Source organism: Streptomyces sp. NPDC049915 (assembly GCF_040656475.1).
Lineage (GTDB): Bacteria > Actinomycetota > Actinomycetes > Streptomycetales > Streptomycetaceae > Streptomyces.
In genome coordinates, this window is sequence record NZ_JBFAMH010000034.1 from 1 (window position 1) to 57,671 (window position 57,671).

A 57,671-nucleotide genomic window follows, 5' to 3' on the forward strand; every position below is an offset into this window, starting at 1 on the left:
GGGGGGGGGGGGGGGGGGGGGGCCGGGGGGGTGGGTTCGCCCGCGGTGGTTTTTTCCCCCCCCCCGGCGTCGCGGGGTGATCCAAACGACAGGGCCTAGTGGCCGGGGTCCGGCCGGAGAGAGCTGTCGCTCTCGCTCCACGTGCTCAGCCGGCCGTCAGCCCCCAGGTGAGCGCGAGGCGGTAACCGGCGCACAGCTTGACGTCGAGCAGATACGCGCCGGCGCTCCCGCAGCCGGTGGCGGGGTCGACGGGCTGGCCGTGTCCCATGCCGGTGATGCTGTAGGTCTCGACGACGGCCCGTCCGGCGCCGTCCCGGTACACCCGGTGCGGATATCCGGCGACGGTGTCGGAGACGTCGGCGGCCTGGTCGGCGCCCTGCACATCGGTCCACTGCTCGACCAGGTCGGCCATGTTGACGGGCTTGACGGTGTAGTCGGCGGTGCCCTGGAAGACGGTGAGCGTGGGCCACGGCCCGCCGTACCCGGGCCGGGCGGCACGCACCCGGTCGCCCCACTGGCGCGGGGTCTGCGTGGCGCCGACGTACATGCAGACATACGGCGAACCGGCGGCCTGCGCGCACCCGTACGGCAGCCCCGCGACCACACCGCCACCGGCGAACTTCTCGGGGTAGGCCGCCATCATCACGGCGGTCATGCCACCGCCGGCGGACAGCCCGGTGACGTACACCCGCGCCGGGTCTCCCCCGGTGTCGGCGAGTTGCCGGTCGACCATCTGGGCGATGGACGCGGCCTCGCCCTGACCGCGCTGGATGTCGCCGGTCTGGAACCAGTCGAAGCAGCTTGAGGGGTTGTTGCCGCTCTGCTGCTGCGGCAGCACGACGGAGAAGCGGTACCGGTCGGCCAGTTGGAGCCACCCGCTGCCGGTGCCGTAGCCGGCGGCGTCCTGGGTGCATCCGTGCAGCGCGACGACGACGGGCCGCCCGGCGGGGAGTCCGTCGGGGTCGTAGCGGAACATGCGCAGGTTGCCGGGGTTGGAGCCGAAGCCGGTGACTTCCTGAAGGCCCGGCGCGGCGGCGGCCCGGCCGGGGGTGAGGGAGGTGAGGCCCAGGGCGACCAGCAAGGTCGCCAGGAGGGCGGCGATACGGTGTGCGGCTCTGGTCACAGTCATGGGCAGGGACGGTAAGAGCCGGGCCGCCGGGCCGACATGGGGCGGGCCACCACAATCGGGCGGCCGTCGTGTGGGTGTGTCGTACGTCTTGACAGGGACCCTCCGGCAACGATTCCCTTCGTTGCCCATAGGGCAAGGTATTGCGCGATACGAAACCCGAAGACCCGAAGAGAGGGGCCGACATGGCCGTCACCCGGCGTCGTCTGCTCAGTGCCGTATCGGTCGTGGGTGCGGTGACGGCCGTTCCGGTTCCGGCGCGGGCATCGGACGGGCCCGCGCCCGGCCACCGAGGCGGAGGACGGGCGCGGCTGACGCACTGGCCCGCGGAGCAGGCGCGCCGGCTCGAGCGGCTCATCGCCGAGCACGCCGGGCGCGACGCGTACGCCGTGTTCGACGCCGACAACACCATCTGGCGCCACGACCTCGAAGAGGCTCTGCTCCCCTACCTGGAGATGAAGGGCGCGCTGAGCCCGGAGTCGATCGACCCGTCACTGCGGCTCATTCCGTTCCGGGACGGCGAGAGCCTGTACTCGTACTACGTGCGGCTCTGCGAGATCGACGACAAGGTCGGCTACCCCTGGATCGCGCAGGTGTTCGCCGGTTTCAGCCTGCGGCAGCTCAAGACCTTCGTCGACGAACTCTTCGCCCGCACCGACCCCATCCCGGTCACGTACTACGACGGCGACACCCTCGTGCACGACACCGTCGACGCGCCGCGGATCTACCCCGGCCAGCGCGAACTCCTCAACGCGCTGCGGGAGCACGGGATCACGCCGTACGTCATGACCGCCGCGCACGAGGAGCTGGTGCGCATGGTCGTGTCCGACCCCCGCTACGGCCTCGGTGTCGAGCCGCAGAACGTCATCGGCGTCACGACGCTGCTGCGCGACCCCGCGACGGGTGAACTGACCACCGCCCGCAAGCAGATCGAGCAGGGGCACTTCCTGGACGCGGAGTACCCGGCGAGCCGGCACGCCGGCATGGTCGTGACGCCGTACCTGTGGACGCCGGCCACGTGGTACGTGGGCAAGCTCGCCGGCATCAAGGAGTACATCGACCCCTACCGGCGGCCCGCCCTCGTGGCCGGGGACTCCCCGTCGGACTGGTTCATGCTCTTCGACACCGATGTGCGCTCCGGGGGCCTGCGGCTGTGGGTCAACCGCAAGCAGAAGTACACCGACGCGCTGGAGACAGAGAAGGCCGGGCGCACCGACCAGCAGAAGGCAGCCGGCGTACCGGTGGACGCCGACCGGGGCTGGGTGGTCGTGAAGCCCGCTGAGATCGGCGGCTGACGGCGGACGCCGGGCCCGGGGGGCGTCTCGCTAGTGCTGTGACCGGAAAGCTCGCGGCGTCCGGTGCGGTGCATCGCAAGGCGGAGCATCGCCCGCGTACTGGATGTACTCGGGTGATGCGACAACGCGGCGAGGTGCCGTGCCGGGCGTCGCGAGCCGGTGGACCTTTCCGGTCACAGCACTAGGCGCCCGGATCCCGCTTCCACGGCCCCACGCCCAGCTTGCCCGTCGTGCCCAGGTCGAGTTCCGGGGTCACCGTGATCGGCTCGGCGCCCGGCTTCGCCCGTACACGGACGTACGGGGCGTTCACCGCCTCGCCGAAGCCGGTGGTGTTGCGCCAGGTCATGACGGCCGCCGCCCGCTGTCCGGGGGTCAGGGCGAGCGGCGCCGGGGCTCCGTCCGCGCCGGTGCCGGAGGCGATCTCGTCGCCGCCGTGCAGGACGCGGACCGTGTCCACCGGCTTGTGGTCCTCGTCGAGGAGCTGGAGCAGGGGGTAGCCGTCGAGGTGGTAGGTGCCGGTGCCGCAGTTCTCCAGGTGCAGCCCCACGACCCTCAGGCCCATCGCCGCGTCGCCCCGGTCGGCGTACACCCGCACCCCGGAGGGCGGACACGGGCCGCTCTGCGAGGGCGCCTCGGCGGAGGGGACGCTGCGCACCTTCAGGACCTTCGCGCCCGTCACATCGCCCGTCCCGTACGGCGGCCCGGCCGTACGGCGGACCGTCGCACCCGGGGCCACCCGCTCCACCGTCTGTGTCACGTCGGCGAGCGCGCCGGCGGAGCCCGCAAGGAAGCTGAGCGTGACCGTGTACGTCATCTCGGCACCGGTGCGGTTGGTGACCTCGTACGCGACCGTGGAACCGGTGCGACCGCAGGCACCGCCTCGGCCGGAGGCCGTGAGCGCGGTGATCCGCACCCCGTCCTTCTCCTCTGCCGCGCCGGTCGCCGGTGAGGGCGAGGGGCAGGGGGGTGCGCCGGCCGAACCGTCCGCCGTCCGGGTGCCGCACGACGAGAGCAGCAGGGCGGCGGCGAGGGCGGCCGGGGCGGCGAGGTGGGTGGTCCGCATCCGGTCACCCCATCAGGGCCCCGGCCGGGTGGCTGTGGCGGAAGCCACTGCTCCGGTCACAGGCGTGTCACAGACCGGCGTCCGTCACCGCTCCGGCGTCAGGACGGGTTTGATGTCCAGGATGGGGGTGCCGTCGATGGCCTCCAGGTTGCGCACATGGATGCGCGTGCCGGACACGGTGAGGACGCGGACGGTGTGCAGGCCGATCGGGTTGGGGCGGTCCGGCGAGCGGGTGGCGAAGACACCGGTGAGCGGCCGGGCGGCGTCGTCACGCGGCCGCACCATGAGCGTGTCGCGGTCGGCGCGGTCGAGCCAGGTCAGCAGCACGACGTCGGCGCCCTCGGTGAGACCGTCGAGCGCGGCGGCGTACCGCTCGTCGACGACGAGCCAGGCGTCGGGCGCTCCCTCGTCGGGCTGGCGGGGCGCCGCGGCCCGGTCCGTGAGCCGGGACTCGACGCGCCCGATCGGGCGCAGTGTGTATGCGGTCACGATGCTCGACCCCTTCCGTACCCGTACAGGTCTGCACAGGTACATGTACACATGACGAAGGCCCCGCCGCTCGAAGCGACGGGGCCTTCGCCCACATGGGGTGATCCCCGGAGGGACCTCGTGGAGATGGCGGGAATCGAACCCGCGTCCAACGGTGCGGAATCAGGGCTTCTCCGTGTGCAGTCCGCTGTGCTTTTCTCGGCCCCGGAGATCACGCGGACAAGTCTCCGACGGGCTCAGTCACTGTTTGATTTCCCTCTTCACCCCGTGACCGGGATCAAGGTTTAGTTCCCTAGCTGATGCCAGGATCCGGGTCGGGAACAGCCCCGGGCTGACACTTCGCAAGTCGCTACTTAGGCAGCGAGGGCGAAGGAATCGCGCTTGGTGTTGGCGATTATTTTTTTCGGCCTGTGGTTTACGAGATCATGGCCGCTTCCTCGACACGCTTCCCCTGCTTCGACAGCCGCTGTCGAAACCGATCATCCCCATGTTGATTTTTCAATGAGCACACCGGGCATCACGTCCGGTGCTACCTGCCATCGTACGTGACCAACGCCGGTGGATGCCAGCGTATTCCCCGGCCAGGGCCGACCCGCCGGACAGGCCCTACGCCCGCTCCTTGCGCCGTACCGCCGAGATCGCGCGCTCGGTCTCGCGGCGGTCCTGCTTCTCGCGCAGCGTCTGCCGCTTGTCGTACTCCTTCTTGCCCTTCGCCAGCGCGATCTCGATCTTGGCCCGGCCGTCCTTGAAGTACAGGGCGAGGGGCACGATCGTGTGACCCGTCTCCTGGGACTTCGACTCCAGCTTGGCGATCTCCTCGCGGTGCAGCAGCAGCTTGCGCTTGCGGCGGGCGCTGTGGTTGGTCCAGGTGCCCTGGCTGTACTCCGGGACGTGCACGTTGTGCAGCCACGCCTCGTGCTGGTCCAGCTGCACGAAGCCGTCGACCAGCGACGCCCGCCCCTGGCGCAGTGACTTCACCTCGGTCCCGGTGAGGACCAGACCGGCCTCGTAGGTGTCGATGATGAGGTAGTCGTGCCGCGCCTTCTTGTTCTGCGCGATCAGCTTGCGCCCTTTTTCCTTAGCCATAGTGCCCACCATTTTCGCACCACACCGGGGGTGCGCGGGAAGTGGATTAACCCGGCCCGCACGATCTACGTGGTGTCGCCCAGCCCGCTGAGCACCGTCCGGGCCCGCTTCAGCGCCTCGCCGTCGGCCTCCAGGTCCGGCGTGATGCCGGCGCCGTCGACGCCGCGGCCCGAGGGCGTGCGGTAGTGCCCGACGGTCAGCTCGGCCACGGAGCCGTCCGGCAGCCGGCTCGGCATCTGCACCGAGCCCTTGCCGAAGGTGCGCGACCCGACGACGACGGCGCGGCCGCGGTCCTTCAGGGCGCCGGTGAGCAGCTCGGCCGCGCTCATCGTCCCGCCGTCGACGACCGTGACCAGGGGCCTGGCCGTGTCGCCGCCGGGCGTGGCGTGCAGGACGCGCGGGGCGCCGTCCACGTCGTAGGTGGCGACCAAGCCGCCGTCGAGGAAGACGGACGCGGTGTCCACGGCCTCGGTGACCAGGCCGCCGGAGTTGCCGCGCAGGTCGAGCACGATCCCGGCGTCGGCCGGCGCCCGCCGTACCGCGGCGCGGACCTTGTCGCCGACGCCCTTGGTGAAGGAGGCGATCCTGATCACGGTGATGCCGCCGGGGAGCGTGTGGACCGTCACCGAGTTCGTCGACAGCCGGGCGCGGCGCAGGGTGAGCGTCCACGCACGCGTGCCGCGCTCCAGGCCGAGCCGGACCGGCGTACCGGCTCCGGCGTCGGTGGCGTCGCCGCGCAGCAACGAGACGACGTCGGTGACGGGGCGGCCGTCGACCGCGTGCCCGTCGATGCTGCGCAGCCGGTCGCCCGCGCGGATGCCGGCCTCTGCCGCCGGCGACCCGGCGCTGACCTTCGTCACCTCGATACGGCCGCCCCGCTCGCGCCGCGCCCACAGGCCGACGCCGGTGTAGCGGCCGTCGAGGGCCTCCTGGAACTCCTCGTACTCGCCCTGGGAGTAGACGGCGCCCCAGCGGTCACCGCTGCGGCTGACGGCCCGTTCGGCGGCCTCCGTCGGGGACTTGCCGTCGGCCATCGCCTCGGCGGCGGCCCGGGCGACCTCCTCGTGGCGCCCGCCGGGATCACCGGCCGTGCGGACCCTGTCCGCCGTGGTCACGCGGTCGGTGCCGGGCAGCGACCCGGTCGCGGCGCCGGCGGCGAGCACGCTCGCGAACACCAATGCCAGGGTGGCCCCGCGGCCGATGCGGCGGGGCTGACAGAACAGGTCACGACCTGACATGGCGGTGAGTCTAGGACAACGACGAAGGGCCGCAGGGGCTCTTGCCCCCGCGACCCTCTTGGCGTGCGTCACACCTTCAGATACTTGCGCAGCGCGAAGAACGCGGCCAACGCGGGCATCAGGAAGCTCGCGGCGAGGATGAGCGGCAGCTTGGTCAAGACCGCGTCCCAGCCGACGAAGTTGATGAGCGGCAGCTTCTGCGCCAGCGCCACTCCGTGATCGATGACGAAGTACTGGCCGAGGACCAGGAACGTACAGGCGACGGTGCCGCCGATCACCCCGGCGACGGCCGCCTCCATGATGAACGGCGCCTGGATGTAGAGGCCGGACGCGCCGACCAGCCGCATGATCCCGGTCTCCCGCCGGCGGCTGAACGCCGAGACGCGGACGGTGTTGACGATCAGCAGCAGCGCCACCGAGAGCATCACCAGCATCACGCCGCGCGCGCCGAGGTTGAGATAGCCGAGCAGCGTGAACAGGTTGTCCAGGATGCCCTTCTGGTCCTGCACCGACTGCACGCCGTCACGCCCGTTGAAGGCGGTCGCGATGACCTGGTACTTCTCCGGGTCCTTCAGCTTGATCCGGTACGACTCCTGCATCTGGTCCGGCGTCAGGGAGCTGGCCAGCGGGGAGTTTCCGAACTGCTCCTTGTAGTGCTTGTAGGCGTCGTCCTGCGACTCGTACACGACCTTGTCGACGACCGACATCTTCTTCAGGTCGTCGAGGATCTGCTTCTTCTGGTCCGCGGTCACCGCGCCCTTGGCACAGTTGGGGTCGGACTCGGCGTCGCTCTTGTTGCAGAGGAAGATCGAGACGTTGACCTTGTCGTACCAGAAGCCCTTCATCTGGCTCACCTGGTCGCTCATCAGGAGCGAGGCGCCGAACAGGGCGAGCGAGAGGGCGACGGAGACGATGACCGCGAGGGTCATCGTCAGGTTGCGGCGGAGACCCACACGGATCTCCGACAGGACGAACTGGGCGCGCATGGCGGCTGGTTATGCCTTTCCGTGGCTTGGATGCGGTCTCGTACGCGTCGGTCAGTGCTGGTAGCCGTAGACGCCGCGGGCCTGGTCTCGGACGAGGCGTCCCTTCTCCAGCTCGATGACGCGCTTGCGCATCTGGTCCACGATGTTCTGGTCGTGCGTCGCCATCACGACGGTCGTGCCGGTCCGGTTGATCCGGTCGAGCAGCTTCATGATGCCGACGGAGGTCTGCGGGTCGAGGTTGCCGGTGGGCTCGTCGGCGATCAGCAGCTTGGGCCGGTTGACGAACGCCCGCGCGATGGCGACGCGCTGCTGCTCACCACCGGACAGCTCGCCCGGCATGCGGTCCTCCTTGCCGCCGAGGCCGACCAGTTCCAGTACCTGCGGCACGGACTTGCGGATCTCGCCACGGGACTTGCCGATGACCTCCTGCGCGAAGGCGACGTTCTCGGCGACCGTCTTGTTCGGCAGCAGGCGGAAGTCCTGGAAGACGGTCCCCAGCTGGCGGCGCATCTGCGGCACCTTCCAGTTGGAGAGGCGCGCGAGGTCCTTGCCGAGGACGTGCACCTGTCCGTGGCTGCACCGCTCCTCGCGGAGGATCAGCCGCAGGAAGGTGGACTTTCCGGAGCCGGAGGACCCCACGAGGAACACGAACTCGCCCTTCTCGACCTCCAGGGAGACATCCCTGAGGGCGGGGCGGGTCTGCTTGGGGTAGACCTTGGAGACGTTGTCGAATCGGATCACGGATGCACCACGGGTCGCCGGGGGTAGATGAGCGTGACCATACGCGAAGCGAGTGTGGCGGCGCAGTCACCGGTAACGCTTGAGCGCGGCTTGTCCGTTTTTGTGCGGAACATTGCAACGCGGCGTCCCCGGCGCACCCTCCGCGGGAACCTGGCACAGTGGTAGGGGAACGTTCGCGTTTCCGTATGCGTTGTACGGGACAGAAACCGGTTCAAGGAGGGCGAGCGCATGACGTACGACCGGCTGGTGTGCGCGAGCTGCGCGGCGCCCGTGAGCGAGGGCCGGTGCCCCGTGTGCCGTGCGAACCGCCAGCGGCTGCAGCAGGAGAACTTCTTCGCCGGGCTCAACCCCGTGGCGCTGATCGCACTGCTGGCCGCGCTGATCGCGGCGGTGGCGCTGCTGGCGCACCAGACCGTGTAGCAGGCGGTCACCGAACGCCAGGACGACGACTGAGGGCCCGGAGCTGGATGCTCCGGGCCCTTCGTCGTGCGTGTACGGCCGGCTGCGTTACCGCCGGTGCCGGTGCCGCTACCGACAGGCTGCGGCAGCGCCGCGGCCCGCGGCGAGACGCGGCAGGACGCGGAAGCCGATACCGCCGGCGATCATCGTGGCGGCGCCGATGACCAGGAACGCGGTCTGACCGGCACCGGTCTCGGCGAGCTGGCCGCCCTTGCCCTGGGCGGAGGCGGCGGAACCGCCGGTGGAGGAGGTGGCCTCACCGGTGTCGGTCAGGGCCGAGGAGCCCTCTTCCTGGGTGGAGCTGCCACCGTTGGGGTCGGTGTGGTCGCCACCGGTGGTGGAGCCGCCGGTGGTGGAGCCACCGCCCGTGGAACCGCCGGTGGTGGAGCCACCGCCCGTGGAACCGCCGGTGGTGGAACCGCCGGTGGTGGTGGAGCCGCCGCCGGTGGTGGAGCCGCCGCCGGTGGTGGAGCCGCCGGAAGCGCTGCCACCGCCGCTGCCGGACCCACCGGAGTTGCCGGAGCCGCCGTCGGAGGAGCCACCGCTGTTGGCGCCGCCGTTGGAGGAGCCACCGCCGTCGGTCGTGCCACCGTCGGTCGTGCCGCCATCGGTGGTGCCGCCATCGGTCGTGCCACCGTCGGTCGTGCCGCCGTCCGTCGCACCACCGTCGGTCGTGCCACCGTCCGTGGTCCCACCGTCCGTGGTGCCACCATCGGTGGTGCCACCGTCGGTCGTGCCACCGTCCGTGGTGCCACCGTCCGTGGTGCCACCATCGGTGGTGCCGCCATCGGTCGTGCCACCATCGCCGCCGCCGATGACGCCGCCGATGACGCCGCCGTCGGTGGTGCCACCGTCCGTCGACCCGCCGTCCGAGCCGGTGCCTGCGACGTTGACGCCGATGTTGAGTTCGAGTGCGGAGGCGGCGCCCGCCGCCGTCAGGGACGCACCGGCCGCGATCACGGCGCCGGCGGCTATCCGCGCGACGCGGATCCGCGTCTTCTTGGTCATGTGGTTGCTACCCCCAGTAGCTGATCGTCAGTGAGGCGGCGCTCGGGACGGTGATCGACGGAGGAGGCAGCACGTTTGCTCACGTTCCCCCGGTTCACATGCGCCCCAGAAATACGCATGCCGCGCCCAACCCTTCCCATTTTTCAAAGCAACGTCAAGGCCGTTGCGGGCGCGATGTCCGAATAAGGGGATCTTTGCAGTGAGTTGGCGAGTGTGAGCGTGCTGTAAAAGCTGGACAAACGACAACCGCCCCTACGCGAGGGGCGGTTGTCTTTGTCGATAAACTTACTTCTCCTGCTGCTTGCGCCAGCGAATTCCGGCCTCGAGGAAGCCGTCGATCTCGCCGTTGAAGACGGCCTCGGGGTTGCCGACCTCGTGCTCGGTCCGCAGGTCCTTCACCATCTGGTACGGGTGCAGGACGTACGAACGCATCTGGTTGCCCCAGGAGTTTCCGCCGTCGCCCTTGAGGGCGTCCATCTTGGCCTGCTCCTCCTGACGGCGCCGCTCGAGCAGCTTGGCCTGGAGGACGTTCATCGCGGTGGCCTTGTTCTGGATCTGCGAGCGCTCGTTCTGGCAGGAGACCACGATGCCGGTCGGCAGGTGCGTGATGCGCACCGCGGAGTCGGTGGTGTTGACGCCCTGGCCGCCGGGGCCGGAGGACCGGTACACGTCGATGCGCAGCTCGGACTCGTCGATGTCGACGTGGTCGGACTGCTCGACGACGGGGAGCACCTCGACACCCGCGAAGGAGGTCTGGCGGCGGCCCTGGTTGTCGAAGGGCGAGATGCGCACGAGGCGGTGCGTGCCCTGCTCGACGGAGAGGGTGCCGTAGGCGTACGGGACGTGCACCGCGAAGGTGGTCGACTTGATGCCGGCCTCTTCGGCGTACGACGTCTCGATGAGCTCGGTCTTGTAGCCCTTCTGCTCCGCCCACCGCAGGTACATCCGCTGCAGCTTCTCCGCGAAGTCGGCGGCGTCGACGCCGCCCGCCTCGGCGCGGATGTTGACGAGCGCCTCGCGGGAGTCGTACTCGCCGCTGAGCAGCGTGCGGACCTCCATCTCGTCCAGCGACTTCTTGACGGACACGAGCTCGGACTCGGCCTCGGCGCGGGTGTCCGGGTCGTCCTCCTCCTCGGCCATCTCGAAGAGCACGGCGAGATCGTCGATCCGCGAGCGCAGGGCCTCGGCCTTCCGCACCTCGGCCTGGAGGTGGGAGAGCTTGCTGGTGATCTTCTGCGCCTCGTCCGGGTTGTCCCACAGGGACGGCGCGGCCGCCTGCTCCTCGAGCACGGCGATGTCTGCCCTCAGCTTGTCGAGGTCCAGGACGGCCTCGATCGACTCCATGGTCGAGGAGAGGGACTTCAGCTCTTCGGATACATCGACGACTGCCACGCCTCCAGCGTAACGGCTCCACCGTCCGACCTACGCCGGTCGACCACCCCGGCCCACGAGGGACGACCGTCACCGCCGGTCAGAGCGCCTTACGGGTGCGGGGCGAAGGGGCCGGGGGGTAGAAGGGTCCGGGGCGGAGCCCCCGGCTGGGGCGGGACACCGCGCCGGGACCGGGGCAGATCGCTGCCCGGGTCGGGGCAAAGCCCCTGGCATGGGCCGGGCCGCCACACCGGGGCCCGGGACGGAGCCCCACCGGGTACCGGGCAGACCCGCACCGGGGAGCGGGACGGAGCCCCGCCGGGGTCCGGGGCGGAGCCCCGTGGGGGTGGCTCTTGTGCAAGAGAGTCGGGTGGGTGGGTGGGAAACGCCCTGGGGTTCAGGGGCGGAGCCCCGGGCGGGGTCCGGGGCTCCGTCCCGGGGCGGTCACAGCGGCGCACGGGCCGGGGGCAGCCCAGGTCACGGCGGCGCGCCGGCCGGGGGCGGATGAGGTCACGGCGTCACCGGCGCCGAGTTCTTCGTGTCCGGCGACGAGGTGCCGTCGTCGTCGGAGACGGCCGCCCACGCCCCGACACCCACCGCGGCAGCGACCAGCACCCCCACCACACCCAACGTCACCCGGCGCCGCCGTACCGCCGTCGCGCGGTTGCGGGCGGAACCGGGGCGGGGGGCGCCCGCGGCACGGGGCGCGCGGGCCGTGCCCAGGGCGCCGCCGGCCAGTTCGTCGGGGCCCGGCACCCTCATCGACGTATGCGTGTCCCGGTTCGAGTCCGGCGCCGCGCCCCGGACCAGGGGGACGGCCCCGCGGCGAGTCCGGACGGCGGCCCCTTCCGGCTCCGCCGTACCGTCGCCGTCCTCGGTCTCCTCGTCGCCCTCCGCGTCCGCGTCCGGCTCGTCGACGTCCAGCGGCGGCAGGCCGGCCAGTATCGGCAGCTGCTCCCGCAGCCGTACCGCCAGCTCGGAGGCGCGCAGGCGGGACGCCGGGGCCTTGGCCAGGCACTGGACGAGCAGCTGCCACAGCTCCTCCGGGATGCCGGGCAGCGGCACCACCGTCTCGGTGACATGGCGCCGCAGCACCGCCCCCGGATGCCCGCCGCCGAACGGCGTGAAGCCCGCCAGCAGCTCGTACAGGACCGTCGCGAGCGCGTAGATGTCCACCGCCGCCCGCGGCGGCAGTCCCTCCACGATCTCGGGGGCGAGATAGTCCGGCGTACCGATGATCTTCGTGGCGCGGGTCCGCTTCGGGGTGTCGATCAGCTTCGCGATCCCGAAGTCCGTCAGCAGGGCCCGGTGCGAGCCGCCGGGGCCGAGCGGGCCCTGCATGTCGAGCAGCACGTTCTCCGGCTTGACGTCCCGGTGGACGACCCCCGCCGCGTGCGCGGCGGCGAGCCCCTCGGCGACGTCCGCCACGATCGACACGGCCGCCGCCGGCGCGAGGCGCCGCTCGCGCTCCAGCCGCGTCCGCAGGTCCGTGCCGCGCACGAGGTCCATGACCAGCGCGAGATCGTTGCCGTCGACGACGAGGTCCCGCACCGACACCACGTTCGGGTGCTCCAGGCCGAGCAGCGCCGTGCGCTCCTGCACGAAGCGGCCCACGAGCTCCTCGTCGGACGCGAGGTCCTCACGCAGCAGCTTGATGGCGACGGGCCCGTCGGGGCCCTCGCCCAGCCACACCGTTCCGGCGCTGCCCCGGCCGAGGATCTGGTGGGCGGTGTACCGGCTGCCGATCTTCCGTGCCAAGACTGCTCCTACAGACGCGTGTTGTCGCTAAAACTACGCGTCCGAGGAGCCGGCGTTCACCGCGGAGACGGAAATCACCCGTCCGTTGTCGACAAATCCCCAGACTCGTGCCGACGGGTCAGCTGCCGCTGCCACCGGACGGACCGCCGGAGGAACCGCCCAGATCGCCGATCCAGCCGGTCACGGTGTCGTACCAGTGCTTCAGCTCGCCCCAGTAGGTCCGACCGGTCCCGATCCAGTCCTGCAGCGGGGTGAATTCCCAGATCATCCACCCGGCGACGAAGAGGATGACGATCACGAACAGGCACCCCTTCAGGCAGCCGAGCCCGGGGATCTTCATCGGGTTGGCGCTGCGCTGGCGCGCCGGCCGAGGCTCGCGCACCGGCCGCTGCGGCTGCTGGGGCGGGGTCGGCGGGGCGTACTGCTGCGGCTGCTGGCCCTGCGGGTAGCCGTAACCCTGCTGGTAGCGCGGCTGACGGCCCTGCGGGGCGTACTGCTGCTGCGGGCGCGGCGCCGGCTGCTGGGGCCGGGCGACCTGCCGCTGGGGGCGGCGGCGCAGCGGGTCGTCGTTCGGGTCGAGGTACTGGATCTGCGTCTGCTCGTTGCGGTCGCGGGCGGCGCGCAGCTGGGTCTGCCAGGGGTGCGGCTGGTCCGGGCCCTGCTGGCCGTACTGCCCCGGTCCCTGCTGCCCCTGCTGTCCGGGCTGGTGCGGCGGGACAGGCGGCAGGACGGCCGTCGGGTCTGCCGCTCCGGCGCCCGGGCCGGTGTTCGGCAGGACGGCGGTGGGGTCGGCGGCGCCGGCCGGGCCGGCGGTGTGCGGCAGGACGCTGGTCGCGCCGTTCGGGTCGTACGCCCCGGCGCCGTGCGGCAGCACCTGCGTGGGGTCGGCGGCCCTGGGCACGCCCGGTACGGCGGTGGGCGCGGGGTCGGGAGCGAGCAGGGCGCCGACGCCCTCGGCGGCGGCGATCTGCGCGGAGCTCGCGTGCACGCCGACGCCCTCGGCGACGACCCGCAGTGCGCGGGCGAGGTTGACGGCGCTGGGCCGCTCGTCGGGGTTCTTGCGCAGGCAGCGCTCGATGACCGTCCACAGCGGGTCGGGGACAGTGGAGGGGCGGCGCGGCTCGGCGCTCAGGTGCTGGTGGAGGACCTCCAGCGCGCTGGAGCCGGAGAACGGCGGGCGTCCGGTGACCAGCTCGTACAGCAGGATGCCGGCGCCGTAGATGTCGACGGCGGAGGTCTGCGGGCGTCCCTCGGCGGACTCGGGGGCGACGTACGCGGGCGTGCCGACGAACTCGTGGGTGCGGGTGAGGCCGGGCGAGTCGGCCAGACGGGCGATGCCGAAGTCGGTCAGCATCGGGTGCATCTGGTCGCCGTCCTGCTTGAGCAGGACGTTCGCGGGCTTCAGGTCGCGGTGGACGACGCCGTCGGCGTGGCTGGCGGCGAGCGCGTCGGCGATCTGCGCGGTGAGCAGGGCGGCGGCGACGGGTGTGAGGGGGCCGTTCTCGCGCAGGTAGCGGTGCAGGTCGGGGCCCTCGACGAGGTCCATGACGAGCGCCAGCAGATCGCCCTCGACGACCAGGTCGCGCACCCGGACGATGTTCGGGTGGGTCAGCCGGAGCAGAACGGATCGCTCCCGCAGGAACCGCATCACGACATCGGCGTCGTTCGCCAGCTCCTCCTTGAGGACCTTGATGGCGACGGTCTCGCCGGGCTGGCCCGCCACGGCCGCCTCGGCGCCCGCGGTCTGACGCTGGCTGGCTCGCCAGACGGTGCCCGTGGCGCCGCGTCCGAGCGGCTCCTCGAGCAGGTACTTGCTGCCGACTGGCCGCACGTCACGCGCTCCCTGCTGCTTGCCTTGCCTACGTTCCGACCCACTGTAGTGCCGCGGTGCCGGGCACCGGCGGAGTCGGAGATCCGTACCTCTTGCGTACGAAAGACGCACGAGGTGGTCTCACAGGTTGCCGAAAGCGGACGTGACCGATCTCAAGCGGTCGCCGCTGCCGCCCCGGTCCAGCACTTTTGCGGGCAGAGCCGACCAATCAAGATCACTTGTTCCGGACGCGTGGGCGTGTTGTCAGTGGCAGGTGCGAGGATGCCTGCAAGCAACTGGCCGTCGTGCTCGTGTGGGGTGGGGGGAGTCCGCGCCCGCGCAGAAGGGACCGCTGACGCCGATGCAGATCCGGCTGACCGTCGTAGATCCGCAGGCCCCGCACCCCGGGGCGCGCGGCCGCGCCGCGAGCTGCGACGTGCTGGTGACGGCCCCCGCGGGCACGGCGCTGGCCGCGGTGGCGTCGGCGCTCGCCGGGGCGGTCCAGGCCGGTGACGGCCCGGTGGTGCTGTACGCGGGCGCCGACCGGCTCGACGCGCAGCGCTGCACGCTGGGCGAGCCCCCGCTCACCGACGGCGCCGTGCTCTCCCTGGGCGCGCCCGCCGACCCCGAACCCCACCCCGAGCTGGACGACGCCCCGGCGCAGCTGCAGGTCGTCGCCGGCCCCGACGCGGGCGGCGTCCATCTGCTGCACGGCGGCGAGGTTCGGGTGGGCCGCTCCGCCGACGCCGACGTCCCGCTCGACGACCCGGACGTCTCCCGGCTGCACTGCGCGGTGACCCTGTCCGCCGACGGCCGCGTCACGGTCGCCGACCTGAACTCCACCAACGGCACCACGCTGGACGGCACGCGCGTGGGCGAGCGCGCGGTGCGCTTCGCGCCGGGCCCCCTGCTCCGCATCGGCGAGTCGGCCCTGCGGCTGGCTCCGCCCGGCGGCCCGGGCACGCGCGTGCCGACCGCGCCGGACGGCGAGGGGCATGTGCGCGTGCGCGCGGCGGGGGGCGGGCAGCCGCCCGGTCCTCACCCGCACACGGGCGGCCCCCGCCCGCCCGTCCTCACGGAACCCGCGACGGTGCCGGGCCAGGGCGGCGCACCCCGTGCCGAGAGCTACGGCAGCGCTGCGGCAGCCCACGCCGGCCCTTCCCGTACGACGGTCACGGGTCCACCGGTCTCCGGTACGCCGGTTCCGCGCGCCCCCCTGCCCGCCCCGGCCGACCACCCTCGCGCCCTGGACACCCATGGCGGCGGGGTCCCGTTCGGCGCGCTCACCGACACCCAGGAGCCCGCGCCCGCGCCTTCGCACCCGCATGCCCACACCGAGGGCGTCGACGCCGACGGCGACGGCCGCAGGGGCGGCGGGCGGCGGCGCGGCGGGCTCTCGGCGTGGGCCCGCAGGCTGACCGGCGGACGCGGCGAGCCGGAGGGGGCGCCGGTGCCGGTGGAGGCCGACGGGTCGGCCTACGCCGAGCCGGACGGCGAGCGCCCCGCCCCGGTGCCACCCGTGACGGCCGACATCGCGAGCGCTCGTGCGGAGACGTGGCCGGACCCGGCGGCGCTGCTGCTCACCGCGCTCGGTCCCGGCCCCCGGCTGTGGGAGCGCGGCCCGGGCCACCCGGAGGCGCTCGCCGTCCGGCTGGGCACGGCCGACCGCACCACGCCCGACGGTTCCGCCCTGCTGCCCGCCGTCCCCGTGACCGCCGGTCTGCGCGAGGCCGGGGCGCTGGGGCTGGCCGGGCCGCGCCCGCGGTTGTCCGGGCTGGCCCGCGCGGTGGTCGCCCAGCTCGCCGCGCTGCACTCCCCGGACCTGCTGGAGATCGTGCTGATCAGCGTCGACCGCGCGCGCACGCTCGAGGAGCGCACCGCGGAGTGGGGATGGCTCGGCTGGCTGCCCCATGTCCGGCCCGGGCACGGCCAGGACTGCCGCCTGCTGCTCGCCTACGACCGCGAGCAGGCCGCCGCCCGCACCGACGAACTGCTGCGCCGTCTGGCGGACCACCTCGCCGACCAGCCACCGTCCCGGCCGGGCGCCGGGCCCGCCGTATCGGTGACGCCGGACGCTCCGGGGGGCCTTCAGACACTTCCGCGACGCCCCTCCTGGGCCCGCCCCGACGACGACGCCCCGGAAGACGCCCGGGAAGGCGCCCGGGACGACGGCGCCCAGGGCGGGACGACCGCCTTCCCCGGTCCGTACACCGTGGTCGTCGTGGACGGCGATCCGGGCGGGGCCGGGCTGCGGGAGACGGTGGCGCGGCTCGCGCTGGAGGGCCCGCGCGCGGGCATCCACGTCGTGTGCCTGGCCGAGACGGCCCCGGCCTCCCCCGCCTCCCCGGTGACCGACACGTACGAGGCGGCCTGCGCGGTCGCGCCGACGTTCCGTCAGTGCGGTGCCGTCGCCCTGCTCAGCGGTGACGTGGCGAGCGCGCTGCGCCTGCTGCGGGTGGCGCCCGCACCGCACCCGGCGCCCGTCGGGCACGGCACGGTCGCGGTGGTGGACGCGGTCTCCACGGCCTGGGCCGAGCGGTTCGCGCGGGCGCTGGCGCCGCTGCGGCCGGACGGGTCCGGGGAGAAGCACGCCCGCGTGTCGGCTCCGCTGCCGTCGTCGGCGCGGCTGCTGGACGAGCTGGGTCTGGCCCGCGCCACGCCGACGTCGCTGATGGCGCGGTGGGCGGACGCGGCCGACGACGCCGAGGCGCTCGGCGGGCGGGCGTGGGCGGTGCTGGGAGCGGGCCCGCGCGGCCCGGTCACCGTGGATCTGGTCGCCGAGGGCCCGCATCTGGTCGTCGAGGGCCCGCCCGGCAGCGGCCGCACCGAGCTGCTGCGGGCCCTGGTCGCCTCGCTGGCGGCGGCCGAGCGGCCCGACCGGCTCGGCATCGTGCTGATGGACGGCCGGGACCGGGTGGCCGGCGCGGGCGGCGACGGCCTGCACGTGTGCCGGGACGTGCCGCACGTCACGACCCACCTGACCGCCAACGACCCGGTGCTGATGCGGGAGTTCGCGCAGTCGCTGAGCGCGGAGCTGAAGCGGCGGGCCGAGTTGCTGGGCCGCTCGGACTTCGCCGAGTGGCACCGGCACCGCGAGGTCTCCGGCCGTCTGTTCGCCCAGCGCACCGCACCGGGCGCCCGCACCGCGCAGGGCCTCGCGGGCACCACGAACCCCACCGGCGGCTCCCCCGGCACCCCTGACGGGACGCCCGGCACGCCGACCGGCACGCCCGGCGCCGCCGACCTCGACGCCCCGTCCAGCGCCACCCTGCGGCTGCGCCCGTCCGCCGCCGCCCGCCGGCCGACGGAAGCCGCTCCCCCGCTTCCCCGCCTCGTGGTGGTCGTCGACGACCTGGACGCCCTGGTCTCGCCCCCGCTGGGCGCGCCGGGCAGGCCCGCCGCCGGTTCGGTGATGCGGGCGCTGGAGGCTGTGGCCCGGGAGGGCGAGCGGCTCGGCGTGCACCTGGTGGCGGCGTCCCACCCCGGGGGCCGTACGGCGGAGTCGGAGCCGGTGCGGGGGGCGGCGCTGCGGATCGTGCTGGAGGCGCCCCAGGCCGGACCGGACGCCCCGTCACCCGGCCGGGGCCGGCTGGCCGGGGCGCGCGGGCGGACCACGACGTTCCAAACCGGGCGCGTCACGGGCCGCATCCCGCGGACGGCGACGCTGCGCCCCACGGTCGTCCCGCTGGAGTGGCACCGGATGGGCGACCCGCCGGCCCGCCGCCCGGTGCGCGAGCTGGGCAACGGCCCGACGGACCTGGCGCTGCTCGCCAGTGCGTTGCAGAGAGCGGCGAAGGAGGTGTCGGCGGCGCAGGTCCCGTCACTCCTTTAGCCCACGCGCACGGCGCGGCCGAAGAAACACGGGGCCGGAGGGCGAGGGTTTCCTCGACCACGGCCTCAGCAACGCTGGAGACCCATCACGACGCGGTCACGATCCTCCGGTTGACACCCGTCGCGCTCTTGCCGACCCCTTTGACCCGGCGTAGACCAGACGGCACGGGGCAAACACTCGATCGTTCGACGACGGGCGAAAGAACGGGGAAGTGATGCGCACCACGAGCAGGAGCACCACCCGGAACACCAGGGGAGCGAGGGCCGCAGCGGCCGTTGCCGCGGGCGCCCTGGCCTTCTCCCTCGCCGCGTGCGGGGGCGGCGGCGACAAGGACGGCACCAAGGCGGCCGGGTCCACCCCCAGCGCCGGCGACAGCGGCCTGAACCTGCCGAAGCTGAACGGCACGCACCTTGAGGTCGCGGCCGTGTGGACCGGCGCCGAGCAGGCGAACTTCAAGAAGGTTCTCGCGGAGTTCGAGAAGCGCACCGGCGCGAGCGTGACGTTCGTACCCGCGCAGGACCCGATCATCAACTTCCTCGGTTCCAAGATCGCGGGCGGGCAGCCGCCGGACGTGGCGATGCTGCCGCAGCCCGGCGCCATCAAGCAGGCCGTGGACAAGGGCTGGGCCAAGCCGGTCAACGCCGACGCCCTCTCCGAGTTGAGCAAGAACTACTCGCAGGGCTGGCAGAACATCGGCAAGGTGAACGGCAAGCAGTACGGCGTGTACTACAAGGCCGCGAACAAGTCGCTGATCTGGTACAACGCCAAGGTCTTCGAGAACGCGGGCGCGAAAGAGCCCAAGACGTGGAAGGACCTGCTGAACACCGCGCAGACGGTGTCCGACTCGGGTGTCACGCCGTTCTCCATCGGCGGCGCGGACGGCTGGACGCTCACCGACTGGTTCGAGAACGTGTATCTGTCGCAGGCCGGTCCGCAGAAGTACGACCAGCTCGCCCAGCACAAGATCAAGTGGACGGACCCGTCCGTGAAGGACGCGCTGACCACGCTGGCGCAGATCTGGGGCAAGCAGGACTGGATCGCCGGCGGCCCGAACGGCGCGCTGCAGACGGAGTTCCCCGCGTCGGTGACGCAGACGTTCACCGGCGGTGACCAGCCGAAGGCCGCCATGGTCTACGAGGGCGACTTCGCGCAGGTCAACATCACCGAGACCAAGGCGAAGGTGGGCACGGACGCCAAGGTGTTCCCGTTCCCGACCGTGGGCGGCACCGCGCCGGTGGTCTCCGGCGGTGACGCGGCGGTGATCCTGAAGGACTCCAAGGGCGCCCAGGCGCTGGCTAAGTGGCTGGCCTCGCCGGACGCGGCGACCATCCAGGCCAAGTTGGGCGGCTACCTGTCGCCGAACAAGAGCGTGCCCAACTCGGCGTACCCGAACGAGGTGCAGCGCAAGATCGCCAAGGCGCTGATCGACTCCGGTGACGTCTTCCGGTTCGACATGTCCGACCAGGCCCCGCAGTCCTTCGGCGGCACGCCCGGCAAGGGCGAGTGGAAGGAGCTGCAGGACTTCCTGAAGAACCCGACCGACGTCGCGGGCACGCAGCGGAAGCTGGAGGCGGACGCGGCCGCCGCCTACGGGAGCTGACGCCATGGCGTCGGCCACCGCGGCAGGGGTCTCCAAGACCCCTGCCGCTCCTCGCAGGCGCAAGAGCGTGACCGGCACCCGCAAGACCGTGGCGGCGCTGTTCCTGCTGCCCGCGCTGGTGCTGCTGGGCGCGCTCGTGGTCTACCCGATCGGGTACTCGGTCGTGCGCAGCTTCTACGACCAGTCCGGCAACTCCTTCGCCGGCATCGACAACTACAAGGCCCTGTTCACGGACGAGGGCATCCGCACCGCGCTGAAGAACAACATCATCTGGGTGGTGTTCGCGCCGACGATCGCCACCGCCCTGGGGCTGATCTTCGCGGTGCTGACCGAACGGGTGCGCTGGGGAACGGCGTTCAAGCTGGTCGTCTTCATGCCGATGGCGATCTCCATGCTCGCGGCCGGCATCATCTTCCGCCTGGTGTACGACCAGGACCCGGACAAGGGTGTGGCGAACGCGGTGTGGGTGGGCGTGCACGACACGTTCGTGCAGTCGTCGGCGTTCCCGAAGGCCCACCCGGGCCGCACCTCGCCGCTGGTGCCGGAGGGCGGCGGCTTCGTCACGAAGACGCCGGTGCAGGCGGGGCAGCCGGTCCTGCTGCCGCTGGTCGGTGTCGCGCCCGACCAGATGCCCGGCAGCGCCACGAAGGCCGTCGCGCCCAAGGCCGAGCCGGGGAAGATCACCGGCACGACCTGGCAGGACTTCACGCGCGGCAAGGGCGTCGGCAGGCTGGGCTCACCCGACCCGTCCGAGCTCGGGTACGCCGGGATGCGGATCGAGGCGGTCAAGGACGGCAAGGTGGTGGCGTCCACGACGGCCGGCGACGACGGCACGTTCACGCTGCCGGACAAGGCCGCCGGGGCGCAGCTGAGGCTTCCGGCGAGCAACTTCAAGGAGGCGTACAACGGCCTGGACTGGCTCGGCCCGTCACTGGTCACGCCGGCGATCATCGGGTCGTACATCTGGATGTGGGCGGGCTTCGCGATGGTGCTGATCGCGGCCGGGCTCGCCGGGGTGCCGCGCGAGCTGCTGGAGGCGGCGCGGGTCGACGGGGCCAACGAGTGGCAGGTGTTCCGGCGGGTCACGGTGCCGCTGCTGGCGCCTGTGCTCGCGGTCGTGGCCGTCACGCTGATGATCAATGTGCTGAAGATCTTCGACCTGGTCTTCATCATCGCCCCGGGCTCCTCGCAGGACGACGCGAACGTGCTGGCGCTGGAGCTGTACCGCAAGGGCTTCTCCGAGGACCAGCCGGGCATCGCGAGCGCGATCGCGGTGTTCCTGCTGCTGCTCGTGATCCCGGTGATGTGGTTCAACATTCGCAGGCTGCGGCGGGAGGTGCGGCGATGACGGCGGACGCCGGCAGGCTGACGCAGGCGGTGCCGCCGCCGGCCGGGGCCGTGAAGGTGAAGCGGTCTCCGGCCTCCCGGCTCGCGGGCTGGGTCAGCGGCGGCGCGGTGCGCGTGTTCCTGATCGTCGTCGGCCTGTTCTGGCTGGTGCCGACGATCGGTCTGCTGATCTCCTCGCTGCGCACGCCCGAGGACATGAACGCCAGCGGCTGGTGGACGGTGTTCAGCAAGCCGTCCCAGCTGACCTTCGCCAGCTACACCAAGCTGCTGGAGAACCCGGACATCACCAACTCGCTGGTCAACACCGTGCTCATCACGGTCCCGGCGACGGTGCTGGTCGTGGTGATCGGCTCGCTCGCGGGCTACGCGTTCGCGTGGATGGAGTTCCCGGGCCGCGACTGGTGGTTCCTCGGCGTGGTCGGGCTGCTGGTGGTTCCGGTGCAGGTGGCGCTGATCCCGATCGCCGAACTGTTCGGCAAGCTCGGCCTGTTCGGCACGATCTTCGGGGTGATCCTGTTCCACGTCGGGTTCGGCCTGCCGTTCGCGGTGTTCCTGCTGCGCAACTTCTTCGCGGAGATCCCGCGCGAGCTGCTGGAGGCGGCCCGGCTGGACGGCGCGGGTGAGCTGCGGCTGTTCACACGGGTCGTGATGCCGCTGGGCGGGCCGGCGATCGCCTCACTGGGCATCTTCCAGTTCCTGTGGGTGTGGAACGACATGCTGGTGGCGCTGGTGTTCACCAAGTCCGGCACCCAGCCGATCACGGTCGCGCTGCAGACGCAGGTACGGCAGTTCGGCAACAACATCGACGTGCTGGCACCCGGCGCGTTCATCTCGATGGTGGTCCCGCTGGCCGTGTTCTTCGCGTTCCAGCGGCAGTTCGTGTCCGGGGTGATGGCGGGCGCGGTCAAGTAGCCGTCCTGTCCGGCCGGTTGGGGACGGCGAGGGGTGCGCCCTTCGCCGTTCCCCCGGATGCCGTACGGGCCGTAACCCCTCCCCCACCTGGTCCGTTGCCGGGCAAACGCCCGTGCCGAGACCATGGATGCCCGTTGCCCAGGTTCAGTGTCATCGTCCCCGCGTTCCAGGTCCAGGCGTATCTGCCCGCGTGCCTGGAGTCGGTGCTGTCGCAGTCGTACACCGACTGGGAGCTGATCGCGGTCGACGACGGTTCACCGGACGCGTGCGGAGCGCTGATCGACGAGGCGGCGGCAGGCGATCCGCGGGTGCGGGCCGTGCACCTGCCGGAGAACTCCGTCGCGGGCCCCGCCCGCACCACGGGACTGGCCCGCACCGGCGGCGACTACCTGCTCTTCCTGGACGGTGACGACACCCTCGCGCCGGGCGCACTGCGCGCGATCGCCGACCGGGTCAAGGAGGCCGGCGAGCCGGACGTGCTGGTGTACGGGCACACGCGCGTGTCTCTCGACGGGCGGGTGGTGCGGGCGACGCGGGGCCGCCTGCTCACCGAGCGCGGTCCCGCGCCCTTCCGGCTCGAGGACCGTGCGGGGCTGCTGGGCCTGCCGCCGGCGGCGTGGGACAAGGTGTGCCGCCGGGAGCGGGTGGGCCTCGCCCTCCCGCAGGGGCGGCACGCGGAGGTGCCGTGGTCGTATCCGCTGATGCTTTCGGCGCAGTCGCTCGCCACGCTGGACCGGGTCTGCGTGCAGCGCCGGGAGCGGCTCCACCACCGCGGCCGTGGCGACGGCGGCCGCGCCGGGCGTGCCGACGTCGTCGGGCAGGACGGCCGTCTCTTCGGGGTCGTCGAGCAGTACGGCCGCCTCTTCGGGGTCGTCGAGCAGTACGACCGTCTCTTCGGGGTCGTCGAGCAGTACGGCCGTCTCTTCGCGTTCGTCGAGCGGCACCCGGAGCTTCGGCGGTGGCGGCCGGTGCTGTCGCGCCGGATGTCCGGCCATCTCGCCACGCTCGCCGCCCGCCCGGCGCGGCTGCCGCGCAGCGCCCGCGCGGAGTTCGCCCGCCTGGTCCGCGCCCTGCACCGACGCCACGGGACGGCCGGTTTCTCGGCGCCCCTGGTCCGGTTCGGGCTGCTGCGCACCGTCCGGGCGCTGCGGCTGACGGCGGCCGCGGCGCGCCGCACCGGCCGGCTCGCCGTACGACTGGCCCGGGGACTGCGGGTGGCCGCGCTGCGGCTGCACTACCGCGTCCAGCGGTGCCTGCCGCTGCGCGCCGACCGGGCCGTGTTCACGGCCGAGGACGAGCGCGGGTACGGCGGTGACCCGGGCGCGCTGGAGGCCGCGTTCCGCACCCACGCCCCGCACATCCGTACGGCGTGGATCACGCGCCCCGAACACGGGCACACCGTGCCGCCGGGCCCGCACCGCCTCGCCCCCGGCACCGCGGCCTACTGGACGGCACTCGCCCGCTCCCTCTACCTCGTCGCGGGCGGCGAGCCGCTCTCGACCCCCGCTGAGCGTCCCCCGCCGGCCGATCCCCACCGACAGATCACCCACTGAACGTCCTTGAGGCTCCCGGGAGTTCCCATGCCGTCCAGTCCCTCACGGCCCACGCCGACCCGGCCGCCCGTCTGGCGCCCGGCCGGCCGACCCGGCGGCGGCCGCGGCCGGGGAACGCGGGTGCGCCCGCGACTCCCCTGAAGGAGTGCGGGCGCGGGACCGCTCGATGAGACGCGCGGGCGCGCGCGGGACTACTCGATGACCAGGTCGACGGGGATGTTGCCGCGGGTGGCGTTGGAGTAGGGGCAGACCTGGTGGGCGGTCTCGACCAGCTTGCGGCCGGTGGCCTCGTCGACGTGGTCCGGAAGCTCGATGCGCAGGGTGACGGCGAGCCCGAAGCCCTCGCCCTGCTTGCCGATGCCCACCTCGCCGGTCACGGCGGCGTCGCTGACGTCCACCTTGGCCTGCCGGCCGACCAGTCCGAGGGCGCTGGCGAAACAGGCGGCGTAACCGGCGGCGAAGAGCTGCTCGGGGTTGGTGCCCTGACCGTTGCCGCCCATCTCCGCCGGGATGGCCAGCTGCAGGTCGAGCCGCCCGTCGGAGCTGACGGCGCGGCCCTCGCGGCCGTGGGTGGCGGTGGCGACGGCGGTGTAGAGCGTGTCCATGGCGGACCTTCCCTCTCGGTGTCGGGGTGACGGCCACCAGTAGAGCACGAAAATTAGTTGTGCACAACTAAGTAATGCGCAACTTCATAGGGTCGCGCTCTGCTGTCCGCAACTCAATGTCCCGACGGAGCTACCCTGGACCCATGACCTCGACCACCCCGCCCCCCGCCGAGCAGGAGGACTGGCTCCGCCTGGACCGCCAGATCTGCTTCTCCCTGCACGCCGCGTCCCGCGCCTTCAACGGCGTCTACCGCGTGATCCTCAAGGACCTGGGCCTCACCTACCCGCAGTACCTGGCGATGCTCGTGCTGTGGGAGCGGGGCGAGCTGCCCGTCAAGAAGCTCGGCGAACACCTGCGCCTGGACTCCGGCACGCTCTCGCCGCTGCTGAAGCGGCTGGAGGCGGCCGGCCTGGTCCGGCGCGAGCGCGACGCCCAGGACGAGCGGTCGGTCCGGGTGCGGCTCACCGAGGAGGGCGCGGCACTGCGCGAGCGTGCCCTTCAGGTGCCGCGCAGGATCATGGCCTCCACCGGCTTCGACCTCGACGAGATCCGGGAGCTGCGCAGCCGTCTCGACCGCCTGACGACGGCGCTGGACGAGGCGGCGCACGAGTAGAGCGCGCCTCTGGGCTAGTCGGCCCGAACTGCCCCCGACAGGCGCCGGACCCCGGACCGCGCGCTGGGCAACGCGTCCTAGCCGCCTAGCCGGCTGCCTCCTCGGCTCCGGCGGCCCGCAGCACGGCGGCCGTCTCGTCATGTCCCCCGGCAAGGGCCCACCGCAGGGGCGAGTGACCGGTCCCGCCGTCCTCGCGGAGTCCGGGGCCGGCACCGCCGTCGAGCAGGGCACGCACCGTCTCAGTATGTCCCCAGCAGGCGGCCCCGCACAGGGGCGTGCCCTCACTGCCCCGCCCTCCGGCGGCGCACCGGCCGCGAGCAGCAGCCGCACGGCACCGGCCTCGCCGTTGACCGCCGCGGCGTACAGGGGCGTGGTGCCGTCGGCATCGGGCAGCTCCGGTGAGGCACCGGCCCGCAACGGCTCCGGCCCCGGCCACGTCCCCCAGCATGGCGGCCGCCACGAGCCGCCTGGTGAGCTTCTTCTGCCGTCGCCTGTTCACGAGCGGGGACGCTAGGCGAGGGCGGAGCGCGTCGTCGACTGTATTCTCCGCCGATGCCCCACGACACAGCCCGCGCGGAGCGTGCTCTCGGCGCCGTCCTCGGTTCCGCTGTCGGCGACGCCCTGGGTGCGCCCTTCGAGTTCGGACCGGAGGGCGCCTTCTCGGCGCGCTTCCCGCACGCCGGGCACGGCGCGGAGATGTGCGGGGGAGGCGGCTGGGACCCCGGGGAGGCGACCGACGACACGCAGATGGCGGTGCTGACCGGGCAGTCCCTGCTGGAGTGCGGCGGGCTCGACCTGCCGGACCTCTTCTGCCGCTTCCGGCGCTGGGCGGCGGCCGACCCGAAGGACATCGGCCTGCAGACGGAGGCGGTGCTGAGCAGCGGCGACCCGTGGGACACCGCCGCAGCCCTGCATTTCCGGATGAACGGGCGCGCGGCGGGCAACGGCGCGCTGATGCGGGCCGCCCCGCCGGCCGTGTACTTCGCATCCCGGGGCCGCGAGGCCACCTGGGACGCTGCCCGCCGCATCGCCGCCCTCACCCACGGGGACCGGGCGGCGTGGGAGGGCACAGCCGTCTTTCACGAGCTCGTCCGCGTCGCCCTGGCCGGCGGCGACCCGCTCACCGCCGTGCCGGACACGCTGGACGCCGTACACCCCGATCACCGGGAGCGCTACGCCGTCGTACTCGCCCCCGACTGGCACCCCGACGACGCCACGGAGTTCAACGGCGCGGTCTGGCCCTGTCTCGGGTCCGCCGTCTGGGCGCTGCGGACCACCTCCGGGTACGAGGACGCCGTCCGCGCCGCCGTGGACCTCGGCGGCGACACCGACACCGTCGCCGCGGTGACCGGTGGCATCGCCGGAGCCGTGTACGGCCGTGCCGCGATCCCCGAGCGCTGGCTGGAGCCGCTGCACGTGCCGCTGCCCGGATTCGGCGACCGCGTGCTGCGCACGCCGGAGCTGACCGAACTCGCCCTCGGGCTGAACGCGGGAACCGGGTCCTGACGCTTGGAGCGCCCCGGCGTCGCGGGCCGATGCGCTCGGCCGAGTTCTTCGGGCGGGGTGGGTGACCCGGACCCCGGCCACTGGGCCCTGTCGTTTGGATCAGGCCGGCTGTGAGGTGCGGTGCGTTGCGGCCGACCCGAGCGGGGTCTGGTGCGTGCAGCTGCAAGGCGGAGGAGGGCGCCAACGCGGTGGGGGTCCCCCCTGCTCGAAGAGCTCGGGGGAGTTGGCAACCGACGACAACGCGGCTGGGGGTCCCCCCTGCTCGAAGAGCTCGGGGGAATGCGTGCCAGACCCCGCGACGCCGGGATGATCCAAACGACAGGGCCTAGCTGCGAGCGGCGGAGCCTACAGCGCCCGCAGTGCTCCCGCCGTGCTGCGGGCCAGGGCGTCCAGGTAGCCCTTGGGCAGCTGGGGGCTGCGGATGACGACCGAGCGCCAGTACAGGGGGCCGGAGATCAGGTCGAGGGCCAGGTCCTCGTCGATGTCGTCGCGGATCTCGCCGCGCCGCTGGGCCGCCGCGACGATTCCGCTGGCCACGCCCTCCTGGCCCTCCCGCAGGGTCTTCTGCATGGCCTCGGCGATGTCCGGATTGCGTGCCGCCTCCGCCTGGAGGTCGGGGATGATCTGCGAGGCCACCGGGTGGCGCAGGGCGCGCGAGGTCACCTGGTACAGCAGCCGCAGATCGCCCTCCAGCGTGCCCGTGTCCGGCACCGGCAGGCCCATCACCGCGAGCGCCGACACCACGTCGAGGACCAGGTGCAGCTTGGAGCGCCAGCGCCGGTAGACCGCCGTCTTTCCGACGCCCGCCCGCCGGGCGATGCCCTCGATGGACATGCGCGCGTAGCCGACGGCCGCGAGCTCCTCGAAGACGGCCGCCCTGATGGCCTCCGTCACGTCCTCACGGAGTACGGCGGCGCCGGCGGGTGCCCGGCGGCGCGCAGGCGTCTGGGGCCCGTCGGCGTTCGTCGTCATACGACCAGCATAGGCCGTCACGACGAAACGGTTGCGTCCCGACGTCGAATGGGCCTACGCTCGCGTTACGACGCTACGGTCTCGTCCCGACGTAAGAAGCGGGATAGAGAACCGTAAGGAACGACGGGAAGACCCCCGCCCCGAACGAAAGCAGCGGATGTGAGCCAGGCCCTCGACACACCGCCCCCGACCTCGAAGCCGGCCGCCCCACCCGACCTCGCGGCGCTCGCCGCCCGCCACGGCCTGTCGGTCAGCGGCGCGCGCCCCTCCCTGCCGGAGTACGTCCGCCAGCTGTGGGCGCGCCGCCACTTCATCACCGCCTTCGCCACCGCCAAGCTCACCGCCCAGTACAGCCAGGCGAAGCTGGGCCAGGTGTGGCAGGTGATGACCCCGCTGCTGAACGCGGCGGTCTACTACTTCATCTTCGGCGTGCTGCTCGGCACCAAGCACGGCGTCGCGGACTACATCCCGTTCCTGGTCACCGGCGTGTTCGTGTGGACCTTCACGCAGAGCTCGATCATGGCCGGCACCCGTGCCATCTCCGGCAACCTCGGCCTGGTGCGCGCCCTGCACTTCCCGCGCGCCGCGCTGCCGATCTCCTTCTGCCTCCAGCAGCTCCAGCAGCTGATGTTCTCCATGGCCGCGCTGCTGGTCATCCTGCTGTGCTGCGGCGTCCCTGTCACCCTGTCCTGGGTCCTGCTGATCCCGGCGCTCGTCCTGCAGTTCGCGTTCAACGCGGGCGTGTCGATGATCATGGCGCGGATGGGCGCGAAGACCCCGGACATCGCCCAGCTGATGCCGTTCCTGCTGCGCACCTGGATGTACGTGTCCGGCGTGATGTGGAGCATTCAGAAGACGGTCGGGAACAACGACGTACCGCACTGGGCCGTGACCGCCCTGCAGTGCAACCCGGCCGCCGTCTACATCGACCTGATCCGCTTCGCCCTCATCGACACCTTCCACGCGAACCAGCTGCCGCCGCACGTGTGGGCGGTCGCGGCGGGCTGGGCGCTGCTCGCCGGCGTCGGCGGCTTCATCTACTTCTGGAAGGCAGAGGAGACCTACGGCCGTGGCTGACACCCTCCTGAACGGCACCCTGGCCGACGACCTCCTGCGCGACGCCGTGGCCGGCGGCTTCCCGAGCGCCGGCGAACCGGCCCCCACCGTCGTCGTCGACCACGTCGACATCGTCTACCGGGTCAACGGCACCGGTGCCGGCCGCGGCAGCGCCACCGCCGCGCTCAACCGCATCCTGCGCCGCGGCAAGGCCGAGAAGGCGTCGGGCGTGCGCCGGGTGCACGCCGTGAAGAACGTCTCCTTCGTCGCGTACAAGGGCGAGGCGATCGGCCTCGTCGGCACCAACGGCTCCGGCAAGTCCACCCTGCTCAAGGCCGTCGCGGGCCTGCTGCCGGTGGAGCGGGGCCGGATCTACACCGACGGCCAGCCCTCCCTGCTCGGCGTCAACGCCGCCCTGATGAGCGACCTGACCGGGGAACGCAACGTCTACCTCGGCGGCCTCGCCATGGGCATGTCCCGCGAGCAGATCAAGGCCCGCTACCAGGAGATCGTCGACTTCTCCGGGATCAACGACAAGGGCGACTTCATCTCCCTGCCGATGCGCACCTACTCCTCCGGCATGGGCTCCAGGCTGCGCTTCTCCATCGCCGCCGCCAAGGACCACGACGTCCTCCTCATCGACGAGGCCCTGGCCACCGGTGACGCCCACTTCCAGAAGCGTTCGGCCGAACGCATCCAGGAGATGCGCAGGCAGGCCGGCACGGTCTTCCTCGTCAGCCACAGCAACGCCTCGATCCGTGAGACCTGCGGCCGCGTGCTGTGGCTGGAGCGCGGCGAACTCCTCATGGACGGCCCCACGGAGGAGGTCCTGAAGGAGTACGAGGCCTTCACCAAGGGCGGCAAGAAACCGAAGCCCGCCTAGGCCAACGGCACCAGGCCCCCCGGCACTTGAAACCCCGCGCGGTGCCGGGCCGCCCTCCGCTACCCTCGCCGCACACGACGATCAAGGGAACGGGGGGCGCGGTCGGCATGGCGGCGGACGTGACAGGTGAACGGCTGCGGGCCGAGGACCCGCGGGAGATCGCCGGGTACCGGCTGCTCGCCCGGATCGGCGAGGGCGGCATGGGCACCGTCTACCTCTCCCGCACCCGCGGCGGCCAGCCCGTCGCGCTGAAGGTGATCCGGCGTGACTTCGGCGGCGACCCGGGCTTCCGTGCCCGCTTCGAGCAGGAGGTCCAGGCGGCCCGCAGGGTCCAGGGCTACCACGTCGTCCCGGTCGTCGACCACGACACCACCGGCGAACGGCCCTGGCTCGCCTCCGTGTTCGTCCCCGGCCTGCCCCTGCACGAGGCCCTCGCGGCACACGGCCCGCTGCCGCTGCCGGCCGTCCTTCAGCTCGTCGGCGCCACCGCGCGGGCGCTGACCGCGATCCACTCCGCCGGCATCGTGCACCGCGACCTCAAGCCCAGCAACATCCTGCTCAAGACGCCCTGGGGCAAGAGCGCCGGCACCACGCCGGAGCAGTGCCTGGAGGGCGCCCGCGACGATGTCCTGCCCGCTCAGATCGAGGCCGAGGACCTGCGCACCACCATCCCGGTCGGCACCGTCCTGTGCACCGAGACCGACGAGGGCAACCTCGCCATGCTGAAGGTCACCGACATCACCACGGGCGCGGGTGACCTCCCCGACTACGCCACCAAGCTCACCCTCTTCAAGCAGCGCTAGGCCCTGTCGTTTGGATCATCCCGGCGTCGCGGGGTCTGGCACGCACTCCCCCGAGCTCTTCGAGCAGGGGGGGACCCCCACCGCGTTGGCGCCCTCCTCCGCCTTGCAGCTGCACGCACCAGACCCCGCTCGGGTCGGCCCGAAAGGCACCGCACCTCACAGCCGGCCTGATCCAAACGACAGGACCTAGCCGGGGCGCGTACACGAACGGGGGCGCCCCGGGCCGAACCGGCCCGGGGCGCCCCCTTCGGCGCAGATGTCCCTACGCGTGCGTGCGCAGCAGCGTCCGCATCGTGCGCATCGCCACCGACAGGTTGGCGAGGTCGAAGGCGTCCGAGCCCTGGATCTCCTCCAGCGTGGTGCGCGCCCGCCCCAGGATCGGCGCGTTCTTCTGCTCCCACAGCTCGAAACGCTGCTCCGGCGTGGACGTGCCGTTGCCGACGGCCAGGACGTCCGCGGTGAGCGCCGCGTGCGCCGCGAAGAGGTCCTCGCGGATCGCCGCACGGGCCATCGACTGCCAGCGGTCGTTGCGCGGCAGCTCGATGATGCGGTCCATCAGCTGCGTGATGCCGAGCCGGTCGGCGAGGTCGTAGTACACCTCGGCGACGTCCAGCGGCTCCTTGCCCATGCGGTCGGCGATCGAGACGATGTCCAGCGTCGGGAACGCCGAGGAGAACCCGGCGACCCGCGTGGCCAGCTCGTCCGGCACGCCGGCGCGGGTCAGCTCGTCGTAGATCTGCTCGTACCACTCGAGGTCGTCGCCCCGCAGCAGCTTCGGCAGCTCCTGCCACACGTGCTCGACACGCTCGGCGAAGAAGTCCACCGTCTCGCGCAGCTGCAGCGGCTGCGGCCGGTTGTTCAGCAGCCAGCGCGTGCCGCGCTCGACCAGGCGGCGCGAGTGCAGCCGGATACGGGTCTGCACCGCGGCGTCGACCTTGTTGTCCAGCTCCTCCACCGCGTCCCACACGATCCCGGAGCGGAAGATCACGCGAGCCGCGGTCTGCGCCCGGACGATCTCCTCCAGCGACGCGCCGGTCTCCTCGCGCAGACGGTGCAGATACGTCGTACCGCCCGTGTTGACGGTGTCGTTGACCAGCACGGTCGTGGTGATCTCGCGGCGCAGCGGGTGGCCGTCGATGCGGTCGGCGAACTTCTCGCGCAGCGCGGTCGGGAAGTAGCAGTGCAGCAGCTCGCGCAAGTACGGGTCGTCCGGCAGCGAGGTCGCCAGCAACTCCTCGGACACCGTGATCTTCGTGTACGCCAGCAGCACGGCCGTCTCCGGGCCGGTCAGGCCCTGGCCCTGCGCGAGGCGCTCGCGGATCTGCCGGTCGGTGGGCAGGAACTCCAGCGCCCGGTCCAGGTGGCCCTCGCGCACCAGGTGGCGCAGGAAGCGCTGCTGGGCGTGGAGCATGTCCTTGGACTGGGCAAGGGCGTTGGCGATCGCCGTGTTCTGCGCGTAGTTGTTGCGCAGCACGAGGTGGCCGACCTCGTCGGTCATTTCCGCGAGCAGCTTGTTGCGCTGCTTGACGGTCATGTCGCCGTCCGCGACCAGGCCGTTGAGCAGGATCTTGATGTTCACCTCGTGGTCGGAGGTGTCCACGCCCGCGCTGTTGTCGATGGCGTCGGTGTTCACCTTGCCGCCGAGGTGCGCGAACTCGATCCGGCCCAGCTGGGTCAGACCCAGGTTGCCGCCCTCGCCGACGACCTTGACCCGCAGGTCCGCGCCGTCGACACGGATCGCGTCGTTGGCCTTGTCGCCGACGTCGGCGTGCGACTCCGTGGAAGCCTTGACGTAGGTGCCGATGCCGCCGTTCCACAGCAGGTCCACCGGCGCCTGGAGGATCGCCTTCATCAGCTCGGCCGGGGTCAGCTTGGTGACGCCCGCCTCGATGCCGAGGGCCTCGCGGATGTGCGCGTTGACCGGGATCGACTTGGCGCTGCGCGGGAAGATGCCGCCGCCCGGGGACAGCAGCTCCTTGTTGTAGTCCTCCCAGCTGGAGCGCGGCAGGTCGAACAGACGGCGCCGCTCGGCGTAGGAGGTCGCCGCGTCGGGGTGCGGGTCGATGAAGATGTGCCGGTGGTCGAACGCGGCGACCAGGCGGATGTGCTCGCTCAGCAGCATGCCGTTGCCGAACACGTCACCGGACATGTCACCGATGCCGACGACCGTGAAGTCCTCGCTCTGCGTGTCCACGCCCAGCTCGCGGAAGTGCCGCTTGACCGACTCCCAGGCACCGCGGGCGGTGATGCCCATGCCCTTGTGGTCGTAGCCCGCGCTGCCGCCGGAGGCGAAGGCGTCACCGAGCCAGAAGTTGTACGACTGCGCGACGTCGTTGGCGATGTCGGAGAACGTCGCCGTGCCCTTGTCGGCGGCGACCACCAGGTAGGTGTCGTCCTCGTCGTGGCGCACCACGTCCTTGGGCGGGACGACCTCGCCCGCGACCATGTTGTCGGTGATGTCGAGCAGCGCCGAGATGAACGTCTTGTAGCTGGCGACGCCCTCGGCCAGCCACGCGTCGCGGTCCTCGGCCGGGTCGGGCAGCTGCTTGGCGACGAACCCGCCCTTGGCGCCGACCGGCACGATGACGGTGTTCTTCACCATCTGCGCCTTGACCAGGCCGAGGATCTCCGTGCGGAAGTCCTCACGCCGGTCGGACCAGCGCAGACCACCGCGGGCGACCTTGCCGAAGCGCAGGTGCACGCCCTCCACACGCGGCGAGTACACCCAGATCTCGAACGCCGGGCGCGGCGCCGGGAGATCCGGGATCGCCTGCGGGTCGAACTTCATCGACACGTACGTGTGCGGCGTGCCCGCGTCCGTCTTCTGGAAGAAGTTGGTGCGCAGGGTCGCCTTGATGACCGTGAGGAAGGAACGCAGGATGCGGTCCTCGTCCAGGCTGGCCACCTGGTCGAGAGCGGCGTCGACCTCCTCCAGCAGGGCGTCGATCAGCTCGAGACCGGCCTTCTGCCGCTCCGGCGCCATCCGCGCCTCGAACAGCGAGACGAGCAGCCGCGTGGTGTGGACGTTGTTGCGGAGGGTGTCCTCCATGTAGTCCTGGCTGAAGGTGGAACCGGCCTGCCGCAGGTACTTCGCGTACGCCCGCAGCACCATCGCCTGCCGCCAGGTCAGCCCGGCGCTGAGCACGAGGGCGTTGAAGCCGTCGTTCTCCGCCTTGCCGGTCCAGGTGGCGGCGAAGGCGTCCTGGAAGCGCTCACGGGCGTCGTCGCCGAGGTAGTCGGCGCCGCTCACCGCCTTCGGCATGCGCAGACCGAAGTCGTAGATCCACGCCACGGACCGGTCCGCGCAGCGCAGTTCGTACGGTCGCTCGTCCATCACCTCGACGCCGAGCTGCGCCAGCACGGGCAGCACCTTCGACAGCGAGATGGACTCGCCCTTGCGGTAGATCTTGAAGCGGCGCTCGTCCTGCGCTGCGCCCACCGGCTCGTACAGGCTGAGCGAGAAGTCCTTCTCCTTGTCCAGCGCTTCGAGGTGGACGAGGTCGGCGACCGCGGAGCGCGGGCTGTGGTCGGCCTTGTAGCCCTCGGGGAAGGCGTTGTTGTAGCGGCGCAGCAGCTCGGCGGCGTGCTCCTCGCCGAACTCGGCGTTCAGCGCCTCCGCGAACCCGTCCGCCCAGGAGCGGGCCGCCTCCACCAGGCGGGTCTCGATGCGCTCCTTGTCGCTGTCGCTCAGCTCCGGCAGCTCGGTGCCCGGCGCGACACGGACGACGAAGTGCAGGCGGGACAGGATCGACTCGGTGTTCCAGGCGGTGAAGTCGACGCTGATACCGCCGAGCTCCTCCTTGAGGATGTCGATGATCCGCAGCCGCACCCCGGTGGTGTAGCGGTCGCGGGGCAGGTAGACCAGGGCCGAGTAGTAGCGGCCGTACTCGTCCTGCCGCAGGTACAGCCGCAGCCGGCGGCGCTCCTGCAGGTACAGCACCGACGTGACGATGGGCTGGAGTTCCTCCGCCGGCATCTGGAACAGCTCGTCGCGCGGGTAGGTCTCCATGATCTGGAGCAGGTCGCGCCCGTCGTGGCTGTTCGGAGAGAAGCCGGCGCGCTGCAGCACCTCGTCCACCTTGCGGCGGATGACCGGGACACGCAGCACGGACTCGGTGTAGGCGGCCGAGGAGAACAGGCCGAGGAAGCGGCGCTCACCGACGACGTTGCCGTCCGCGTCGAACTTCTTCACACCGATGTAGTCGAGATACGACGGCCGGTGCACGGTCGCGCGGCTGTTGGCCTTGGTCAGCACGAGCAGCTTGTGCTCGCGCGCCTTGGCGCGGGCGTCGGCGGGCAGCCGCTCGAAGGAAGGGCTGACCGGGTGCTGGTCGTCGTCGGCGTGGTGCGGGTCGGAGCGCAGGATGCCGAGCCCGGTGCCGGGGACGGCGGCCAGGGAGTCGTCCTCGCGCAGCTGGTACTCGCGGTAGCCGAGGAAGGTGAAGTGGTTCTCGGACAGCCAGCGCAGCAGCTCGCGGGCTTCCTCGACCTGCTGCTCGGGCAGGTCGGCGGGGCGGGGCTCGTCGGCCAGGCCGTCGGCGAGGCGGGCCGAGGCGTCCCGCATCTTCTCCCAGTCCTCGACGGCCTCACGCACGTCGGACAGCACCCGCAGCAGGTCCGTGGTGATCTGCTTGAGGTCGGCGCGGTCGGTCTCACGGTCGATCTCGACGTGGATCCAGGACTCGATGTGCGCGTCGTGCGGCAGGTCACCGGACGGCGGGGTGGTGAGGACCTCGATCAGCTTGCCGGTGACGTCGCGGCGCACCAAGACCTGCGGGTGGATCACGACGTGGATGCCGCGGCCCTGCCGGGTGAGCTCGTTGGTGACCGAGTCGACGAGGAAGGGCATGTCGTCGGTGACGACCTCGACGACGGAGTGGCTGCACGTCCAGCCGTTCTCGTCGACCGTCGGCGTGTGCACGCGGACGCTCGCCGTGCCCTGGGGGCGATTCTCGGCCAGGCGGTAGTGCGAGTAGGCGGCACCGAAGACGTCGACCGGGTCGCGGTCGACGAGGTCCTCGGGCGCGGTGTGCAGGTAGTAACGCTGGAGGAACGCGAGTACGGTCTCCCGGTCCGTGGTGCCCGTGCCCGGGGTGTCCGGGGAGCCCTCGGCCGTGGTCCCGGTCGGAAGGTGCCCCCCGACCGGGCTGTTCTCAGCGACCCGGGCCGCCCGTTCGAGCAGCTCGGCCTTGGCTTCGTCCAGCTTGGTCTGCATTGTCCTCTGGCTCCTGTCGCGCGCCGTTGCGTGACGTAGAAGGAAGTACGGTCTCCGCCCTTCCGACGTGACGCCGAGACGCGGGGTGTCCGGTCTGTTCCGACGCTATGCCGCAAGGTGAGATGAGTGGGGGGATATCGGCCATGTTCAACACACCCGCAACACGGGACGCCGTTTCGCGTGCCGCCTGCTTCGGGGATGTGTCCGGCGTCCTGGGAGCCCTTGGGGCCCCGACCCGCCCGTGAAGACCAGCGACCGCCGCCCGGTCACGGATGTCGTCCGTGCTCGCCGGGCGCAGGGCAGGGGCAACACTGCCCCCGCGAGCTATCGCGCTGATCACGCCACCAAGGCTATCGCTCCTTACCGGGGGCCCGTCATGAGCCGTATGTGTACAAATCCAGGGGTGGAAGTTTGACGTTCTGCACAGGGGCCGGAGGCTGACGGGTGACGTAGGTACGAAATCCGCAGCGACCCGCCTTGCGGCAACCGCCCCGCCGGCACCAACCGACACAACGGCCCCGCCGACGCCGGGCAGCGCCACGCACCGCGTGCACCGACCCCGCGTTCATCCGGCAGCACCAGACACCTCGTCCGCCGGTCAGCGCCACGCACGGCGTCCACCGACCCCACCGAGGCCCCGCAGCTCCACGCACCGCGTCCACCGACCCCACCGAGGCCCCGCAGCTCCACGCACCGCGTGAACCCGCCACGGCCCGGAAATCCGCGCTGCCCGAATCCGCCATGGCATCCGGGACGGAATCCGCACGGAATCCGGCGCGTCCCCCTTGGCAAGGCCGCGCCGGCGAGGCACGTTGCCCTTGGAAGCCACTGCCCCGAGGGGAGCGCAGCCGACATGCCCGCGAAAATCCTCATCGTCACCGGCGACGCAGCAGAGTCCCTGGAAGTCCTCTACCCCTACCAGCGCCTCATCGAGGAGGGCTACGAGGTCCACATCGCGGCTCCGACCCGCAAGAAGCTGCAGTTCGTCGTCCACGACTTCGAACCCGGCTTCGACACCTACACCGAAAAGCCCGGCTACACCTGGCCCGCCGACCTCGCCTTCTCGGAGGTCGACCCCGGCGACTACGCCGCCGTCGTCATCCCCGGCGGACGCGCCCCGGAGTATCTCCGCAACGATCCCGAACTCCGCAAGATCCTCAAATCCTTCTTCGACACCGACAAGCCGGTCGCCCAGATCTGCCACGGCCCGCTCGTCACCGCAGCCATCGACGGCCTCCGTGGCCGCCGCGTCACCGCGTACCCCGCCCTGGAGCTGGACATGCAGTCCGCCGGCGCGACCTTCCAGGACGCCGAGGCGGTCGTCGACGGCACCCTCGTCTCCTCACGGGCCTGGCCGGACCACCCGACCTGGATGCGCGAGTTCCTCACCGTGCTGCGCGCGAAGGCCCCCGTGACCTGATCCTCACTGACCCTCACGCCGCTATGCGCCGGGCCTCCTCGACGGCCTCTTCGAGCGTGTCCACGACCGGCACCCCGACCCCCTCGAGGCTGGCCCGGCTGTGCGACCCGCCGGTGTACAGCACCGCCTGCGCACCCGCGTGCCGCGCGGCCAGCGCGTCGTCGGCGGCGTCCCCGATCACCACCGTGCGCGCCGGGTCCACGCCGGTCAGCAGACTCAGATGCCGCACCATGTGCTCGGCCTTGCTGCCGCCGGACGGCCCCGTACGCCCGTCCACCCGCAGGAAGTGCTCCTCGATCCCGAAGGTCCGCACCAGCGGGACGAGGTCCTCGTGCCCGTACATGCTCAGGATCGACTGGCTGTGCCCCGCCGACCGCCACCCGGTTAGCAGCTGGGCCGCACCCACGGTCAGCTCGCACCGTACGCGGTGCTCGGCGTAGTACCGGTGGAAGATGCCGTCCATCAGCTCCCACTCGGCGTCCGTGGGCAGTCTCCCCAGCAGCCGCTCGTAGAACTTCGGCACCGGCACGCAGTACAGCGCGCGGTACTGCTCCAGCGTGATCGGCTCGAGTCCCAGCTCGCCGAACGCCGCGTTCGTCGCCCCGATGATCGCCTCATTGTCGTGGAACAGCGTGCCGTTCCAGTCCCAGACAATGTGCGACGCTCCTCGCATCCCCATGCCAAAAAGGTACCCGCCCCCACTGACAATCGGGGACTGACGATGATCACCGCAGGTCAGATGCCCTGCACCAGATTCGGGATCTCCTGCGTCGCGTACCACAGCAGCTCATGGTCCTCGGCGCCGTCCACCACGAACTGCGCGTCGTCGTCCCCGTCCTCCGCCGTCGGCAGCGCCTGCGCGGCGGCCGCCACATCCGCCTCGGCGTCGTCCGCGTCCATGTGCACCGCGGCCGCCTTGCCCAGCCGCACCGGGCCGCTCACCCGCACCTCGCCGAGCGCCACCGGGTCCAGCGCCCGGCCGGGGTCGGCGCTCGCCGCACCGTCGGGCACGTCCACGGCGACGACCACCCGGCGGCGCGCCGCGCCCGGATCCGCCGCGAGCAGCCGCAGCGAGGCCAGCGCGGCCCGGCTCAGCGCCGCGTACTCCAGCTCCTCGATGTCGTCGGAGACGTACCACTCGCGCAGCCCGGGCGTGACGGCGTACGCCGTCACCGGCCCGTCGGCCCCCAGCTCACCCGACTTGTACGCCTCGGCGAGCGCGGGGAGGGTCAGGGGGACGTAGACGCGCATGGCCGGCACCGCTTTCTCATGGTCAAAGGGACTTCAGGATACGACGCGGGGCGGTCCCCTTTCGGGTTCCTGTCCCCACCCTGCAAGGCGTCCACCGCGGTCCGCCGGTTCACCCCCCACCGCCCGCCGCACGGCGGGGCCGGACGCGCCACGTCACCCGGATAAGTGAACTTCCGCCCGCCGCTCCCCGGCGCGTTCCCTGCTTGCCCGACCCTCACCAGCCGTACAAGATCCGTGACGAGAAGTTACCGACCGGTATCGACCGGCTCGCCGTGAAACGGGGACACGTATGAACAAGGTCATGACCAGGCTGCAGCGCCGCTCCGGCACCCGCCCGACCGGCCGCCGCGACACCACCCGGCCGGGCGGCTCTCCCCCGCGCACCCCGGGCGGCACCCCACCCCGCACCACGTCGGGTGCCCGCCCTCCGGCCGGCCCGGGCCGCACCCCCCGCGCCCGCACCAGGCCCACGGACACCCGCCCACCGACCACCACGCCGGCCCTCGTCCCGACGGACTTCTTCGCCGAACGCCTCCTGGCCGTCCTCACCGGCCGGCGCCCCGTCCACTTCATGCTCGGCCACACCCGCGGCCGCGCCTACGACGAGCTGGCCTGGCTCGCCGAACGCGGCCCCCTGCGCACCGCCCGCGGCCCCCAACCGGTCGTCCACGACCTCGGCTACTACGAGGTCCACCCCGGCGCGCTGGAGGTCTTCGCCCGCATCACCACGGGCACCCGCCTCAGCGCCCTCGCCTTCCGCCTGGAACGCGGCCAGGACCAGCGCTGGCGCTGCACAGCGGTCGACACCGGCGGCCCCCGCCGCCCGGACACGGACTGACCCGCGAGGCCGGCCGAACAACGCCCCCCGCGCCCCACGGAACACCAAGGGCCGGGCACCTCACAGGTGCCCGGCCCCTCAGCTCACGTCACACGGTCAAGCCCCGCGCGGCGCACGTCACTTCTTACGGCGACGCCCACTCCGCTGCTTGCGCCGCTCCGCGCGCGTCAGCCCGTCCGCCTCGGACCGCACCCCGTCCTCGTCGGTCGGCAGGTCACCCTCGATGACGCCGCCCTCACCGTCGACGGTCGGCGCGGAGAAGTGCAGGTTCCGCTGCTGCGGCGCGTCCAGCCCCTTCGCCCGGATCTCCGGACGTGAGGCCCCCGCCTGGGCCGGCACCGCGTCCTGGACGCCCGCCGCCGGGACGACATCCTCGACCGGGACCTCCTCGACCTGCTGCTCGACCTGGACCTCCAGGTTGAACAGGTAGCCGACGGACTCCTCCTTGATGCCGTCCATCATCGCGGTGAACATGTCGAAGCCCTCGCGCTGGTACTCGACCAGCGGGTCCTTCTGGGCCATCGCGCGCAGGCCGATGCCCTCCTGGAGGTAGTCCATCTCGTACAGGTGCTCACGCCACTTGCGGTCCAGCACCGACAGCACGACCCGGCGCTCCAGCTCCCGCATGATCTCGGAGCCGAGCTGCTCCTCACGCGCCGCGTACTGGTCGTGGATGTCGTCCTTGATGGACTCCGCGATGAACTCGGCGGTCAGGCCGGCCCGGTCACCGGCCGCCTCCTCGAGCTCCTCGACGGTCACCTTGACGGGGTAGAGCTGCTTGAAGGCGCCCCACAGCCGGTCCAGGTCCCAGTCCTCCGGGAAGCCCTCGCCGGTCTCGGCCTGCACATAGGCGTCGATGGTGTCGTTCATGAAGTGCTGGATCTGCTCGTGCAGGTCCTCGCCCTCCAGGACGCGACGCCGCTCGCCGTAGATGACCTCGCGCTGGCGGTTGAGCACCTCGTCGTACTTCAGGACGTTCTTGCGCGTCTCGAAGTTCTGCGTCTCCACCTGCGCCTGCGCGGATGCGATCGCGCGCGTGACCATCTTGTTCTCGATCGGCACGTCGTCGGGGACGTTCGCCATCGACATCACGCGCTCGACCATCTGCGCCTTGAACAGCCGCATCAGGTCGTCACCCAGCGACAGGTAGAACCGGGACTCACCCGGGTCGCCCTGACGGCCGGAACGACCGCGCAGCTGGTTGTCGATCCGCCGCGACTCGTGCCGCTCGGTGCCGAGCACATAGAGGCCGCCGAGCTTCTCGACCTCATCCTTCTCGGCCTTGACGGCCTCCTCGGCGCGCTTGAGCGCCTCGGGCAGGGCCGCGGCCCACTCCTCGATGTGCTCCTCGGGGTCGAGGCCGTGCTGGCGCAGCTCGGCCTCGGCGAGGTCCTCGGGGTTGCCGCCGAGCTTGATGTCCGTACCACGGCCGGCCATGTTGGTGGCCACCGTCACGGCGCCCTTGCGGCCCGCCTGGGCGACGATCTGCGCCTCGCGCTCGTGGTGCTTGGCGTTGAGCACCTCGTGCTGGACGCCGCGCTTGCTGAGCTGCTGCGAGAGGTACTCGGACTTCTCGACGGACGTCGTGCCGACGAGGATCGGCTGGCCCTTCTCGTGCTTCTCGGCGATGTCGTCGACGACCGCCTCGAACTTCGCGACCTCGGTGCGGTAGATGAGGTCGGACTGGTCCTTGCGGACCATCGGGCGGTTGGTCGGGATCGGGACCACGCCGAGCTTGTAGATCTGGTGGAACTCCGCGGCCTCGGTCATGGCCGTACCGGTCATGCCGGAGAGCTTGTCGTAGAGGCGGAAGAAGTTCTGCAGGGTGATCGTGGCGAGCGTCTGGTTCTCGTCCTTGATGTCCACCCCTTCCTTCGCCTCGATCGCCTGGTGCATGCCCTCGTTGTAGCGGCGGCCGGCGAGGATACGGCCGGTGTGCTCGTCGACGATCATGACCTCGCCGTCGATGACGACGTAGTCCTTGTCGCGCTTGAACAGCTCCTTGGCCTTGATGGCGTTGTTCAGGTAGCCGACCAGCGGGGTGTTCACCGACTCGTAGAGGTTGTCGATGCCCAGCCAGTCCTCGACCTTGCTGACACCGGACTCGTGGATGGCGACCGTGCGCTTCTTCTCGTCGACGTCGTAGTCGCCGGTCTCCTCGAGGCCCTTGAGCGGGTTGCCGGCCTCGCCGCGCTTGAGGCGCGTGACCAGCTTGGCGAAGTCGCCGTACCACTTGGTGGCCTGGTCGGCCGGGCCGGAGATGATCAGCGGCGTACGGGCCTCGTCGATGAGGATGGAGTCGACCTCGTCGACGATGGCGAAGTTGTGCCCGCGCTGGACCAGTTCGTCCTGCGACCACGCCATGTTGTCGCGCAGGTAGTCGAAGCCGAACTCGTTGTTCGTGCCGTAGGTGATGTCGCACGCGTACTGCTCGCGGCGCTGGGCCGGCGTCATGTTCGCGAGGATGCAGCCGACGGACAGGCCCAGGAAGCGGTGGACGCGGCCCATCATCTCGGAGTCGCGCTCGGCCAGGTAGTCGTTGACCGTGACGATGTGCACGCCCTTGCCGGACAGGGCGTTCAGATACGCGGGCAGGGTGCCGACGAGCGTCTTGCCCTCACCGGTCTTCATCTCGGCCACATAGCCCAGGTGCAGGGCGGCGCCGCCCATCATCTGCACGTCGTAGTGACGCTGGCCGAGCACGCGCTTGGCGGCCTCGCGGACCGTGGCGAACGCCTCGGGCAGCAGGTCGTCCAGGCTCTCGCCGTCGGCGTACCGCTGCTTGTACTCATCGGTGAGGGCCCGCAGCTCGGCGTCGGAGAGGTCGACGAAGTCCTCTTCGATGGAGTTGACCTGGTCCGCGATGCGGTGCAGCTTGCGCAGGATCTTGCCTTCGCCTGCACGCATGATCTTCGAGAGGACGGACACGGGGGTTGGTCTCCTTGCCGGTCGGGCCTGGGACGGTCGGTTACCACTTGGCTTACTGAGCAACGGCCATCGTATGCGAGGACCCCGCCGCGCCGGGAGGCCTGCCGTGACGAGGACCGTCCGCTCCTTCTCTGCTCTGCTTCAAATCTCCTTCAAAGAGGACAACGGCCGAGCCGCGCCGATGGTGCCGGACGCCACCGACGAATTGCGCGAAATGTGATCGGGTGCTCACCCAGAGCAAAAGGGATGGCGGTCCGAGGACCGACCCGAGCAGAATCGGCCGATGGAACCCGTCACGCTCGCCACCGACCGCCTCGTCCTGCGCACGGTGGGTCCGCAGGACACCGACGCGGTGTACGCCGCCGTGCAGGACCCGGACATCCAGCGCTGGACGACCATCCCCTCCCCCTACCTCCCGGAGCACGCGCGTGCCTTCACCGAGCAGATGGTCCCCGAGGGCTGGGCCGACGCCTCGATGTGCACCTTCGGTGTGTTCCTGCCCGGCGGCGAACTGGCCGGCATGCTCGCCCTGACGATGCGCTCCCTGGGCACGGCGGAGATCGGCTACTGGGCGGCGAAGGAACACCGCGGCCACGGCTACCTCACCGAGGCCACCGTCGCCGCCGGCCGCTGGGCCTTCACCCACCTGTCCGTCGACCGTGTCGAATGGCGAGCCGAGGTCGGCAACCATGCCTCCCGCGCGGTGGCGGAACGAGCCGGCTTCACCATCGAAGGCACCCTGCGCTCCGCGCTCAACAACAAGGGCGTACGCCGGGACTGCTGGGTGGGCTCCCTGCTCCCCTCGGACCTGGGCCTGCCCTCGACGGCGCCGTATTTGCCGGGACGCGCATAGCCGCGGGCCCGGCGACCCCGGCACCGCTCCGGAAATCCCCAGCTCATCCCGCCCTGTCAGTCCCCACGCCTATCGTGCCGAACATGACGACCCCGCGCCCCACCGCAGAGCCCACCGCAGAGCTCACCGCAGACGAGGCCCGCCGGATCACCCTCCGCGCCCAGGGCCTCCTCGGCACGCCGTCCTACGCCCGCCGCACAGCCTCCGGCGCGGCCGTCCGCGGTGTCCTCCGCCATCTCGGCGCGGTCCAGCTCGACACCATCTCCGTCCTGGCCCGCTCGCACGAGCTCGTCCCCTACGCCCGCCTCGGCGCGGTCGGCCGCAAGGCCGTCGAGCAGGCCTACTGGACGGACGCGCACGCGTTCGAGTACTGGTCGCACGCCGCGTGCATCCTCCCCGTCGAGGAGTGGCCCCACTTCGCCTTCCGCCGCCGCGCCTACCGCAACCGCCCGCACTGGAACCACGAGCTCCCCGACGATGTCTACGACCGGGTCATCAAGCAGCTCCGCACCGACGGCCCCCTGACCGCAACGGAGTTGGGCGGTGCGAAGAAGACGAACGACTGGTGGGACTGGTCCGGCACCAAGGTCGCCGTCGAGCGCGCGCTGATGTACGGCGAGGTGGTCTGCGTGACCCGCCGCGGCTGGAAGCGCGTCTACGACCTGGCCGAGCGCGCGATCCCGGCGCAGCTGCTGCACGACGAGCTGGACGACTCCGAGTGCATGCGCCGCCTGGTCCGCCAGGCGGGCGAGGCCCTCGGCGTGGGCACGCGCGCGGACATCGCCGACTACCACCGGCTCAAGGGCGAGCAGGTGGACGCGGTGATCGCCGACTCGGGTCTGGTGCCGGTGACGGTGGAGGGCTGGGGCCGCCCCGCCTGGGCGGATCCGGCGGCCCTGCAGACCCCTCCGCGCGGCCGGCACCGCACCACGCTGCTGTCGCCGTTCGACTCCCTGATCTGGGAGCGGGCGCGCACGGAGCGGATTTTCGGTTTCACCCACCGTCTGGAGGCCTACGTCCCGCGGCCCAAGCGGATCCACGGCTACTTCGCCATGCCGGTCCTGGCCGGTGGCCGCCTCGTGGGCCGGGTCGACCCCGCGCGCGAGGGGCGCACGCTGGTCGCCAAGCAGGTCACCGTGGACGGGAAGAAGGCCGTCCCTGCGGTCGCGCAGGCCCTGGTGGAGGCAGCGTCCTGGGTGGACTGCACGGACGTACGCGTGGAGCGCGTCGAGGCTCCGGAGCTGCGCGAGCCGCTGGTCGCGGAGCTGTCCCGGCTGACGGCCTGAGACGCACCCGAGCGAGGACCGGCAACGAGCGACGACCGGCAACGCCGTAACCGCTCGCCGCAACGCTCAGCGGATCTCGAGGATCTTCTCCCGCATCGCGTAGACCACGGCTTCCATCCGGGAGTGCAGCTGCAGCTTCTCCAGAATGTTGCGCACGTGGTTCTTCACGGTGTTCTCGGAGATGAACAGCTCCTTGGCGATGTCGCGGTTGTTCATTCCGGTGGCGACGAGCTTGAGCACCTCCAGCTCACGGTCGGTGAGCCGGGGCGCGGGCACCAGCCGGCGTTCGTCGGTGCGCTGGATCATCGATTTGAACTCGGTGAGCAGCTTGGAGGCCATGGAAGGGCTGATCTGCGACTGACCGTCGGCCACCGCGCGAATGGCGGTGGCCACCTCGTCGGTGGAGATCTCCTTGAGCAGATAGCCGGTCGCGCCCGCCTTGATCGCGTCGTAGAGGTCGGCTTCCTCGTCGCTGATCGTCAGCATGATGATCTTCGCGCTGGGCGCGACCTCCTTGATGGAGGTGCACGCCTCGATGCCGCCACGCTTGGGCATGCGTACGTCCATCAGCACGATGTCGGGCAGCAGGTCGGCCGCCTTCTCCACGGCCTCGGCGCCGTCGCCGGCCTCGCCGACGACCTGGATGTCCTCCTCGGCCGCGAGCACGATCTCCAGGCCGCGGCGGAAGAGGGCATGGTCGTCCACGACCAGGACTCTGATCGGCTCGCTGCGTGCGGAGCCCGCTGTGCCCGGGCTCATGCCGCCGACGCCGGCATCGGCGTCCTCGTCCCGCATCGGTCCGAAGGTGTCCGCCATCGTTCCTCCCCCTGAAGGCTGTGGCCTGTGGTCCTGTGCCATCGCCAACCCAAGGCAACGACCCACCGGTTGAGCCGTTGCGGCCATGATTTCATGCCTTGGCGACAACGCGGTGACGCGGCGGTGGGCGAAGGGGCGCACGCCGGTGCCCCTGGGGGCGCACGCCGCGCTCCAGGGGCACCGGCCCGGCTGTCGTACAGAGGGTCAACCGCCCAGCGAACCGCCCGCGTCAATGGAGGGCGCCTCGGTGACCATGGTGTCGGTACTGAGGTGGATCACGCCGTAGTCGTAGGCGTGGCGCCGGTAGACGACGCTGGGCTCCTTGGTCTCGGAGTCGACGAAGAGGTAGAAGTCGTGGCCGACCAGTTCCATCTCGTAGAGGGCCTGGTCGAGTGTCATCGGGGCGGCGACGTGGGTCTTCTCGCGTACGACGAGGGGGCCGTCGCCCTGCACCTCGAGGGAGCCGATCTTCTTCGTGGGCACGCTGTCCGGCTCTTCCGACGGAACGGGGTGACCGTTCCCGTTGAGCGTCGCGACGCCCGGGACGTGGTTGGGGACCTCTGCCGCGCTGATCCGCTTGGCTCCGCGGCGCGTGAACCGCTTGTCGTGCTGCTTGCGCAGCCGTGCTTCCAGCTTCTCCGCCGCCAGGTCGAGTGCCGCGTACGGATCGTTGGCCGCCGCCTCCGCCCGGATCACCGGACCGCGGGAGCGGAGCGTGATCTCCACTCGGTCGCATCGGTCGGCCTGTCGGGGGTTGGGCTCCTTGGACACCTCGACGTCGAGGCTGATCACCTTGGCATCGAGCTTCTGGATCTTGTCCAGCTTCAGCTTCTCGGCCACGTGCTTCCGGAACCGCTCGGGCACCTCGGTCTTGCGGCCCTTGACGACGATGTCCACGCAGAACTCCGTTCCCGGATCGCCCCGCGTCAATGGCGGAGCATCTCCCTTTTGCACCAGGCTCCGGTGTCGCCCGGAACCTCGGACTCGGTGACTTTCACCTCCTCCTCCCCCATGAGCAAGATCTACACCCCCTGTGCTGCGGATGATTACTCAAAACCCGCGGCACGGCATTCGGAAACGAGGGGCACGGCCTGCGGCTTTCCCTCACAACCGAACATATCTCGCCCGGCCTGATGTCGTCACCCTCTCGTGACGTGTACCTCCCTTCAGGTGAATTGACCCCTCATTACCTGCAACGACTCAAGTACTCGGTCAGTTCCGGTTTAATTCGAAAGCGTCCGGAGATGCCGCGACCACCGCCGCGCAGACCACACGCCCCGCACGGTTCTCGTCCGGCATTCCCCACCTCACGTGCGCCCGATCCGGTCTCCCTTCCGGCACAGCGGCTTCGTGTTCCTCTCGTCCTTCCCCACCGGCTCGTGGGTACACGGGCGACACGCCGGTATCACGCACCGCTCGTGCCGCCTCACCGAGCGAGGCACCGGTCGTCATCAGATCGTCGACGAGCACCACCGGCCCCTGCGCGAGCAGTTGCCCGCCGCCGGGCACGACGGTCAGCGCGCCGGCGAGATTGGCCAGCCGCTGCCGCGAGTCCAGCCGCGCCTGGTCGGCCACCGCCCGCCGCTGCCGCAGCACCGCCGCCACCCGCACCGGCATTCCGCTCCGGCGCAGCTCCCCGGCCGCCGCCAGCGCGATCCGCCGCGCCGGGTCGTGCCCACGCGCCCGCACCGCCGTACGCGCCGACGGCACCGGCACCAGCAGCACGCGCCCGGCCGTCGCCGCGTCACCCGACGCCCCGCTCTGCCGGAGGCCGGCCCGCACCGCCGCCGCCAGCGCCTCGCCGAGCGGCCGGGCCAGCGCCAGCACGCCCCGCTCCTTGTGCGCGAGCAGCAGCGCCCGCACCTCGTCCGCGTAGCGCGCCGCCGCGTGCACGACCGGCAGACCCGGCGGCTGCGGCTCCGGCCGCACCCGGCGCGGCCCGGCCCCGCTCAGCGCCGTACGGCAGTCAGGGCAGAGCAGCGCACGAGGCCGCCCGCAGCCGGCGCAGTCGACCGGCAGCACCAGATCGGTGAGGTCCTGCCACCACCCCCGCATACGACCACTGTGCCAAGCCCGCGAAGCCCCGGCCACCCCTGTGGACAACGCCCTGTGGAAAACCCACGAGCGCTCCGATCAGCCGGGATGCACCAGCGCTCCCATCAGCCCGGATACACCGGCGCCGTACCGCCCTTCACGAGCTTCTGCCACTGCGCCCCGGTCGGCAGCCGCACGATGCCGTCCTCGCCGGAGTACGCCACCAGCGGCACCCGGTCGTCCTCGGAGGCGGCGATGTCCTCCACGCCGGACAGCGCGGCCGGCGGCGGCCCCTCCGGTGTGGAGCCGTCGACCTGGGCGTACCGCATCTGCTGCACGCCACCCGCCTCGCGCCCCACCACGACCAGCCGGCTGTCGCCGGACCAGGACATCGCCTTGATCTCCTCCAGGCCGGGCGTGGCAGAGCGCAGTTCCAGCACGGACACCGCCGGGTGCGCGGCGTCGGGCCCGGCGGCGTGCTTGTCGTCGGGGCGCTGGATCCGCCCCACGAACAGCGACTGCTTGCCGTCCTTCTCCACGACGAGCGCGATCCGCACCCCGTCCGCGGCCACCCGGACCTCCCGGATGCGCCCGTCCAGCCCCGGAACGGCCACGTCCACGGGTGTGCCCCCGCCCTGCTGCAGCAGCCACAGGTGCGGATGGGCAGGGTCGCGGTCGGCCACCCACAGGTCGCCGTTCGCGTCCCAGCTGGGCGTCGTCAGCCGGTCCGCGGGCGTCGCGCCGTGGCTGGTCACCACTGCGCTGCCGAGCGAGCTGCTGGAGACCAGCGAGCCGACGTACAGGGCGCTCGCGTCGCTGCTGACGCCGGCCGCGTCCCGCTCGTCGCGCGACACGGCGGCCGCCCGCAGCGGCCGTACCCCCTGGCCCAGGGCGCCCGGCACCGGCTCGGCGCTGGTGCCACCGGCACCGGTGGCCAGCCGTACCAGCCGGCTCTTGTCGTCGATGAAGTACACGTAGCCGGGGTGCGCGGTCGAGCCGCGGGCGGCCACCGCCTCGGCCTGGTCGGCGGTGAGGGAGCACAGGTGCTCGTCGCCGGAGCGCAGCTCCACCTCGTTCACCGTGGGCGTGACGTACTGCAGGGTGAACAGCAGTTGTGCCGCCATCTCGTCGCACCGGGCCCGGCCGACCCGCGCGGCCTTGCCGTTCAGCGGCACGGTCAGCTTGTTCTGGTCGTCCGGGGTCAGGGGGGCCGTACCCCGCGCCAGGTCCGCACCGGTGGGGAAGCTGGAGCGGACCACCGGCCGCAGCCACGACGTGGGGCCCTGCAGCACGGAGCGCACGACCTGCGTCATCAGATCCACCCGCTCGCGTACGTAGACGGGGTCGGCGACGGCCGTCGTCTCGCCGTTCGTGGCGGCCACGTTCGACGCGAAGTAGTACTTGTTGACGGACATGTAGTTGCGCTGGAAGTCCGACTTGCCCATGACGACGCCCTGCGGCAGCCCGTCGATGCGCCACTGCTGTGTCTTGTCGTCCCGCGTCAGGTGCACCGTCTGCCGGTAGGGCCCGTCGGTGGGCCGGTACGACTGCTGCGCGTCCAGCGTCGCGACCCGGGTGCCGGTGAGCGTGAAAGCGGCGTCGTCGGCATCCTCCCGGCTGGCGGAGCGGGCGGCCTGCATGCTCGGCCCGTCCTGAAGCACCGTGGTGGCCCGGCCCGGCTGCCAGGCCCGCGCCGCGTCGGGCGTCAGATACTGCCGTGCCGTCGCATAGCCGGGATCGTCGCTGGTCAATGCCTCAAGAAAGCCCTGCAGGATGTCCGCGGGCGGTGCGCCCTCCGCGGGTGGCATCGCGAACACCCGCACCTGCGAGTCCGGCCGCGGCGTGGACTCCACGCCGCGCAGATCCCCGCTGTCGGGCATCGACGCACAGCCCGCCAGCAGAACGACGCCACAGGCGGCGTACGCCACCGCGCGCGCCGGCGTGCGCCGGGCGCCCCCCTCGCGGTCAGCGCCCACGGAAGGCCTCCCCTTGTGTGTCCGAGTCGTCGGGCCGGGCCACGGCGGCGTCCGCCCGGCCCTTGGCGGGCGCCCCACCCACCGCCCCGTCCTGGCGTTGCGTCGCGCCACCGGGCCGGGGCACCACGCGCGCGCCGTTGCCGGGCAGCGCCGTCGGATCCGCGGTCGCGGATCCGGTCGGCCGCGGCGGCAGCTGCCCCCGGCACGGCAGCCCGGGCCGCTGCTCACCGGCCGCCGGCTGGGCCGGCACGGTGGCCGTCTTCTCCGCGTCGCCGCGCGCCGACCCTGCGTCGTTCAGTCCGCGGTTGCGCCGCGAGTCCTTGGGCTCCAGCGGTATCGGCGAGCCCCGCAGCGGCTCGTCCGCGGTCCTGGGCAGCGTCAGCCGGAACTGCGAGCCGCCGCCCGGCTCACCCCACGCCTGCAGCCAGCCGCCGTGCAGCCGCGCGTCCTCCAGTGCGATCGACAGGCCCAGGCCCGTCCCGCCCGTGGTACGCGCGCGTGCCGGGTCGGCGCGCCAGAAGCGGCTGAACACGCGGGTCGCCTCGCCGGGCTTGAGCCCGACGCCGTAGTCGCGCACCGCGACCGCGACCGCTCCCCCCGCAGCGGCCAGCTTGACCACCACGTCCCTGCCCTCGCCGTGCTCGACGGCATTGACGACGAGGTTGCGCAGGACGCGCTCCACGCGCCGGGCGTCGGCCTCGGCGATCACGGGCTGCTGGTCGCCGACCACCCGGATGCGCGTGCCCTTGCGCTCGGCGAGCGGCTCGGCCCCGCTGACCACCCGCCGCACCACCTCGCGCAGATCGATCGGCTCCGCCTCCAGGGCCGCCGCGCCCGCGTCGAAGCGGCTGATCTCCAGCAGGTCGGCGAGCAGCGACTCGAACCGGTCCAGCTGGTCGGCGAGCAGCTCCGCCGACCGCGCGGTCACCGGATCGAAGTCCTCGCGCGCCTCGTGGATGACGTCGGCGGCCATCCGCACCGTCGTCAGCGGCGTGCGCAGCTCGTGCGAGACGTCGGAGACGAACCGGCGCTGCATCCGCGACAGGTCCTCCAGCTGGCTGATCTTCTGCTGGAGGTTCTGCGCCATCTTGTTGAAGGCCTCACCGAGCCGCGCGATGTCGTCCTCGCCGGTGACCTTCATACGTTCCTGCAGCCGACCGGCCGACAGCCGCTCGGCGATCCCGGCCGCCATCCGCACCGGCGTGACGACCTGGCGCACCACGAGCCAGGCGATGGCGCCGAGCAGCACGACGACGAACAGCCCGGCGGTCGCCAGCGTGCCCTTGACCAGGCTGAGCGACTTCTCCTCCTGGGTGAGCGGGAAGAGGTAGTACAGCTGGTACGGGTCGCTGTTGGGGTCGTTGACCTGCTTGCCGATGACCAGCGCGGGCTGCGAGGGGCGGCCGTTGCTGTAGACGATGCGGGTGTAGCTCTGCGCCGCCCCCGTGCTGGAGTCGACCCGCTCGCGCAGGGCGACCGGCACGCTCTCCGAGGGGCTGACGAACCCGGACGCGCGCGGACCGAGCCCGCCCGCGCTGCCGGCACCCGCGGGCAGTGTGACCACGTCGAACGCGCCCTGACCGCCGCTGGCGAGGGAGGAGACGAGGTTGCTCATCCACTCGATGACGTTCTGCGAGGGACGCGTGTCGACACCGGTGCCGTCGTCGGTGCCCGCGGCGGCCTCGTCGGCCTTCTGCTTGGCCACCGCGAAGCCGCCCGCGGCCTGGCTCTGCGAGGCCTTCACCTTGGCGTCCAGCAGGCCGTTGCGCACCTGCCCGATGACGACGAAGCCGAGCAGCAGCACCACGCCGAGCGACATCAGCAGCGTGGTGGCGACGACCTTCAGCTGGATGTTGCGCCGCCACAGCCGCATCATCGGCAGCAGCGGACGGCGTATCCATCGCATGAACAACCGGACCACCGGGCTGCCGTGCACGCCGCCCTGCACGAGCCCGCCCTGAACCAGCCGTGCCCAGCGCTGGCTGACCGTCTTCCGGCCGACAGGCCGCCCGGCACGGACCCCGGACCGGCCGGGAGCCGAGGCGGCACTGTCCCTGGACATGTCAGCTCGGTCCGGCCTTGTAACCGACACCACGGACGGTCACCACGATCTCCGGCTTCTCCGGGTCCTTCTCGACCTTGGAGCGCAGCCGCTGCACATGCACGTTGACCAGGCGGGTGTCCGCCGCGTGGCGGTAGCCCCACACCTGTTCCAGCAGCACCTCGCGGGTGAACACCTGCCACGGCTTGCGGGCCAGCGCCACCAGCAGGTCGAACTCCAGCGGGGTCAGCGCGATCGACTGCCCGTCCCGCTTCACGGAGTGCCCGGCCACATCGATGACCAGGTCACCGATGGCCAGCTGCTCCGGCGCGGGCTCCTCCGACCTCCGCAGTCGCGCCCGGATCCTGGCCACCAGCTCCTTGGGCTTGAACGGCTTGACGATGTAGTCGTCGGCGCCGGACTCCAGGCCCACCACGACGTCGACGGTGTCGCTCTTGGCCGTGAGCATCACGATCGGCACCCCGGACTCCGCCCTGATCAGACGGCACACCTCGATACCGTCCCGACCGGGCAGCATCAGGTCCAGCAGCACCAGGTCGGGCTTGGCCTCCCGGAACGCAGCCAGCGCCTTGTCGCCGTCGGCTACGAAAGACGGCTCAAAACCCTCACCACGCAGCACAATGCCGAGCATCTCGGCCAGTGCGGTGTCGTCGTCGACGACAAGGACTCGTCCCTTCATAAACGACATCATCCCATTCTCGTAACAGTGACCGGGGTGCCTGGTGAGGCACGTCACTGGCCCGTGACGATAGTCGTACTCACCGGTCACTGTCTGCCCACGGCCTCCGTGGGCGAGAGCACCGCACCGGCCGCGTGCCTATCCGGTGGCTCCTTCCCGGGATCGCGCGCACAGTTCCGCGAGCCCCTTGCCCGTCACCGGGGACAGCGCGCCGCCCTCCGTGACGATCGCCGTGATCAGGTCCGGCGGCGTCACATCGAACGCCGGGTTGTACGCCTGCGTGCCCAGCGGCGCCACCGGCACCCCGCCGCCCGGCCCGCTCGCCTGCACCTGCGGCACCGGGATCTCCGTGACCTCGAACCCGGCACGCTGCTCCACCTCGATGGCCGCCCCGTCCGGGGTGTCCAGGTCCACGGTGGTCACCGGCGCGACCACGATGAACGGCACATGGTGGTAGCGGGCGAGCACCGCGAGGGGATAGCTGCCCACCTTGTTCGCCACCGACCCGTCGGCCGCGATCCGGTCCGCCCCGACGAGCACCGCGTCCACCTCACCGGCCGCGAACAGCGACCCCGCCGCGTTGTCCGTGAGCAGCGTGTACGCCATGCCGTGCCGGGCCGCCTCGTACGCCGTGAGCCGCGCCCCCTGCAGCAGCGGCCGCGTCTCGTCCACCCACAGGCGCCGCAGCCGCCCCGCCCGGTGCGCCGCCAGCGCGACCGCGAACGCCGTGCCCTCGCCGCCGGACACCAGCGCCCCGGTGTTGCAGTGCGTGAGGACCCGGTGCCCTCCGGCGGGCAGCAACTCCTCCAGCAGCGCCATCCCGTGCTCGGCCATGCGGACGCTGGCCTCGGCGTCCTCCCTGTGCAGCGTCCGCGCCGCGGCCAGCGTCGCCTGAGCGGCCTGTCCGGGCGTGGCGCCCGTCTCGCACGCCGCCCGGTACGCCTCCACGGCTCGGCGCACCCCGACCGACAGGTTCACCGCCGTCGGCCGGGCCCCGGCCAGTGCGGTCGCAGCCTCGTCCACGTCGAACCCGCGCGCGGCGGCGAGCGCGACGCCGTACGCCCCCGCGACTCCCAGCAGCGGGGCCCCGCGCACGGCGAGCGAACGGATCGCCTCCACCAGCGCGGACGCGTCCGTGCAGACCAGTTCGACCTCCTCGGTCGGCAGCCTCGTCTGGTCCAGCAGGACCAGGACGGGTCCTTCGGGCGGCTCCTCCCAGCGGATCGCGGGGATCCCGGTGAGCTGCCTGGGTTCGTCGGCGTGCGCGTACTGATCAGCCATGCCGTCAGTCTTCCCCGTATCCGGCGGACAATTGAAGATACGCGGGCCCGACCTCGGCCGGTACCCGGATGACCACCCCATGGCACGATGGCTGCCAACCTGCCGCCGCGACCGCGGACGGGCACCGTGAAGGAGCGACGATGAACGACACTCCGGGCTGGGCCTCGCCCGGATCCGCCCCGTCCGACGGGCACGAGCCCGGCGCGTCCCGTCCCGCCGAGCCGGAGCAGCCCGCGGACCAGCCGGTTCAGGACCCGCAGAGCCCCGGCGCGAAGTGGTCCACGGTGCAGCCACCCGCCGGCCAGTGGTCGGCGCCGGCCGGGCAGCAGACCCCGGGCCAGGCCCCGCCGCCCCCACCGCCGGGCCCCGGCTGGGGCACCCCGCCCCCGGCGGGCCCCGGCGGCCGCGCAGGCCCCGGCGGCCCGGCCGGCGGATACGGCACCCCGGGCGGGTACGGGGCGCCCGGCGGATACGGCTACGGCGCCCCCGGTCACGGCGCCTGGGGTGGCGGCTGGGGCGGGCCCCCGCCCGCGGCCAAGCCCGGTGTGATCCCGCTGCGCCCGCTCGGCGTCGGCGAGATCCTCGACGGCGCGGTGTCCACCATGCGCACCTACTGGCGCACGGTGCTCGGCATCACCCTGTCCGTCGCCGTCGTCACCGAGGTCCTCGCCGTCCTGTTGCAGGGCCTCGTCCTCGACACCACGGGCAGCGACGCGCTCGACGACCCCAGCGCCACCCTCAGCGAGGTGACCCGTGCTCTGGGCGACACGATGCTCAACTCCACGGTCATCTTCCTGATCTCCATGATCGGCACGGTCACGGCGACCGCCCTGCTCACCACGGTGACCAGCCGCGCCGTCCTCGGCCGGCCGGTGACCTTCGCCGAGGCCTGGCGCGACGCCCGCACCCAGCTGCCCCGGCTCTTCGTTCTGATCGGACTGCTCATCCTCATCGGCGCCGTCATCTTCGGCGTGGGCATCACCCCCGGAATCCTCGTGGGCCTCGGCGGCAACGCGGACGCCGGAGCGGGCCTCGCCTCCTTCGGCGCCCTCGCCGCGTTCGTCGTCGTCCTGTGGCTGATGGTCCGCTTCTCCCTGGCCTCCCCGGCCCTGATGCTGGAGAAGCAGGGCATCCGCAAGTCGATGGGCCGCTCCGCCAAGCTCGTGCGCGGCTCCTGGTGGCGGGTCTTCGGCATCCAGCTGCTCGCCGCGATCATCGCGAACATCGTCGCGGCGCTCATCGTCCTCCCGTTCACCTTCATCGCCGCCGCCGCGAACGGGGGCGGTGTCTCCGGCCTCATGGAGGGCGAACGCGGCTGGACGTTCCTCATCATCAGCGGCATCGGCTCGGTGATCGGCTCCATGATCACCTTCCCGATCAGCGCCGGCGTGACCGTGCTGCTCTACATCGACCAGCGCATCCGGCGCGAGGCCCTCGACCTCGAACTCGCCCGCGCCGCCGGCCTCCAGGACCACAGCACCGGCCCGGCCGGCAGCACACCGAGGAGCTGATGCCGTGAGCCTGACGGGGGGAATCGTCACGGCGGCCACGGCACCGCCCCACGCCGCCGACACGGCCGTGACCGCGTGGCCGCACGCCGCCGACACGGCCGCAGCGGCTGCGGCCCACGCGACGGACACGGCCGGCGCGACGCTGGCACGCGCCGCCGACGCCGCCGACGCCGCCGACGCCGCCGCGACCACACTGGCCCACGCCGCCGACACCGTCGTACACGCCCTGCTGCGCCTGCCCGGCGGCACATCCCTGCTCACGCGCGCGGGCTCCGACGGCGAGCCCCCGGTGACGACACCGCGCGACCCCGCGCGGGAGGCCGCCCGCCGCGAACTGTCCAAGCCGATGTACCACCAGGACGATCCCAGCCCGCTGCAGCGCGCCCTGAACGCCTTCTGGGACTGGCTCGACCGCCTCTTCAACGCCGCCACCACCGCGACGCCCGGCGGCACCGTCGGCCTCGTCGTCATCGTCGTCGCCGTCCTCGCGGTCCTCGCCACCCTCTGGTGGCGCCTGGGCACCCCGCGCCGCCGGCCCACCTCCGCCGCCGCCCTGTTCGACGACCGTCCCCGCAGCGCCGCCGAACACCGCGCGGCCGCCGACGCGCACGCCGCCCAGGGCCACTGGAACCAGGCCGTCCAGGAACGCATGCGCGCCATCGTCCGCGCCCTGGAAGAGCGCGCCCTGCTCGACGTACGCCCCGGCCGCACCGCCGACGAAGCCGCCGACGAAGCCGGCCGCGCCCTGCCCGCCCACCTGGACCGACTGCGCGCCGCCGCCCGGGAGTTCGACGACGTCACATACGGCGGCCGCAGCGCGAGCGAGCAGTCGTACCACCGCCTCGCCGAACTCGACCGCGACCTCGAACGCACCAAGCCCCAGCTCGCGAACAGCACCGCCGGCCCGATCCCCGACGACCGCCAGGGAGCCGCCGGATGACCACCGAGGCCACCCTCCCGACCACCTCGGCCTCGCCCACCGCACGTCAGGTCCTCACCCGCGCCCGGGGCGTCGCCCTCGCGCTCGTTGTGCTCCTGGCGGCGGCCGTCGCGATCGCCCTGGTCCGCTCCACCACCAAGCACGGCTCCCTGGACCCGCGTTCCGCCGACCCCTCCGGCAGCCGCGCCGTCGCCGAACTCCTCGCCGACCACGGCGTGCACACGCGCGTGGTCACGACCCTGGACGCGGCACGCAACGCCGCGGGCCCCGACACCACCCTCCTGGTCGCCGTCCCCGACCTGCTGACACCCGGTCAGCAACGCCAACTGCACACCGCGACGGCCGACTCGGGCGGCCGCACCCTCCTCGTCGCCGGCAGCACCTCCGTCGAACGGCTCGCCCCCGGCGTCACCGCCGACCCCGTCACCAGCGCCGACTCCCTGCTCGAACCCGGCTGCGCCGTGCCCGCCGCCCGGCGCGCGGGCACCGCCGACACCGGCGGCATCCGCTACACCACCACCCACCCAGGCGCCGACGAGTGCTACCCCAGCGACGGCCTGGCCACCCTCGTGCGCGTCCCGGACACCACCGGGCGCGGCGACACCGTCGTCCTCGGCGCGCCCGACATCCTCGTCAACGACCACCTCGACGAGCAGGGCAACGCCTCGCTCGCCCTCCAACTCCTCGGCTCCCGCCCCCATCTCGTCTGGTACCTCCCCTCGCTCTCCGACACCTCGGCCACCGCACCCGACGACCGGAAGTCCTTCGTCGACCTGCTCCCCTCCGGCTGGCTCTGGGGCACCCTGCAACTCTTCGTCGCGGCAGCACTCGCCGCCCTGTGGCGGGCCCGCCGGCTCGGCCCGCTGGTTCCCGAAAAACTCCCCGTCGCGATCCGCGCCTCCGAAACCGCCGAAGGCCGCGCCCGCCTCTACCGCAAGGCGAACGCCCGCGACCGCGCCGCCGCCGCTCTGCGCTCCACCACACGCACCCGACTCGCCCCCCTCGTCGGCGTGCCCACCACCCAGGCGCACACGCCCGAAACCCTGCTCCCGGCCCTGTCCGCCCGCCTGCACGGCGACGGCCAACAAGCCCTGCACATCCTCCTCTTCGGGCCGCCGCCCAGCGACGACGCAGCCCTGATCACACTCGCCGACCGACTCGACGCCCTCGAAAGAGAGGTACGCCGTCCATGATGGACCCGACCACTGACAACGCCGGGCAGACCGGAGCGCCGGGCGACCCCCGCGCCGCCCTCGAAGCCCTGCGCGCCGAGATCGCCAAGGCCGTTGTCGGTCAGGACCCCGCCGTGACCGGCCTCGTCGTCGCCCTGCTGTGCCGCGGCCACGTCCTGCTCGAAGGCGTCCCCGGCGTCGCCAAGACCCTCCTCGTCCGCGCCCTCGCAGCGGCCCTCGAACTCGACACCAAGCGCGTCCAGTTCACCCCCGACCTCATGCCCAGCGACGTCACCGGCTCCCTGGTCTACGACGCCCGCACCGCCGAGTTCTCCTTCCAGCCCGGCCCGGTCTTCACCAACCTGCTCCTCGCCGACGAGATCAACCGCACACCCCCGAAGACCCAGTCCTCGCTGCTGGAGGCCATGGAGGAGCGCCAGGTCACGGTCGACGGCACCCCGCGCGCGCTCCCCGACCCCTTCCTCGTCGCCGCCACCCAGAACCCGGTCGAGTACGAGGGCACCTACCCCCTCCCCGAGGCCCAGCTGGACCGCTTCCTCCTCAAGCTCACGGTCCCGCTGCCCTCCCGCCAGGACGAGATCGACGTCCTCACCCGCCACGCCGCCGGCTTCAACCCGCGCGACCTGCGCGCCGCCGGCGTACGCCCCGTCGCGAACGCCGCCGAGCTGGAGGCCGCCCGCGCCGCCGTCGCCAAGACGACCGTCTCCCCCGAGATCGCCGCGTACGTCGTCGACGTCTGCCGCGCCACCCGCGAGTCGCCCTCCCTCACCCTGGGCGTCTCCCCCCGCGGCGCCACCGCCCTGCTGTCGACGGCCCGCGCCTGGGCCTGGCTGACCGGCCGCGACTACGTCATCCCCGACGACGTGAAGGCCCTCGCCCTGCCCACGCTGCGCCACCGCGTGCAACTGCGCCCGGAGGCCGAGATGGAAGGCGTGACCGCCGACTCCGTCATCACCGCGATCCTCGCCCACGTCCCCGTCCCCCGCTGATGGCCCTCACCGGACGCGCCGCGCTCCTCGCGGCCCTCGGCTCCCTCCCCGTCGGCATCCTGGAACCCGGCTGGACGGGCATCCTCGCCGTCAACGGCTCCCTCGCCCTGGCGTGCGCCTGCGACTACGCCCTCGCCGCCCCCGTACGCCGCCTCGGCCTCACCCGCTCGGGCGACACCTCGGTACGCCTGGGTGACGCAGCCGACGTCACGCTGACCGTCACCAACCCCACGGGCCGCCCGCTCCGCGCCCACCTGCGCGACGCATGGCCCCCCAGCAGCTGGCG

Annotated in this window: 44 protein-coding genes, 1 other RNA gene and 2 pseudogenes (1 of these 47 running past the window's edge); 21 read left to right on the forward strand and 26 right to left on the reverse strand. The window is 72.0% G+C overall.

Annotation, left to right across the window (positions count from 1 at the left end):
- Positions 1 to 145: 145 nt before the first annotated feature.
- A complete protein-coding gene (locus AB0J12_RS35010) occupies positions 146 to 1,129 on the reverse strand; it encodes a PHB depolymerase family esterase (RefSeq protein WP_363268700.1) in 984 nt (327 codons plus the stop codon).
- Between the two features lie 182 nt (positions 1,130 to 1,311).
- Between AB0J12_RS35010 and AB0J12_RS35015 the strand changes: the two genes are divergently transcribed.
- Positions 1,312 to 2,421 (forward strand): haloacid dehalogenase-like hydrolase, encoded by a 1,110-nt coding sequence (locus AB0J12_RS35015; RefSeq protein WP_363268702.1) that lies wholly within the window; start codon positions 1,312 to 1,314, stop codon positions 2,419 to 2,421.
- Positions 2,422 to 2,602: 181 nt separating this feature from the next.
- On the opposite strand, the gene AB0J12_RS35020 is transcribed toward AB0J12_RS35015, so the two are convergent.
- The 7 genes from AB0J12_RS35020 to ftsE form a co-directional block, all read right to left on the reverse strand.
- On the reverse strand, positions 2,603 to 3,484 hold the full coding sequence (locus tag AB0J12_RS35020) for a DUF4232 domain-containing protein (RefSeq protein ID WP_363268704.1): 882 nt from the start codon (positions 3,482 to 3,484) through the stop codon (positions 2,603 to 2,605).
- Between the two features lie 84 nt (positions 3,485 to 3,568).
- Positions 3,569 to 3,973: a tRNA (N6-threonylcarbamoyladenosine(37)-N6)-methyltransferase TrmO gene (gene tsaA / locus AB0J12_RS35025; RefSeq protein ID WP_363268705.1), complete on the reverse strand. Its 405-nt coding sequence runs from the start codon at positions 3,971 to 3,973 to the stop codon at positions 3,569 to 3,571.
- 118 nt (positions 3,974 to 4,091) lie between these two features.
- Positions 4,092 to 4,460: a transfer-messenger RNA gene (gene ssrA / locus AB0J12_RS35030) on the reverse strand.
- Between the two features lie 119 nt (positions 4,461 to 4,579).
- A complete protein-coding gene (gene smpB / locus AB0J12_RS35035) occupies positions 4,580 to 5,059 on the reverse strand; it encodes an SsrA-binding protein SmpB (protein WP_363268706.1) in 480 nt (159 codons plus the stop codon).
- Positions 5,060 to 5,124: 65 nt separating this feature from the next.
- Positions 5,125 to 6,297 (reverse strand): S41 family peptidase, encoded by a 1,173-nt coding sequence (locus AB0J12_RS35040; protein ID WP_363268707.1) that lies wholly within the window; start codon positions 6,295 to 6,297, stop codon positions 5,125 to 5,127.
- A 68-nt stretch (positions 6,298 to 6,365) separates the two neighbouring features.
- Positions 6,366 to 7,283 (reverse strand): permease-like cell division protein FtsX, encoded by a 918-nt coding sequence (gene ftsX / locus AB0J12_RS35045; protein WP_363268708.1) that lies wholly within the window; start codon positions 7,281 to 7,283, stop codon positions 6,366 to 6,368.
- Positions 7,284 to 7,334: 51 nt separating this feature from the next.
- Complete coding sequence (gene ftsE / locus AB0J12_RS35050; protein WP_361622374.1) at positions 7,335 to 8,024, reverse strand: cell division ATP-binding protein FtsE; 690 nt, start codon at positions 8,022 to 8,024, stop codon at positions 7,335 to 7,337.
- Positions 8,025 to 8,252: 228 nt separating this feature from the next.
- On the opposite strand from ftsE, the gene AB0J12_RS35055 reads away from it, so the two are divergent.
- A complete protein-coding gene (locus AB0J12_RS35055) occupies positions 8,253 to 8,444 on the forward strand; it encodes a hypothetical protein (RefSeq protein WP_363268709.1) in 192 nt (63 codons plus the stop codon).
- A 108-nt stretch (positions 8,445 to 8,552) separates the two neighbouring features.
- Here AB0J12_RS35055 and AB0J12_RS35060 read toward each other — a convergent pair whose 3' ends face one another.
- The 4 genes from AB0J12_RS35060 to AB0J12_RS35075 all read right to left on the reverse strand — a co-directional run bounded on the left by AB0J12_RS35060 (position 8,553) and on the right by AB0J12_RS35075 (position 14,451).
- The gene (locus tag AB0J12_RS35060; protein WP_363268710.1) at positions 8,553 to 9,491 is read right to left on the reverse strand and encodes a hypothetical protein; all 939 of its coding nucleotides are present in this window, start codon (positions 9,489 to 9,491) and stop codon (positions 8,553 to 8,555) included.
- 285 nt (positions 9,492 to 9,776) lie between these two features.
- Entirely contained in the window at positions 9,777 to 10,883 is a 1,107-nt protein-coding gene (gene prfB, locus AB0J12_RS35065; protein WP_363268711.1) for a peptide chain release factor 2, read from the reverse strand.
- Positions 10,884 to 11,372: 489 nt separating this feature from the next.
- Complete coding sequence (locus AB0J12_RS35070) at positions 11,373 to 12,620, reverse strand: serine/threonine-protein kinase (RefSeq protein ID WP_363268713.1); 1,248 nt, start codon at positions 12,618 to 12,620, stop codon at positions 11,373 to 11,375.
- 118 nt (positions 12,621 to 12,738) lie between these two features.
- Positions 12,739 to 14,451: a protein kinase gene (locus tag AB0J12_RS35075; RefSeq protein WP_363268714.1), complete on the reverse strand. Its 1,713-nt coding sequence runs from the start codon at positions 14,449 to 14,451 to the stop codon at positions 12,739 to 12,741.
- A 340-nt stretch (positions 14,452 to 14,791) separates the two neighbouring features.
- On the opposite strand from AB0J12_RS35075, the gene AB0J12_RS35080 reads away from it, so the two are divergent.
- The 5 genes from AB0J12_RS35080 to AB0J12_RS35100 all read left to right on the forward strand — a co-directional run bounded on the left by AB0J12_RS35080 (position 14,792) and on the right by AB0J12_RS35100 (position 23,674).
- Complete coding sequence (locus tag AB0J12_RS35080; protein WP_363268716.1) at positions 14,792 to 18,262, forward strand: FHA domain-containing protein; 3,471 nt, start codon at positions 14,792 to 14,794, stop codon at positions 18,260 to 18,262.
- A 214-nt stretch (positions 18,263 to 18,476) separates the two neighbouring features.
- Positions 18,477 to 19,862 carry an extracellular solute-binding protein gene (locus AB0J12_RS35085; RefSeq protein WP_363268717.1) on the forward strand — a complete coding sequence of 462 codons (1,386 nt, stop codon included), beginning with the start codon at positions 18,477 to 18,479 and terminating at the stop codon, positions 19,860 to 19,862.
- A 67-nt stretch (positions 19,863 to 19,929) separates the two neighbouring features.
- The gene (locus AB0J12_RS35090; protein WP_363268747.1) at positions 19,930 to 21,210 is read left to right on the forward strand and encodes a sugar ABC transporter permease; all 1,281 of its coding nucleotides are present in this window, start codon (positions 19,930 to 19,932) and stop codon (positions 21,208 to 21,210) included.
- Entirely contained in the window at positions 21,207 to 22,121 is a 915-nt protein-coding gene (locus AB0J12_RS35095; RefSeq protein WP_363268718.1) for a carbohydrate ABC transporter permease, read from the forward strand. The genes AB0J12_RS35090 and AB0J12_RS35095 overlap by 4 nt, the downstream gene beginning before the upstream one ends.
- Before the next feature lie 134 nt (positions 22,122 to 22,255).
- A complete protein-coding gene (locus AB0J12_RS35100; RefSeq protein ID WP_363268719.1) occupies positions 22,256 to 23,674 on the forward strand; it encodes a glycosyltransferase in 1,419 nt (472 codons plus the stop codon).
- Positions 23,675 to 23,865: 191 nt separating this feature from the next.
- Here the strand turns inward: AB0J12_RS35100 and AB0J12_RS35105 are convergent, their stop codons facing one another.
- Positions 23,866 to 24,279, reverse strand: a complete 414-nt coding sequence (locus tag AB0J12_RS35105) for an organic hydroperoxide resistance protein (protein ID WP_363268720.1) — start codon at positions 24,277 to 24,279, stop codon at positions 23,866 to 23,868.
- 143 nt (positions 24,280 to 24,422) lie between these two features.
- Here AB0J12_RS35105 and AB0J12_RS35110 point away from each other — a divergent pair, with 143 nt between their 5' ends.
- Complete coding sequence (locus tag AB0J12_RS35110) at positions 24,423 to 24,893, forward strand: MarR family transcriptional regulator (RefSeq protein WP_363268722.1); 471 nt, start codon at positions 24,423 to 24,425, stop codon at positions 24,891 to 24,893.
- 85 nt (positions 24,894 to 24,978) lie between these two features.
- Here the strand turns inward: AB0J12_RS35110 and AB0J12_RS35115 are convergent.
- Positions 24,979 to 25,392: pseudogene (locus AB0J12_RS35115) on the reverse strand (ankyrin repeat domain-containing protein).
- A 53-nt stretch (positions 25,393 to 25,445) separates the two neighbouring features.
- On the opposite strand from AB0J12_RS35115, the gene AB0J12_RS35120 reads away from it, so the two are divergent.
- Positions 25,446 to 26,399: an ADP-ribosylglycohydrolase family protein gene (locus AB0J12_RS35120; protein WP_363268724.1), complete on the forward strand. Its 954-nt coding sequence runs from the start codon at positions 25,446 to 25,448 to the stop codon at positions 26,397 to 26,399.
- A 345-nt stretch (positions 26,400 to 26,744) separates the two neighbouring features.
- Here AB0J12_RS35120 and AB0J12_RS35125 read toward each other — a convergent pair whose 3' ends face one another.
- Complete coding sequence (locus tag AB0J12_RS35125; protein ID WP_363268725.1) at positions 26,745 to 27,371, reverse strand: TetR/AcrR family transcriptional regulator; 627 nt, start codon at positions 27,369 to 27,371, stop codon at positions 26,745 to 26,747.
- A gap of 159 nt (positions 27,372 to 27,530) precedes the next feature.
- Here AB0J12_RS35125 and AB0J12_RS35130 point away from each other — a divergent pair, with 159 nt between their 5' ends.
- From AB0J12_RS35130 to AB0J12_RS35140, 3 genes and pseudogenes are all read left to right on the forward strand, one after another.
- The gene (locus tag AB0J12_RS35130; protein ID WP_363268726.1) at positions 27,531 to 28,448 is read left to right on the forward strand and encodes an ABC transporter permease; all 918 of its coding nucleotides are present in this window, start codon (positions 27,531 to 27,533) and stop codon (positions 28,446 to 28,448) included.
- Between the two features lie 46 nt (positions 28,449 to 28,494).
- A complete protein-coding gene (locus AB0J12_RS35135; RefSeq protein WP_363268748.1) occupies positions 28,495 to 29,310 on the forward strand; it encodes an ABC transporter ATP-binding protein in 816 nt (271 codons plus the stop codon).
- Between the two features lie 107 nt (positions 29,311 to 29,417).
- Positions 29,418 to 29,870, forward strand: a pseudogene (locus AB0J12_RS35140) (serine/threonine-protein kinase); the annotation flags it as partial.
- 505 nt (positions 29,871 to 30,375) lie between these two features.
- Here AB0J12_RS35140 and AB0J12_RS35145 read toward each other — a convergent pair.
- Complete coding sequence (locus AB0J12_RS35145; RefSeq protein WP_363268727.1) at positions 30,376 to 35,328, reverse strand: NAD-glutamate dehydrogenase; 4,953 nt, start codon at positions 35,326 to 35,328, stop codon at positions 30,376 to 30,378.
- Positions 35,329 to 36,181: 853 nt separating this feature from the next.
- Here AB0J12_RS35145 and AB0J12_RS35150 point away from each other — a divergent pair.
- Positions 36,182 to 36,748 carry a DJ-1/PfpI family protein gene (locus AB0J12_RS35150; RefSeq protein WP_363268729.1) on the forward strand — a complete coding sequence of 189 codons (567 nt, stop codon included), beginning with the start codon at positions 36,182 to 36,184 and terminating at the stop codon, positions 36,746 to 36,748.
- A gap of 13 nt (positions 36,749 to 36,761) precedes the next feature.
- Here the strand turns inward: AB0J12_RS35150 and AB0J12_RS35155 are convergent, their stop codons facing one another.
- Both AB0J12_RS35155 and AB0J12_RS35160 read right to left on the reverse strand, forming a co-directional pair.
- On the reverse strand, positions 36,762 to 37,427 hold the full coding sequence (locus AB0J12_RS35155; protein ID WP_363268730.1) for an HAD family hydrolase: 666 nt from the start codon (positions 37,425 to 37,427) through the stop codon (positions 36,762 to 36,764).
- Positions 37,428 to 37,483: 56 nt separating this feature from the next.
- Positions 37,484 to 37,999 carry a hypothetical protein gene (locus AB0J12_RS35160; protein ID WP_363268731.1) on the reverse strand — a complete coding sequence of 172 codons (516 nt, stop codon included), beginning with the start codon at positions 37,997 to 37,999 and terminating at the stop codon, positions 37,484 to 37,486.
- Between the two features lie 289 nt (positions 38,000 to 38,288).
- Between AB0J12_RS35160 and AB0J12_RS35165 the strand changes: the two genes are divergently transcribed.
- Complete coding sequence (locus AB0J12_RS35165) at positions 38,289 to 38,837, forward strand: Rv3235 family protein (RefSeq protein WP_363268732.1); 549 nt, start codon at positions 38,289 to 38,291, stop codon at positions 38,835 to 38,837.
- Between the two features lie 117 nt (positions 38,838 to 38,954).
- Here the strand turns inward: AB0J12_RS35165 and secA are convergent, their stop codons facing one another.
- Entirely contained in the window at positions 38,955 to 41,765 is a 2,811-nt protein-coding gene (gene secA / locus AB0J12_RS35170; RefSeq protein ID WP_363268734.1) for a preprotein translocase subunit SecA, read from the reverse strand.
- Positions 41,766 to 42,048: 283 nt separating this feature from the next.
- On the opposite strand from secA, the gene AB0J12_RS35175 reads away from it, so the two are divergent.
- Both AB0J12_RS35175 and AB0J12_RS35180 read left to right on the forward strand, forming a co-directional pair.
- Positions 42,049 to 42,618, forward strand: a complete 570-nt coding sequence (locus AB0J12_RS35175; protein ID WP_363268736.1) for a GNAT family N-acetyltransferase — start codon at positions 42,049 to 42,051, stop codon at positions 42,616 to 42,618.
- 83 nt (positions 42,619 to 42,701) lie between these two features.
- Positions 42,702 to 43,904 (forward strand): crosslink repair DNA glycosylase YcaQ family protein, encoded by a 1,203-nt coding sequence (locus AB0J12_RS35180; RefSeq protein WP_363268737.1) that lies wholly within the window; start codon positions 42,702 to 42,704, stop codon positions 43,902 to 43,904.
- Between the two features lie 66 nt (positions 43,905 to 43,970).
- Here AB0J12_RS35180 and AB0J12_RS35185 read toward each other — a convergent pair whose 3' ends face one another.
- The 7 genes from AB0J12_RS35185 to mtnA form a co-directional block, all read right to left on the reverse strand.
- Entirely contained in the window at positions 43,971 to 44,720 is a 750-nt protein-coding gene (locus AB0J12_RS35185) for a response regulator transcription factor (protein WP_363268738.1), read from the reverse strand.
- Between the two features lie 204 nt (positions 44,721 to 44,924).
- Positions 44,925 to 45,617, reverse strand: coding sequence for a ribosome-associated translation inhibitor RaiA (raiA, locus tag AB0J12_RS35190; protein ID WP_363268739.1), 693 nt, complete (start codon positions 45,615 to 45,617; stop codon positions 44,925 to 44,927).
- A gap of 315 nt (positions 45,618 to 45,932) precedes the next feature.
- Positions 45,933 to 46,775: a ComF family protein gene (locus AB0J12_RS35195; RefSeq protein ID WP_363268740.1), complete on the reverse strand. Its 843-nt coding sequence runs from the start codon at positions 46,773 to 46,775 to the stop codon at positions 45,933 to 45,935.
- Positions 46,776 to 46,879: 104 nt separating this feature from the next.
- Entirely contained in the window at positions 46,880 to 48,730 is a 1,851-nt protein-coding gene (locus tag AB0J12_RS35200; protein WP_363268741.1) for an LpqB family beta-propeller domain-containing protein, read from the reverse strand.
- The gene (gene mtrB, locus AB0J12_RS35205) at positions 48,720 to 50,792 is read right to left on the reverse strand and encodes an MtrAB system histidine kinase MtrB (protein WP_363268742.1); all 2,073 of its coding nucleotides are present in this window, start codon (positions 50,790 to 50,792) and stop codon (positions 48,720 to 48,722) included. The genes AB0J12_RS35200 and mtrB overlap by 11 nt, the downstream gene beginning before the upstream one ends.
- Before the next feature lies 1 nt (position 50,793).
- Positions 50,794 to 51,483: a two-component system response regulator MtrA gene (mtrA, locus tag AB0J12_RS35210; protein ID WP_009188938.1), complete on the reverse strand. Its 690-nt coding sequence runs from the start codon at positions 51,481 to 51,483 to the stop codon at positions 50,794 to 50,796.
- Positions 51,484 to 51,609: 126 nt separating this feature from the next.
- Positions 51,610 to 52,752 (reverse strand): S-methyl-5-thioribose-1-phosphate isomerase, encoded by a 1,143-nt coding sequence (mtnA, locus tag AB0J12_RS35215; protein ID WP_363268743.1) that lies wholly within the window; start codon positions 52,750 to 52,752, stop codon positions 51,610 to 51,612.
- 140 nt (positions 52,753 to 52,892) lie between these two features.
- Between mtnA and AB0J12_RS35220 the strand changes: the two genes are divergently transcribed.
- From AB0J12_RS35220 to AB0J12_RS35240, 5 genes are all read left to right on the forward strand, one after another.
- Positions 52,893 to 54,263 (forward strand): hypothetical protein, encoded by a 1,371-nt coding sequence (locus AB0J12_RS35220; RefSeq protein WP_363268744.1) that lies wholly within the window; start codon positions 52,893 to 52,895, stop codon positions 54,261 to 54,263.
- 226 nt (positions 54,264 to 54,489) lie between these two features.
- Positions 54,490 to 55,203, forward strand: coding sequence for a DUF4129 domain-containing protein (locus AB0J12_RS35225; protein WP_363268749.1), 714 nt, complete (start codon positions 54,490 to 54,492; stop codon positions 55,201 to 55,203).
- Positions 55,200 to 56,396, forward strand: coding sequence for a DUF4350 domain-containing protein (locus AB0J12_RS35230; RefSeq protein WP_363268745.1), 1,197 nt, complete (start codon positions 55,200 to 55,202; stop codon positions 56,394 to 56,396). Before AB0J12_RS35225 ends, AB0J12_RS35230 begins: the two co-directional genes overlap by 4 nt.
- Positions 56,396 to 57,385, forward strand: a complete 990-nt coding sequence (locus AB0J12_RS35235) for a MoxR family ATPase (RefSeq protein ID WP_363268751.1) — start codon at positions 56,396 to 56,398, stop codon at positions 57,383 to 57,385. The genes AB0J12_RS35230 and AB0J12_RS35235 overlap by 1 nt, the downstream gene beginning before the upstream one ends.
- Positions 57,385 to 57,671: the start of a DUF58 domain-containing protein gene (locus tag AB0J12_RS35240; protein ID WP_363268746.1), read on the forward strand. 1,024 nt of this gene lie beyond the right edge of the window; 287 of the gene's 1,311 nt are visible here — the first part of the coding sequence; the start codon lies at positions 57,385 to 57,387; its stop codon lies off the right edge, out of view. Before AB0J12_RS35235 ends, AB0J12_RS35240 begins: the two co-directional genes overlap by 1 nt.

Coding starts and splice junctions, on each gene's coding strand:
- AB0J12_RS35145 (WP_363268727.1), bottom strand. CDS start 35,328: ATGCAGACCAAGCTGGACGAAGCCAAGGCCGAGCTGCTCGAACGGGCG.
- AB0J12_RS35185 (WP_363268738.1), bottom strand. CDS start 44,720: ATGGCGGACACCTTCGGACCGATGCGGGACGAGGACGCCGATGCCGGC.
- AB0J12_RS35160 (WP_363268731.1), bottom strand. CDS start 37,999: ATGCGCGTCTACGTCCCCCTGACCCTCCCCGCGCTCGCCGAGGCGTAC.
- AB0J12_RS35155 (WP_363268730.1), bottom strand. CDS start 37,427: ATGGGGATGCGAGGAGCGTCGCACATTGTCTGGGACTGGAACGGCACG.
- mtrB (WP_363268742.1), bottom strand. CDS start 50,792: ATGTCCAGGGACAGTGCCGCCTCGGCTCCCGGCCGGTCCGGGGTCCGT.
- AB0J12_RS35080 (WP_363268716.1), top strand. CDS start 14,792: ATGCAGATCCGGCTGACCGTCGTAGATCCGCAGGCCCCGCACCCCGGG.
- AB0J12_RS35020 (WP_363268704.1), bottom strand. CDS start 3,484: ATGCGGACCACCCACCTCGCCGCCCCGGCCGCCCTCGCCGCCGCCCTG.
- AB0J12_RS35040 (WP_363268707.1), bottom strand. CDS start 6,297: ATGTCAGGTCGTGACCTGTTCTGTCAGCCCCGCCGCATCGGCCGCGGG.
- mtrA (WP_009188938.1), bottom strand. CDS start 51,483: ATGATGTCGTTTATGAAGGGACGAGTCCTTGTCGTCGACGACGACACC.
- AB0J12_RS35235 (WP_363268751.1), top strand. CDS start 56,396: ATGGACCCGACCACTGACAACGCCGGGCAGACCGGAGCGCCGGGCGAC.
- AB0J12_RS35060 (WP_363268710.1), bottom strand. CDS start 9,491: ATGACCAAGAAGACGCGGATCCGCGTCGCGCGGATAGCCGCCGGCGCC.
- AB0J12_RS35055 (WP_363268709.1), top strand. CDS start 8,253: ATGACGTACGACCGGCTGGTGTGCGCGAGCTGCGCGGCGCCCGTGAGC.
- AB0J12_RS35010 (WP_363268700.1), bottom strand. CDS start 1,129: ATGACTGTGACCAGAGCCGCACACCGTATCGCCGCCCTCCTGGCGACC.
- AB0J12_RS35095 (WP_363268718.1), top strand. CDS start 21,207: ATGACGGCGGACGCCGGCAGGCTGACGCAGGCGGTGCCGCCGCCGGCC.
- smpB (WP_363268706.1), bottom strand. CDS start 5,059: ATGGCTAAGGAAAAAGGGCGCAAGCTGATCGCGCAGAACAAGAAGGCG.
- AB0J12_RS35105 (WP_363268720.1), bottom strand. CDS start 24,279: ATGGACACGCTCTACACCGCCGTCGCCACCGCCACCCACGGCCGCGAG.
- ftsX (WP_363268708.1), bottom strand. CDS start 7,283: ATGCGCGCCCAGTTCGTCCTGTCGGAGATCCGTGTGGGTCTCCGCCGC.
- AB0J12_RS35230 (WP_363268745.1), top strand. CDS start 55,200: ATGACCACCGAGGCCACCCTCCCGACCACCTCGGCCTCGCCCACCGCA.
- AB0J12_RS35015 (WP_363268702.1), top strand. CDS start 1,312: ATGGCCGTCACCCGGCGTCGTCTGCTCAGTGCCGTATCGGTCGTGGGT.
- AB0J12_RS35180 (WP_363268737.1), top strand. CDS start 42,702: ATGACGACCCCGCGCCCCACCGCAGAGCCCACCGCAGAGCTCACCGCA.
- AB0J12_RS35110 (WP_363268722.1), top strand. CDS start 24,423: ATGACCTCGACCACCCCGCCCCCCGCCGAGCAGGAGGACTGGCTCCGC.
- AB0J12_RS35120 (WP_363268724.1), top strand. CDS start 25,446: ATGCCCCACGACACAGCCCGCGCGGAGCGTGCTCTCGGCGCCGTCCTC.
- AB0J12_RS35175 (WP_363268736.1), top strand. CDS start 42,049: ATGGAACCCGTCACGCTCGCCACCGACCGCCTCGTCCTGCGCACGGTG.
- AB0J12_RS35125 (WP_363268725.1), bottom strand. CDS start 27,371: ATGACGACGAACGCCGACGGGCCCCAGACGCCTGCGCGCCGCCGGGCA.
- AB0J12_RS35085 (WP_363268717.1), top strand. CDS start 18,477: ATGCGCACCACGAGCAGGAGCACCACCCGGAACACCAGGGGAGCGAGG.
- AB0J12_RS35195 (WP_363268740.1), bottom strand. CDS start 46,775: ATGCGGGGGTGGTGGCAGGACCTCACCGATCTGGTGCTGCCGGTCGAC.
- AB0J12_RS35150 (WP_363268729.1), top strand. CDS start 36,182: ATGCCCGCGAAAATCCTCATCGTCACCGGCGACGCAGCAGAGTCCCTG.
- mtnA (WP_363268743.1), bottom strand. CDS start 52,752: ATGGCTGATCAGTACGCGCACGCCGACGAACCCAGGCAGCTCACCGGG.
- AB0J12_RS35165 (WP_363268732.1), top strand. CDS start 38,289: ATGAACAAGGTCATGACCAGGCTGCAGCGCCGCTCCGGCACCCGCCCG.
- AB0J12_RS35220 (WP_363268744.1), top strand. CDS start 52,893: ATGAACGACACTCCGGGCTGGGCCTCGCCCGGATCCGCCCCGTCCGAC.